This window comes from Paenibacillus sp. NPDC057934 (assembly GCF_042887565.1).
Taxonomy (GTDB): domain Bacteria; phylum Bacillota; class Bacilli; order Paenibacillales; family Paenibacillaceae; genus Paenibacillus_AQ.
Genome location: NZ_JBHVPB010000019.1, coordinates 1 through 56,483, shown reverse-complemented (window position 1 = coordinate 56,483; position 56,483 = coordinate 1). Strand labels below are relative to the sequence as shown.

Annotated in this window: 50 protein-coding genes and 2 pseudogenes; 21 read left to right on the top strand and 31 right to left on the bottom strand. The window is 44.2% G+C overall.

Going from position 1 to position 56,483, the window contains the following annotated elements; translation table 11 throughout:
- Positions 1-698 precede the first annotated feature (698 nt).
- Positions 699-1,070: a winged helix-turn-helix transcriptional regulator gene (locus ACFVRY_RS28450; RefSeq protein ID WP_387428678.1), complete on the bottom strand. Its 372-nt coding sequence runs from the start codon at positions 1,068-1,070 to the stop codon at positions 699-701.
- 124 nt (positions 1,071-1,194) lie between these two features.
- Here ACFVRY_RS28450 and ACFVRY_RS28445 point away from each other — a divergent pair, with 124 nt between their 5' ends.
- The 6 genes from ACFVRY_RS28445 to ACFVRY_RS28420 all read left to right on the top strand — a co-directional run bounded on the left by ACFVRY_RS28445 (position 1,195) and on the right by ACFVRY_RS28420 (position 6,740).
- A complete protein-coding gene (locus ACFVRY_RS28445) occupies positions 1,195-2,223 on the top strand; it encodes a zinc-binding alcohol dehydrogenase family protein (RefSeq protein WP_387503616.1) in 1,029 nt (342 codons plus the stop codon).
- Positions 2,224-2,545: 322 nt separating this feature from the next.
- Complete coding sequence (locus tag ACFVRY_RS28440) at positions 2,546-3,127, top strand: TetR/AcrR family transcriptional regulator (protein WP_387503615.1); 582 nt, start codon at positions 2,546-2,548, stop codon at positions 3,125-3,127.
- Positions 3,128-3,181: 54 nt separating this feature from the next.
- Positions 3,182-4,051 (top strand): transporter substrate-binding domain-containing protein, encoded by an 870-nt coding sequence (locus tag ACFVRY_RS28435; RefSeq protein WP_387503614.1) that lies wholly within the window; start codon positions 3,182-3,184, stop codon positions 4,049-4,051.
- 27 nt (positions 4,052-4,078) lie between these two features.
- Complete coding sequence (locus ACFVRY_RS28430; RefSeq protein ID WP_387503613.1) at positions 4,079-4,723, top strand: amino acid ABC transporter permease; 645 nt, start codon at positions 4,079-4,081, stop codon at positions 4,721-4,723.
- Between the two features lie 15 nt (positions 4,724-4,738).
- Positions 4,739-5,506 (top strand): amino acid ABC transporter ATP-binding protein, encoded by a 768-nt coding sequence (locus ACFVRY_RS28425; RefSeq protein WP_387503612.1) that lies wholly within the window; start codon positions 4,739-4,741, stop codon positions 5,504-5,506.
- A gap of 22 nt (positions 5,507-5,528) precedes the next feature.
- On the top strand, positions 5,529-6,740 hold the full coding sequence (locus ACFVRY_RS28420; protein ID WP_387503611.1) for a M24 family metallopeptidase: 1,212 nt from the start codon (positions 5,529-5,531) through the stop codon (positions 6,738-6,740).
- Positions 6,741-7,263: 523 nt separating this feature from the next.
- Here ACFVRY_RS28420 and ACFVRY_RS28415 read toward each other — a convergent pair.
- Positions 7,264-7,893, bottom strand: a complete 630-nt coding sequence (locus tag ACFVRY_RS28415; protein ID WP_387503610.1) for a histidine phosphatase family protein — start codon at positions 7,891-7,893, stop codon at positions 7,264-7,266.
- Between the two features lie 201 nt (positions 7,894-8,094).
- Here ACFVRY_RS28415 and ACFVRY_RS28410 point away from each other — a divergent pair, with 201 nt between their 5' ends.
- From ACFVRY_RS28410 to ACFVRY_RS28400, 3 genes and pseudogenes are all read left to right on the top strand, one after another.
- Positions 8,095-8,856 (top strand): aminoglycoside adenylyltransferase domain-containing protein, encoded by a 762-nt coding sequence (locus tag ACFVRY_RS28410; protein ID WP_387503609.1) that lies wholly within the window; start codon positions 8,095-8,097, stop codon positions 8,854-8,856.
- Between the two features lie 170 nt (positions 8,857-9,026).
- Positions 9,027-9,176, top strand: a pseudogene (locus ACFVRY_RS28405) (helix-turn-helix transcriptional regulator); the annotation flags it as partial.
- On the top strand, positions 9,131-9,412 hold the full coding sequence (locus ACFVRY_RS28400; RefSeq protein ID WP_387503617.1) for a GyrI-like domain-containing protein: 282 nt from the start codon (positions 9,131-9,133) through the stop codon (positions 9,410-9,412). The pseudogene ACFVRY_RS28405 and the gene ACFVRY_RS28400, both read left to right, overlap by 46 nt.
- Positions 9,413-9,456: 44 nt before the next feature.
- Here the strand turns inward: ACFVRY_RS28400 and ACFVRY_RS28395 are convergent, their stop codons facing one another.
- Together ACFVRY_RS28395 and ACFVRY_RS28390 are read right to left on the bottom strand one after the other, a co-directional pair.
- Complete coding sequence (locus tag ACFVRY_RS28395; protein WP_387503607.1) at positions 9,457-10,143, bottom strand: CD3324 family protein; 687 nt, start codon at positions 10,141-10,143, stop codon at positions 9,457-9,459.
- Between the two features lie 11 nt (positions 10,144-10,154).
- Positions 10,155-10,865, bottom strand: a complete 711-nt coding sequence (locus tag ACFVRY_RS28390; protein WP_387503606.1) for a hypothetical protein — start codon at positions 10,863-10,865, stop codon at positions 10,155-10,157.
- A gap of 226 nt (positions 10,866-11,091) precedes the next feature.
- Between ACFVRY_RS28390 and ACFVRY_RS28385 the strand changes: the two genes are divergently transcribed.
- The gene (locus ACFVRY_RS28385) at positions 11,092-11,922 is read left to right on the top strand and encodes an RCC1 domain-containing protein (RefSeq protein WP_387503605.1); all 831 of its coding nucleotides are present in this window, start codon (positions 11,092-11,094) and stop codon (positions 11,920-11,922) included.
- A gap of 326 nt (positions 11,923-12,248) precedes the next feature.
- On the opposite strand, the gene ACFVRY_RS28380 is transcribed toward ACFVRY_RS28385, so the two are convergent.
- The 4 genes from ACFVRY_RS28380 to ACFVRY_RS28365 all read right to left on the bottom strand — a co-directional run bounded on the left by ACFVRY_RS28380 (position 12,249) and on the right by ACFVRY_RS28365 (position 18,569).
- A complete protein-coding gene (locus ACFVRY_RS28380) occupies positions 12,249-13,742 on the bottom strand; it encodes an alpha/beta fold hydrolase (RefSeq protein ID WP_387503604.1) in 1,494 nt (497 codons plus the stop codon).
- 15 nt (positions 13,743-13,757) lie between these two features.
- Positions 13,758-16,325 carry a diadenylate cyclase gene (locus ACFVRY_RS28375; protein WP_387503603.1) on the bottom strand — a complete coding sequence of 856 codons (2,568 nt, stop codon included), beginning with the start codon at positions 16,323-16,325 and terminating at the stop codon, positions 13,758-13,760.
- Positions 16,326-16,508: 183 nt separating this feature from the next.
- A complete protein-coding gene (locus ACFVRY_RS28370; protein WP_387503602.1) occupies positions 16,509-16,997 on the bottom strand; it encodes a DinB family protein in 489 nt (162 codons plus the stop codon).
- A 189-nt stretch (positions 16,998-17,186) separates the two neighbouring features.
- On the bottom strand, positions 17,187-18,569 hold the full coding sequence (locus ACFVRY_RS28365) for an MATE family efflux transporter (protein WP_387503601.1): 1,383 nt from the start codon (positions 18,567-18,569) through the stop codon (positions 17,187-17,189).
- Between the two features lie 165 nt (positions 18,570-18,734).
- Between ACFVRY_RS28365 and ACFVRY_RS28360 the strand changes: the two genes are divergently transcribed.
- Positions 18,735-19,616, top strand: a complete 882-nt coding sequence (locus ACFVRY_RS28360) for an AraC family transcriptional regulator (protein WP_387503600.1) — start codon at positions 18,735-18,737, stop codon at positions 19,614-19,616.
- Positions 19,617-19,757: 141 nt separating this feature from the next.
- Complete coding sequence (locus ACFVRY_RS28355) at positions 19,758-20,516, top strand: SDR family NAD(P)-dependent oxidoreductase (RefSeq protein ID WP_387503599.1); 759 nt, start codon at positions 19,758-19,760, stop codon at positions 20,514-20,516.
- A 190-nt stretch (positions 20,517-20,706) separates the two neighbouring features.
- Here ACFVRY_RS28355 and ACFVRY_RS28350 read toward each other — a convergent pair whose 3' ends face one another.
- The gene (locus tag ACFVRY_RS28350; protein WP_387503598.1) at positions 20,707-21,075 is read right to left on the bottom strand and encodes a winged helix-turn-helix transcriptional regulator; all 369 of its coding nucleotides are present in this window, start codon (positions 21,073-21,075) and stop codon (positions 20,707-20,709) included.
- Positions 21,076-21,336: 261 nt separating this feature from the next.
- Between ACFVRY_RS28350 and ACFVRY_RS28345 the strand changes: the two genes are divergently transcribed.
- The 4 genes and pseudogenes from ACFVRY_RS28345 to ACFVRY_RS28330 all read left to right on the top strand — a co-directional run bounded on the left by ACFVRY_RS28345 (position 21,337) and on the right by ACFVRY_RS28330 (position 24,619).
- Positions 21,337-21,858, top strand: coding sequence for an NAD(P)H-dependent oxidoreductase (locus ACFVRY_RS28345; protein WP_387503597.1), 522 nt, complete (start codon positions 21,337-21,339; stop codon positions 21,856-21,858).
- Between the two features lie 451 nt (positions 21,859-22,309).
- Complete coding sequence (locus ACFVRY_RS28340) at positions 22,310-22,705, top strand: MerR family transcriptional regulator (RefSeq protein ID WP_387503596.1); 396 nt, start codon at positions 22,310-22,312, stop codon at positions 22,703-22,705.
- A 149-nt stretch (positions 22,706-22,854) separates the two neighbouring features.
- Positions 22,855-24,038 (top strand): annotated as a pseudogene (locus ACFVRY_RS28335) (MFS transporter).
- A 116-nt stretch (positions 24,039-24,154) separates the two neighbouring features.
- On the top strand, positions 24,155-24,619 hold the full coding sequence (locus ACFVRY_RS28330; RefSeq protein ID WP_387503595.1) for an HAD family hydrolase: 465 nt from the start codon (positions 24,155-24,157) through the stop codon (positions 24,617-24,619).
- A gap of 113 nt (positions 24,620-24,732) precedes the next feature.
- Here ACFVRY_RS28330 and ACFVRY_RS28325 read toward each other — a convergent pair whose 3' ends face one another.
- The 9 genes from ACFVRY_RS28325 to ACFVRY_RS28285 form a co-directional block, all read right to left on the bottom strand.
- Positions 24,733-27,324 carry an ABC transporter permease gene (locus ACFVRY_RS28325; RefSeq protein ID WP_387503594.1) on the bottom strand — a complete coding sequence of 864 codons (2,592 nt, stop codon included), beginning with the start codon at positions 27,322-27,324 and terminating at the stop codon, positions 24,733-24,735.
- Positions 27,321-28,004 (bottom strand): ABC transporter ATP-binding protein, encoded by a 684-nt coding sequence (locus ACFVRY_RS28320; RefSeq protein WP_066377620.1) that lies wholly within the window; start codon positions 28,002-28,004, stop codon positions 27,321-27,323. Before ACFVRY_RS28320 ends, ACFVRY_RS28325 begins: the two co-directional genes overlap by 4 nt.
- Positions 28,005-28,028: 24 nt before the next feature.
- Positions 28,029-28,775 (bottom strand): VanZ family protein, encoded by a 747-nt coding sequence (locus ACFVRY_RS28315; protein ID WP_387503593.1) that lies wholly within the window; start codon positions 28,773-28,775, stop codon positions 28,029-28,031.
- A gap of 292 nt (positions 28,776-29,067) precedes the next feature.
- Positions 29,068-30,069 (bottom strand): sensor histidine kinase, encoded by a 1,002-nt coding sequence (locus ACFVRY_RS28310; RefSeq protein WP_387503592.1) that lies wholly within the window; start codon positions 30,067-30,069, stop codon positions 29,068-29,070.
- Positions 30,070-30,753 carry a response regulator transcription factor gene (locus ACFVRY_RS28305; RefSeq protein WP_387503591.1) on the bottom strand — a complete coding sequence of 228 codons (684 nt, stop codon included), beginning with the start codon at positions 30,751-30,753 and terminating at the stop codon, positions 30,070-30,072.
- Positions 30,754-30,816: 63 nt separating this feature from the next.
- On the bottom strand, positions 30,817-31,593 hold the full coding sequence (locus ACFVRY_RS28300; protein WP_387503590.1) for an AraC family transcriptional regulator: 777 nt from the start codon (positions 31,591-31,593) through the stop codon (positions 30,817-30,819).
- Between the two features lie 24 nt (positions 31,594-31,617).
- Complete coding sequence (locus ACFVRY_RS28295; protein WP_387503589.1) at positions 31,618-32,193, bottom strand: LysE family translocator; 576 nt, start codon at positions 32,191-32,193, stop codon at positions 31,618-31,620.
- Positions 32,194-32,305: 112 nt separating this feature from the next.
- Positions 32,306-33,154: an alpha/beta hydrolase gene (locus ACFVRY_RS28290; protein WP_387503588.1), complete on the bottom strand. Its 849-nt coding sequence runs from the start codon at positions 33,152-33,154 to the stop codon at positions 32,306-32,308.
- Positions 33,155-33,251: 97 nt separating this feature from the next.
- Positions 33,252-34,430 carry an MFS transporter gene (locus ACFVRY_RS28285; RefSeq protein ID WP_387503587.1) on the bottom strand — a complete coding sequence of 393 codons (1,179 nt, stop codon included), beginning with the start codon at positions 34,428-34,430 and terminating at the stop codon, positions 33,252-33,254.
- A 121-nt stretch (positions 34,431-34,551) separates the two neighbouring features.
- Here ACFVRY_RS28285 and ACFVRY_RS28280 point away from each other — a divergent pair, with 121 nt between their 5' ends.
- Entirely contained in the window at positions 34,552-35,166 is a 615-nt protein-coding gene (locus ACFVRY_RS28280; RefSeq protein WP_387503586.1) for a TetR/AcrR family transcriptional regulator, read from the top strand.
- Between the two features lie 82 nt (positions 35,167-35,248).
- Here ACFVRY_RS28280 and ACFVRY_RS28275 read toward each other — a convergent pair whose 3' ends face one another.
- From ACFVRY_RS28275 to ACFVRY_RS28250, 6 genes are all read right to left on the bottom strand, one after another.
- Entirely contained in the window at positions 35,249-35,947 is a 699-nt protein-coding gene (locus tag ACFVRY_RS28275) for a class I SAM-dependent methyltransferase (protein WP_387503585.1), read from the bottom strand.
- A 210-nt stretch (positions 35,948-36,157) separates the two neighbouring features.
- On the bottom strand, positions 36,158-40,318 hold the full coding sequence (locus tag ACFVRY_RS28270) for a DUF8202 domain-containing protein (RefSeq protein WP_387503584.1): 4,161 nt from the start codon (positions 40,316-40,318) through the stop codon (positions 36,158-36,160).
- A gap of 262 nt (positions 40,319-40,580) precedes the next feature.
- The gene (locus tag ACFVRY_RS28265) at positions 40,581-40,733 is read right to left on the bottom strand and encodes a hypothetical protein (RefSeq protein ID WP_387503583.1); all 153 of its coding nucleotides are present in this window, start codon (positions 40,731-40,733) and stop codon (positions 40,581-40,583) included.
- Positions 40,734-40,881: 148 nt separating this feature from the next.
- On the bottom strand, positions 40,882-41,304 hold the full coding sequence (locus ACFVRY_RS28260) for a hypothetical protein (RefSeq protein ID WP_387503582.1): 423 nt from the start codon (positions 41,302-41,304) through the stop codon (positions 40,882-40,884).
- A gap of 229 nt (positions 41,305-41,533) precedes the next feature.
- Positions 41,534-42,160: a class I SAM-dependent methyltransferase gene (locus ACFVRY_RS28255; protein ID WP_387503581.1), complete on the bottom strand. Its 627-nt coding sequence runs from the start codon at positions 42,158-42,160 to the stop codon at positions 41,534-41,536.
- Positions 42,120-42,509, bottom strand: coding sequence for a winged helix-turn-helix transcriptional regulator (locus ACFVRY_RS28250; protein WP_387503579.1), 390 nt, complete (start codon positions 42,507-42,509; stop codon positions 42,120-42,122). The genes ACFVRY_RS28255 and ACFVRY_RS28250 overlap by 41 nt, the downstream gene beginning before the upstream one ends.
- Before the next feature lie 140 nt (positions 42,510-42,649).
- On the opposite strand from ACFVRY_RS28250, the gene ACFVRY_RS28245 reads away from it, so the two are divergent.
- Complete coding sequence (locus ACFVRY_RS28245) at positions 42,650-43,003, top strand: DoxX family protein (protein ID WP_387503578.1); 354 nt, start codon at positions 42,650-42,652, stop codon at positions 43,001-43,003.
- Positions 43,004-43,197: 194 nt separating this feature from the next.
- Positions 43,198-43,962 (top strand): SDR family oxidoreductase, encoded by a 765-nt coding sequence (locus tag ACFVRY_RS28240; RefSeq protein ID WP_387503577.1) that lies wholly within the window; start codon positions 43,198-43,200, stop codon positions 43,960-43,962.
- Between the two features lie 59 nt (positions 43,963-44,021).
- Here the strand turns inward: ACFVRY_RS28240 and ACFVRY_RS28235 are convergent, their stop codons facing one another.
- From ACFVRY_RS28235 to ACFVRY_RS28225, 3 genes are all read right to left on the bottom strand, one after another.
- Positions 44,022-44,486, bottom strand: coding sequence for a phage tail protein (locus ACFVRY_RS28235; protein WP_387503576.1), 465 nt, complete (start codon positions 44,484-44,486; stop codon positions 44,022-44,024).
- Positions 44,487-44,541: 55 nt separating this feature from the next.
- Complete coding sequence (helD, locus tag ACFVRY_RS28230; RefSeq protein WP_387503575.1) at positions 44,542-46,968, bottom strand: RNA polymerase recycling motor HelD; 2,427 nt, start codon at positions 46,966-46,968, stop codon at positions 44,542-44,544.
- 610 nt (positions 46,969-47,578) lie between these two features.
- Positions 47,579-48,631, bottom strand: a complete 1,053-nt coding sequence (locus ACFVRY_RS28225) for a hypothetical protein (RefSeq protein WP_387503574.1) — start codon at positions 48,629-48,631, stop codon at positions 47,579-47,581.
- Between the two features lie 360 nt (positions 48,632-48,991).
- Between ACFVRY_RS28225 and ACFVRY_RS28220 the strand changes: the two genes are divergently transcribed.
- On the top strand, positions 48,992-49,165 hold the full coding sequence (locus ACFVRY_RS28220; protein WP_387503573.1) for a hypothetical protein: 174 nt from the start codon (positions 48,992-48,994) through the stop codon (positions 49,163-49,165).
- Positions 49,166-49,221: 56 nt separating this feature from the next.
- On the top strand, positions 49,222-50,001 hold the full coding sequence (locus ACFVRY_RS28215; protein ID WP_387503572.1) for a TatD family hydrolase: 780 nt from the start codon (positions 49,222-49,224) through the stop codon (positions 49,999-50,001).
- 224 nt (positions 50,002-50,225) lie between these two features.
- Here the strand turns inward: ACFVRY_RS28215 and ACFVRY_RS28210 are convergent, their stop codons facing one another.
- From ACFVRY_RS28210 to ACFVRY_RS28195, 4 genes are all read right to left on the bottom strand, one after another.
- Positions 50,226-51,305, bottom strand: a complete 1,080-nt coding sequence (locus ACFVRY_RS28210) for a DUF4303 domain-containing protein (protein ID WP_387503571.1) — start codon at positions 51,303-51,305, stop codon at positions 50,226-50,228.
- Positions 51,306-51,466: 161 nt separating this feature from the next.
- Entirely contained in the window at positions 51,467-52,750 is a 1,284-nt protein-coding gene (locus ACFVRY_RS28205; RefSeq protein ID WP_387503570.1) for an MFS transporter, read from the bottom strand.
- A 75-nt stretch (positions 52,751-52,825) separates the two neighbouring features.
- Positions 52,826-53,977, bottom strand: coding sequence for a winged helix-turn-helix domain-containing protein (locus ACFVRY_RS28200; protein WP_387503569.1), 1,152 nt, complete (start codon positions 53,975-53,977; stop codon positions 52,826-52,828).
- A gap of 168 nt (positions 53,978-54,145) precedes the next feature.
- A partial coding sequence (locus tag ACFVRY_RS28195) for a X2-like carbohydrate binding domain-containing protein (RefSeq protein WP_387503568.1) occupies positions 54,146-56,483 on the bottom strand: 2,338 nt, incomplete at its 5' end.

Genomic DNA, 56,483 nt, shown 5'->3' with positions numbered 1-56,483 from the left:
CCTGAATGTATCTTACCGTTTCTTCTTTAAACTGTTGGTTATATCGCTTCCGTTCTGCCACGGCTACCACCTCTTCTGGAGTTTATTCTATTATCCATGGGTTGGATTTACCGTGTCCACTTTTTAGTCTAGTTCATTTCGCACCTTATTTTTCTTTAATATATACAAAAGAGGAAAATAAGGTCATTACTGTATCTTATTTTCCGAAAAAGCGCGCTGGACGGGGTACTTTGGAATATTTAAGGTACAATATTGCACTTAATCTCTAATAACCCTTAGCTGCAAAGGATTTAAGGTACAAAAATGCCGTTAATTACATTTCGATGCTTGTTATCAAAGCCCTCTTTGCCGTTGCTGGTGTTACTAGTGTTGCACCTGTAACGTAAGGAGAGCTCTCCGTTTAAAATCAATGCCGTTTCATGGATTTTTGTTGCATACTATCCACTTGAAGGAGCCCGTTCACTTTCGAATAATCCCCTCATATACAGACAGCCTTAAAGGTACCTCAGAGCCAGTGGAACAGGTTGTTTTGCAACCTCCACTTTGGAGTGCTAGCCTACTTTCAAATCATATTGCGGAATATGGAGCTTTTGACTTAATAGCGAGGCTATATAGGATTTCCCGCTTCCCGAACCGCCAATAATATGGATTTTTATGATATCGCCCCTGTGTTATCGAGTGAAAACTAACCGTCCACCTCAATACAATTCAGGCTCTTCTTCCACTACTTCATTATTCGCCCTTACCCGCTCTTCGTACAGGTATCCCCATTCTTTCATCATAAGGAGCATTGGCTCTAGCGTCCGTCCAAACTCCGTTAACGAATACTCTACCTTAGGCGGCACCTGATTATAAACCTTTCTTGATATGAGACCTTCCCGCTCCAGCTCCCTTAATTGCAAAGTAAGTGTATGGTGAGTTACTTGCGGATAAATCTTGCGAATCTCATTGAACCGCTTGGTCCCGCCGAGCAGAGAATATATAATGACGCCTTTCCATTTACCACCAATTACGCCTAGGGTGGTTTCAACCGGACAGCGTGTACTTGAGGAGCTTATCACAGTATTCATCCCTTCTATAGTATCTAACTGGATACTTGGTATGCTATTTTTGCGTACTTTTTGTATATAACTTATTAAACTATACTAAAATAGTACAGCGCAATTCCATAAGAAAAGAAAGGATTGATCCCATATGCAAAACTCAAAAACCATGCGAGCCGTCGGATATTATGAGTATTTACCAATTACACATCCAGATAGTCTGTTAGACCTCGAAATTCCTGTCCCTACACCACAAGGACATGATTTGCTTGTCCGAATCGAAGCCATCGCCGTCAATCCTGCCGATACAGTCGTACGTCAATACAATCCAGCGACTGAAGGTCCTTATATTCTCGGATGGGACGCGTCAGGCGTCGTCGTTGAAGTGGGTCCTGAATGTACACTCTTCAAGCCAGGAGATGAAGTCTTCTATGCGGGTAGTGTGATTAGACCTGGAAACAATAGTGAATTTCATTTGGTGGATGAACGAATTGTAGGACGAAAGCCAAAAACGCTCGGCTTCGCGGAAGCTGCTTCATTGCCGTTAACGACGATTACCGCTTGGGAGAGTTTGTTTGATCGTTTGGGAATTCCTCATAATCCCGAAATCAACCGAAACAAATCCATTCTTATCATCGGAGCTGCCGGAGGCGTGGGCTCTATCGCAGTCCAACTTGCCAAGCTGGCAGGACTCACTGTCATCGGGACAGCATCACGTCCAGAATCCGCAGAGTGGGTCAAAGAGCTTGGAGCCGAGATTGTGATTAATCATTACGAGGACTTCCTGCCTCAATTGCAGCAGCACGGATTGGATACCGTTGACTATATCTTTTCCCTGAACAAGGTAGACTGGAGCCGTTTGACTCAGGTCATTGTTCCGCAAGGAAAGATCTGTTTCATCATTGATAATGATCCGCCTGTTGAACTCGGTCAATTCTTAGGCAAAAGCGTTACAGTGGTTTGGGAGAATATGTTCACTCGCTCCACTTTTCAAACGAAAGATATTACCGAGCAGCATCATTTATTAAATCAGATGGCCGAGTTGGTCGACGAAGGAAAAATCCGAACTACAGTTACCGAGCGACTGTCTCCGATCAATGCCGCGAACCTCAAGCTCGCACATGCCAAAATGGAATCAAGAGGAGCTATCGGCAAGATTGTGCTGGAGCATTTTAGTTAACACAACAACATGAGAAAGTCGACCGTCGTCTTGCTTCGGCAGGTCGACTTTTCACTTTTCATTTTAGAAAAAAGGTTACTACTACTCCCCCATCGGGCTTCATCACCCCTCCCATCTGGATAACTTTTCTTTCCGCAGGGCAAGTTAATCAATAACCACTTTCACCGTTCGACAAAATTCTCATTTCAGTCTTGACAGAATATTAAAATTTAAATATAGTAAGCCCATCGGAATTAACCAACTGACTAATCAGTCGGGTTGAGAGGAGCGATGGAAACTGCCCGCTATAGAGGAACAAGATCAAGATCGCCGCCAGCAACTGATGACCGCGGCGCTCGACTTATTTGCCCGTAAGGGATATCACGGTACCAAAATTTCTGATGTGGTCAAGGCCACCGGAGTATCGCAAGGCACGTTTTACTGGCATTTTAAAAGTAAGGAACAGCTCACGCTGGAGTTGATTGAAGATGGCAAAGAAAAGCTGATTCAAGTCATCCAGCAAGGTTACCGCAAGCATGCCGGTACGGTCGATGACATGGTGGATTCATCTGCACGGTTGCTTACAGATTTGTTCACTTTTGCACATCAGAATCGGAATTTGATGGCTCTGCTGCTCATGAAAGGCCAGGGCGCTGATCAGCCGATTCGGGAAGCCGTCTCACAGACCTGGATTGCCTTTGAAGCAGCGTTCAAGAGCAATATCGAGCGGGCCGTCGAGCTGGGCATGCTTCCTGAAACAAACAACCTAGCACTGCGAGCTAACATTCTTGTCTGTTTAATTACCGGGGTGCTATCCAAGTGGCTGTTCGGGCCAATGCACGACGTTGAGTACCAATCGCCCTACTCCCCGGCTGCCATAGCTGAAGAAACCGCTAAATTCGAATTCCGGGGTTTGCTCGGATAACTTATAGCAAGATCGTGTATAACAACATCAAAGAAAGCCAAGGAGGCCATCGTAATGACAATCAAACTAAACAAACTTTTCAAATCTGCTTCACTGCTGAGCGTGCTTGTAATCGCACTTGCGGGCTGCGGAAACAACAACACAGCGACGCCAGCTGCTACGGATGCCAATACTGGAAACAAACCAGCCGAAACAGCCGCCGCCGACAACTCACTAGAGCAAATCAAGAAAGCTGGCAAAATCAGAATCGGACTTATGGGCACCTATGCTCCATACAATTTCCTGAATGAAAAGCACGAGATCGATGGCTTCGATGCGGACGTTGCCAAAGCTGTAGCTAAACGCATCGGCGTTGAAGCTGAATTCATCACTGGCGAATTTTCCGGACTGATCGAAGGACTGCAAAAAGACAAATACGACGCACTCGTAAGCCAAGTCACCATCACAGATGACCGTAAAAAGACGATGGACTTCTCTACCCCTTACATCAAGAACGCTGTCAATGTAATTGTCAAAAGCGACAACACAACCATCAAAAGTCTTGAAGACTTCAAAGGTAAAAAGATCGGTGTCGGACTCGGCACGAACGATGAGAAATATTTGCGCGATGAAGCTATCCCGAAAGTCGGCAAGTTTGAAATTGCTACGTATAACGATGTGATCACCTCGCTGAAGGATCTGAACGTTGGACGCATCGATGCTACGATCAATAACACATTTGCTATCCAGCCGCTGGTTGAGAAAAACCACTTCAATGTCAAAGCGGTCGGAGAGCCAATTAAAGAGGATTTTGCCGGGATCGCTATTCGTAAGAACAATCCAGAGTTACTGGATGCTATCAATAAAGCACTGGATGAAATGAAGACGGACGGAACATTCAAAGAGATTTTCCAAAAATGGTTTAACGTAGACCCTAACATCTAATTAGTGTGAACGTGGAGGATGTACGGCATGGAACTGGTGTTACAGAACTTCCAATTTCTATTGACAGGCGCGTATTATACGCTGCTGATCACAATTGTCTCAATGTTCTTCGGCTTGATCATCGGGCTACTTCTTGCCCTCGCCCGTCTTAAAGGAAATCGGCTGCTTAGTGGCCTGGCCAAAGGTTACGTATCCATCGTTCGCGGCACCCCGATTCTGGTTCAGATTTTCATTATCTATTACGGACTCCCCGACTACGGGATTACGCTGGGGCCGCTCACTGCGGCCTTTATTTCGCTCAGCATCAACATTGGCGCTTATTTGTCCGAGACCTTCCGCGGTGCAATTTTATCCGTGCCTAAAGGGCAGACGGAAGCTGCTCAGTCACTGGGCTTGACCTCTTGGCAAATGATGCGCCGGGTTGTGCTCCCGCAGGCAGCCCGTGTGGCGATTCCGCCGATGGGCAACACGTTTATCGGGATGCTGAAGGAGACATCGCTGGTGTCTGTTGTAACAGTGACCGAGCTTCTGCGCTCCGCTCAACTGCTAATTGCACAGTATTATGTCGCTATGCCGTTTTATATCGCTATTGCTATTATGTATTGGGTGATGAGTGTGTTCTTTTCATTCATTTTGAACCGTATCGAAAACCGTTTATCAAAAGCTTATTAAGGGCGTGTGATGTTCATGATCGAGGTTAAGCAACTCGGCAAAAGCTTCGGCGATCTCGTCGTATTCCGCGATATCCATCTACATATCCATCCCCGCGAAATTGTGGTTCTGGTCGGCCCCAGCGGCTCCGGTAAAAGCACACTTCTGCGCTGCCTGAACGGGCTGGAGGAACCGGATGCGGGATCGGTTGTGATCGGAGATGCGTCATGGGACTTCTCGATGGATGCTAACAGCAAGAAACAAGCGATCCGGAAGATTCGTACTTCAACAGGCATGGTATTTCAATCGTTCAATCTGTTCCCCCACATGACCGTTCTGGAGAACGTCATTATGGCTCCCACGATTGTCAAAAAAATGAGCCGCACAGAGGCCGTCAAAATCGGAGAATCGCTGCTGGCTAAAGTGGGGCTGCTTAACAAAAAGGACGAATACCCTTCCCGCCTGTCCGGTGGACAGCAGCAGCGGGTTGCGATTGCCCGGGCGCTCGCCATGCAGCCTGAAATCATGCTGTTCGACGAGCCGACATCCGCACTGGACCCGGAACTAACGGGCGAAGTGCTGGCTGTCATGAAGCAGTTGGCAGAGGAAGGCATGACCATGATCGTCGTCACTCATGAGATGAAGTTTGCACGGGAAGTGGCGAACCGGGTTATTTTTATGAGCGATGGTGTGATTCAGGAAGAAAGTACACCAGAGCAATTTTTCAAACAGCCAAAGACAGAGCGAGCACGCAAATTCCTGCGCCAGATCGAAGGCGTGCCAGATATAGAGTATCAAGTTTGATTCAAAGGAGTGAACGATAGGGATGCCCAGCAAAGCAGAGCATTTGAAAGACATCGCGGAACGAGCGCGGGCGATCATGGAAAAAGAAAATGTGGAAGCACTCATAGCCTCAAACTGTGAGAATTTCTACTACTTGTCCGGCCACGCCAGTACGTTCATGTATACGCTGCGTATGAGCGAAGTCGCGCTGGCTGTCATGTTCCGCGATCCGAACCGGCCTACAGTCATCATCATGAACGAATTCGAAGCCGCCGGTGTTCCGGCAGACTTGCCACAATGCGAGCTGCGTACGTACCCGACCTGGGTCGACGTGGACGATCCGCTCGGACTGCGCGGTGCAAAGTATGAAGGTCGGCGTCCGGTGAACCACCAGGTGCAGGAGATGTTCGGACTGCTCGGTCAAGTGCTGGCGGAATACGGCATAAACAGCGGCAAGGTGGCTGTGGAGCTGAGCGCCATGCGCTATCCTGCTGTAACTGCGGTACGTGAAGCCATTCCAAGACTTCAATTAACAGAAGCAGGTCCAATTCTCACTGAATTGCGGTCGCTCAAGACTCCTTGGGAGATTGCCCAGCTCCGTAAGAGCTGTGAATATGCGGAGATCGGGGTGGCCGAGACGATCAAGGGCATTCGAGCTGGTCATTCGGCAAAAGAGATTGCTGATGCGTTCCGGCTCGCTTTGCTGACTCATGCAGACGGCTTCGAATCCCGTTTTCATATGATATCGGTCGGAGAACACTTTGCGCCCGCGCATGTTTTCGATACTCGTCCGAGCAAGCCTGGCGATCTCATCAAATTCGATGTCGGTGTCGACGTGGCTGGTTATGGTTCTGACATTGCACGCACCTTTGTGCTTGGCACACCCTCAGATACGGTCACGCGCATCTATGGGGCATTGCGGGCCGGACACGACCGGCTGCTGGAGATCATCGAACCCGGCCTGCCGATGAAGAATGCTTTTGACGAAGTGATGCCGCTGATCCGCCGCTCGGGAATCCCGAATTATAATCGTGGCCATCTGGGACACAGCGCTGGACTAAGTCTTGCCGCCGAGGAAGCACCATTCCTCAGTCCATCGGAAGAAACCCTCTTCCGCCCGGGCATGGTCATTTGTCTGGAGACCCCTTACTACGGCTACGGTATCGGCTCGATCATGATCGAGGATATGGTGCTTGTGACAGACAACGGCTGCGAACGGCTGAACAAGCTATCGCGTGATTTGATATCGTTGTAAATAAAAAAGGACAAGGGACGCTTTGATAAGGTCCTTTGTTCTTTTCTTTTGCCTGTCCAGCCTCCGCTGTAATTATTCTAACATTTAGCCTCAACAAGACATGTTATATTGTAAACAGATTCCAATTCGAAATCTATCTATATGAAGTGAAATTAAGATTCAAACTCAAGACTCGGTGTCTCCCCGGTTAAGTCTGAAGCTTTCGGTCGCAATTGCCCATGCCACAGACTTCTTCACGACGAAAAATATCCTTGTCCCCCAACTAAGAGCATTTTCGCACCTTAATTCGCCTCAATCCACCCAAAGTAGGAATATAAGAGCATTTTTGTATCTTAATTTTTGAAAAATCCACTGAAACAGATAATACGGAAGAATTAACATACAAAATTGCACTTAATTAGGAAATACTCTTATCTGCAACCGAATTAAGGTACAAAAATGCCGCTATTTACTCTTTGGAAGGGGTTACAAGAAACTCCTTCTCAACTCAGGCAGGGATTACTTTCAAATGCGACCCATCAAGTTAACTCTTCAGCTCGATTAAATGTGAAGTATCATTAAAGATATGCAGTTCATGTTGTTGATAGCTATTGGTTTTTAAAAGTGAAATACTGCCCACCGAAGCCTTAAAGTGTGCTTTCTCCAACATATCGATGTTAAAGCCCGTCCACCAAGCAATGATATAGCCTAATGTTCCGCCATGCGTCGCTAGGATTAGATTGTTCTGTTCCGAATGAATGATTCGTTCCATACAATCACAGACGCGCAAATAAAATTCCCTCCAAGTCTCCCCGTTCTGAAACTCCTGATAATCAATGTGGAAGCCTCGTTCCCCTATAGGGTTTCTATTCGCTTTTGCCCACTCTTTTGTTTTGCCAATTGCAGCTCCAGTATTGATTTCTCGCAGACCTGCCTCTTCAATCACATTTAATTCTAGGTGCTTTCCAATAATCTCTGCCGTTTGCTTGGCCCGCATTAAATCTGAAGCGTACAAAACATACTCTTCTCTAGCTATCTCAGTCTTTAATTTCAGTCCAATCCGCTCGGCCTGCCTCTCCCCTAATTCAGTCAGGGGTGTATCGGTCCAACCGCCCAACATATTGTTGATGTGATGCTCTGACTGGCAATGTTGAATAATATAGATTTTTCTCATCACAGATCCCCTCTCTATGGGTTAGTAGAACATTTTTAACATAAATTGATAAAACCTTCAATAAAACCGGTAAATAGAGATCGGCTACACCGCAACCCTTCCTGTTGTACCAATATTAGTTATGTTTATTTTTTGCCTACTTCAAGCTCAACTTATCTTCTACAATTATACTGATTATTAGAATAGGGGGAGGCTATACAGGTGCAAGTGGTTTTAGACAGAATACAGGCATTATTTGTTGAAGAGCTAGGCGAAAATTTAGTTGGGGTCTATCTGCATGGTTCTTTGGCCATGGGTTGTTTTAACCCTTCACAGAGCGATATTGATGTATTGATTGTAGTAAAAGAAACAGTATCCCTCTTCTCCGCAAAACAGATCTCACAAAGACTTCTACTCCTCCATGAGGATATCGAAAATAGTGTTGAATGCAGCATCATTCTGGAGAAATATTTAATTGAGTTTGTGTATCCAACACCCTGCGAGTATCATTTCTCGGATTTTCATAGAGAGCAGTATCGGAATAACGAACATTACTTGTGTGGAGGGTATGAGGATAAGGACTTAGCCTCTCAAATAGCCGTAGCCTACTGCAGAGGCAGGAATTTATACGGCAGGCCACTTGCAGAAATTTATCCACCGATTGATAGACAATACTATCTTGCCTCTATCCTGTACGACATCGAATGTGCATCTGATGAGATTTTGGATAAGCCGATGTATGTAACGTTAAATTTATGTAGAGTGCTTTATTTTATTAGAGAGAGCGTAATCTCCTCAAAGAAAGAAGGGGGAACCTGGGGAGTTGAGAACTTGCCAAGTAAATACCAGGACCTTGTTCAATATTATTTAGAGGAGTATACAGCGGGGAAAGCAAATAAGAATATAGCCCCATCCCAACTTTCGGAATTTGCTGAATATATGATGTTGGAAATACAGCAGGAACTCACGGGTGATCGAACATGATATTTTTGTGCAAGGAATGCAAGGCTCCGCTTCTTCCCGCACCCTATAATCAAACTTGAAAGGAGGATCTAAATGGATGGGATGGACCGCATGAACAACGCAATGGAATACATCGAAACACACCTGTCTGAAGAAATTGATTACGTTCAAAACTGCAACAAAGCGGTAAGAAGGTCATCGACGTCGCTTTAAAGTATGGTTATGAGTCGCCTGAAGCCTTTTCCAGAGCGTTCAAAAAAATGCATGGCGTGATGCCAATGTCTGCGCGTGACAAATTCGTTTCGCTAAAAGCCTTTCCACGATTATCCTTTCATATTTCCCGTACATTGAAATCCCTGATTTTTGGACCAAGTGTGATGCTATTTTCTCAACCGGCATCTATCCCGATGGGCAAAGTAATATCCACGACCTCTGGAAGCGCATTTTTTCAGAATGGTTTCCGAATTCGAATTACGAAAACGCGAATGCTCCCGAGTTTGAAATGACCTATGATCGTGGGAATGACATGTATGAAATGGAAATTGGGATTTCTGTCGTTAAGAAGCCTGTCTCTTAGAAAAAAGAGCAACACGAGTGCCTCCCACTTCGTGTCGCTCTTTTTTATTTGCAAAACAACAATACCGTTCCATAGTGCTTCATAAAACTTTTATAATCGGCATGCCCGTTTAATATAATAATGGTCGGGTAAGCATTTATTTTCCGCTGCTTTAATATAGTTAATAGCTCTTTCTGTGCAATGCAATAAAATTTACCTGCTTCATATCGAATTAGCAGAGGCGGATGAGTCTTTGCATCATCGATAATTCGATTATTGTCCTCACTCTCCACTCCATCCCGCTGAATGAGCCGCAGTGGAAATTTAACAACACCGTAATACCGGGGTTTTTCCTCCACGAAGTCATGCAAGATAGAAGCAGCGTTTCGGGTAAGCAGCAGATAGCAGTGAATCCATTCTTCCAGCATCCCGGCATTCGAATATTGTATTGCCGATTCTAAAGTGGGCGCGTACGTGATATGCCGGTCATTTTTTTTCGAATAGATAATTTTCTTAATGGAATCCAAGGATAAAAAGTATTCATCCGCAAGCTCGGACACGGTCATCCCGCTCACGTATTTATTACGAATCATAACATTGCGCCTCATCAAGGTCTCCCGGTAACCTGACGTTTCGCCCCAAGCCCTCTTTTCCTCTCCGGAGGAAATGTACAGCAGCTTTCCTGCCGCATATTTCTGAAGTTCTTTGAGCAGCTCTGCTGGCAGGATATCGCTGGCATTCTCATATTTCATCTTATCACCAACTATATAGATATAGAATCCATTCGATCTGTCAATTCACTAATCGATTTCACAATCCACCAACAGGATTCCGTGTCATCAATCGAGGCATGCCAGCGCAATACGTCGATCCCTTTATAATACGCCATACATAAGTATCTTTCCTTGTAATCCGGGATAACGATTCCTCTCTTCTTACTATACTCGGCCAACAATTCCGGAATCCTTAAATATGGCTTATTCAAATCCATAATGGCAAAATCCAATAGGAAATCGCAAATGCCGGATCGGCTCCAGTCAGGGAATCCTACTGTGGTCTTTCCATCTGTGATCGTATTCTCAAAAAACGTATTATTATTCACCAGATAACGTTGTCCTTCACAATAAGGAATCCGCTTCTCCATTTCCTTAAAGTAAGTCTCGAAGAATTCGCGCTCTAAGACGGTTGTTTCGAACATCTCTCTCCAGTTCAGCCAATACCCCTCACGATCATCTGCAAAGTTATCAATCAGATAATCCCTGCAGGTTCCGTATGCAGTTCTGCAATCCTCATCGAACTCCCCATAGCCCTCTATGCCCGAAATATCGGATGAACTGATCTCAAATATCTTGTCAAAAAACAATTCGTAGTGTTCCGCAAATTGCTCCGGGCTTAACTGATCTGCTATAAAGCCGGTCGGTGTCATACTTACCTTTTCAGAAAGCATCAATTTAATGATATGGTCCTTACTCATCTTTCATCTTCCTCTCCATGATCAAATGATCCTAAGCATCAGCTGCGCATCTGATATGTAAAATCATAACATTGGAAAGGACTAGGAGATATGCAGTGAACATCTTAAATGAACTTTACATACTTTTAGAATTGGATTCTTTTCACACAGCATAGTACGCTTGTCTCATGGGGTGAAGTCCTTCGCCACGTGATCGCGCATGTGAAAAGGAAATGGAGTGAGACTAATGAACGTTGTAATTACGGCGGGGCGCCGTCATTCTGTTGGGCTTAAAGCGGACGGAACGGTAACGGCTGTCGGGGATAATAAATGTGGTCAATGTGATGTAAGCGATTGGCGTGATATTGTAGCCGTTGCCGCCGGTAATGTTCATATGGCGACGAACACCGGTAATGCTCATACAATCGGGCTTAAATCGGACGGCTCGGTAATTGCTGCGGGTTGGAATAAGCATGACCAATGCAATGTTAGTGATTGGCATGATATTGTGGCCGTTGCAGCGGGTTGGCGTCGTAGCGTCGGGCTTAAATCGGATGGCTCAGTGGTGGCTGTGGGTCGAAATAATGAAGGACAATGCAATGTTAGTGACTGGCGTGATGTTGTGGCGGTTGCGGCGGGTGACTGGCATACTGCCGGACTTAAATCAGACGGAACGGTGACGGTTGTAGGTAATAATCAGTGGAACCAATGCAGTGTAAGTGACTGGCGCGATATTGTGGCGGTTGCGGCGGGTTACCTTCATACCGTCGGGCTTAAGGCGGACGGCTCGGTAGCGGCTGTGGGTCGGAACAAGCATCACCAATGCGATGTTAGCGGTTGGCATGATGTTGTGGTGGTTGCGGCAGGTAGCTATCATACCATCGGGCTTAAATCAGATGGAACAGTCATGGCTGTGGGCGATAATAAATATGGCCAATGTGATGTAAGTGGCTGGTGCGATATTGTCGCGGTGGCGGCAGGTTGCACTCATACGCTCGGCCTTAAATCAGACGGCACGGTGGTGGCTGTGGGGGATAATGAATATGGCCAATGCGATGTAAGCGGTTGGCGTCTATGAGTCATGTGTTTTTTTCAGGAGTATTATTGGTGCCAAGCAACATAAATAGAATAATCGAACACAGTATTATTAAGAACATTTCAGCTAACTCAAAAGTCACTATGCCCAAGTTGAGGGTTGCTTAATATTCCCAGTATCTTAAAAGCAATGATGTACATAGCCACGTCCAATATCATAAATAACAAATGACTGCCAAGAAATTGACAGCCACTCTGATCGCTCATACTTTCTAGTTTTCGAATGCTCTTCGTTAAGCCAAATACATCTTCATCAAAATGGTTCCCTTTGGAATAAATCATATTCCTTAGTTTTCTCAAAATACTCACCTATATAGTACAAGCAAGAGTATATCCGGGATTCATAAAATCATAGACTTGTATAGGGCTAACGGCCGTCAAATGATGTCCAACAAAGACAGCTACACCAAAAGGACAATTCAGATATAAATCAATGTTCTCAATACCCTGCTGCTTTAATTTATCGACTACATTTTTAACTTCTATTGCATACGATACTGCCTGTCCGGCATCCTCTATACTTTGTTGACCTGCCCCAGAAAGTGGAGTTAAATTAACCAGACGCTCGTATTTAATACTATTTTGTGACAGATGAGTACCGACTGCTATTTCAATATCGTTACTTACACTAAGAACCACAACAGCACGCTTGCTCTGGATGTCATTCCCTATCGTAATTTTATTATTTATTTTAAATGAAGGATCACGATGCAAGGAGGACCATAGTTGTCCTCTTTGTATCACTTCGATAGTTGCACCTCTTACATGTGAAAACCTACTGCCAATGATAACTCCGCCAGGTAAGCAAAGACTGGCATATATCCGTACAGGGACTTTTTTAGAATTTTGGTTCTGGGACCAATAATCAGCCACTTCCCCCAGTTCTCTCCCCATCATACTCCATTCAGAAACTGAAGGTAGTTTCCTTGGCGTTGAATATCCATCAAAATATCCAGTCCAATTCAATTCGAAGTGTGGTTGGATTTCATATTGCTGCTTGTCAAAACCATGTATATGGAACACCGTTGCGTTACCATTTATAAACTGCGAATCTAAATGCTTCTGCAAGAAATCACGAATTGTTTTATAAACGGTGGTGCTGTTATCCACCTTACATATACTTGAATGTCCTTCATCAACTGGAATAACTTCTGCACCTAAACATAAGGGAGTGGAGGATGCATTAGCCACCACCCGATCACGCTCTCCGCGCAATGCGATCTGCGAAATTTCATGTTTTAAATGCTCTGGGAGAGCCACAATCCCGCCTCTATAAACATATTTATTCCAATTTTTCTCAAGCTGAATCAGCTGCGGGTTTTTTCTGCGTAATGATTTTATTTGATTATTCGCCAGCCAACTGGGAAGTAGCTCAGCCAACCCCGAACCATGAAATGGAACCGACAAGTAAGCAACGCCCTTAACAAGGCTCAGATTGGTATTATCGAATGCCTCGTAACGATTTACGATATACTGCTGCACTACTAACCCGCCCATGCTGTGTGCAACAAATATAATATCCTTTCCGGGCAGATTCACCTGAATATCCGAGTATAATAACTCTGCCACTGTCCTGAAATCATATTGCCATGGCTTTATACTAGTTCGGTAACCATAACTATAGAATTCCACTTCTCTTAATGATGCTTCTTGCATAAGCAATTCAAATAGTGTTTGAGAGTGAGCATCTTTTCGCCAAGTATCGTAAGGGCTACCCCCTATTCCATGTAAAAAGATGACCGCTAACCGGCTATCTTTAGAACTGCTCCCTGTCTTTATAAGTTGCGCCTTGTCTATCCCCATTCTTAACCCCTCTAATTAATCATCTTCTTGCTTCGGTTGCTTAATACCAAACTGTTCTAAAGCCGCAGCCACTTCAGGATGATCCTCAGCTATGTTAGCACCGTATTCCTCGAACAACTCTGCAAGGCCTTCGCTTTCACCCTCTTTATTATTCTTCTTTTCTGAGTAGTAGGTGAGGGCATGCAAAAATAGTGAGACATCTTGTTTGATGAGTCTCTCTACTAATTTAAGAGTTTCTTCATCCGATAATTCAATTTCAGAACCTATAAAATCATCAAGGGCTGCTGGAAAATTCTCCATTTCTGCATAAAGAAAGCCACGATTTCGAAAAAGTATTGATTTATTTCCCTTTTTCATCTCTAGGGCTTTTGTGAAGTCAGATAACGAATCCTTATAATATTTCGCCCTATCCTTTTCTTTTGACCAACGTCCAATATTATGCAAGGCAAGAGCACGATGATTATAATCATGGTGGTTAATTTCAGAATCAGAAGCCATTTTAAATATAATTTTCACTTGCTCCAAGGCATCTTTAAAAGCCTGCAGCTTGATAATTTTATCAGTTTCATTAAAACCAAGTCTAATTAAAGAGGATGAAAGTACACGGTTATACTCCAAAATAAACCGGCCACTTACCTTTAAGCCTTTTTCATAATAACTTGCAGCTTTTTTGAAATAATTCTTTTTTAAAAATGCTGCTGCTATCCCAAAAAAATAGTGATGATCTATGATAGTTTCACTTTCGATTTCTAAAAGACGGGTATTATAGTCTTGAAGATTTTCCTCATTAATTTCATCACTATCTGTAATATAGTTTATCATCATTCGTACTAACTGACGTACAGAGGCCTCGTTTGCCTGCTCTGGAATTAGATTAACCATCCCATCTTCTGAAATGATCGCAATGACACACCCTTTTTTAGCTGTTCTCAACTTTTCAAGATATCGATGAGCTGAATGAAATCTAGCTCCTCGACTTGCGTCTCCCAAATGCTCTTGTGCTAATCCATCCAAAATTACGCCAATTGCGTGACAAGCACCCGTTATATCAAAATAAATTGCACCATCAATGGAAGTAAGGTGTTTTATTAATGCCGGACTAATCTCAGTAGGATGAATTAAAGTGGATTGTTTACCTAATTTTTTCAATTCATTTTCGGCAGTTACGCGTTCTGTAATTACAACCATAGTTCCACTCTGTTGTTCAGTAGATTTTTGTATGATAAGTCGGAGCTTTTCGATTCCCTTATCTGTGATAGGAGGATCTAATTCCTTAAACTGTGCTTTCATAACTCGTTCAAAAAGCTCGGTTGTAAATCCCCCAGAACCAATACCAGGATTTTTAAAGGAAATACCCGTTAATTTATGAGGTACAATCTCTAAATTTTGTGTCACTTTAAATATCTTGGATTCAACTTCTTCTACAACACGAGCATCCGTATTGTCTCTTTTTTCTGTAGTAACAAGGGAAAGATCGTATCTGGACAACCCTTTAAATTCCAATTTAAATAGCAGATTATTCTCCAGCTGCCCCCAATCAATTTCGCCAACACCATAAATGGCTGTATCATCTGCAATTAAATATAAATCTCTCTCATTATTTGTAAGCTCAAGCAATTTTCTAATCCGCCGGGCATCTTCTAAATAAATAGGCTGCTGGTTTTGAAACCTGATTGAATATTTAATAAGCTTGTTATCATTCAACAAACTAGAACTGAGAAGTAGCATACATCCAAATGGACTCTCTCCTTCATATGTTCTTGTAGAGACGCCATCAATTTTTTCAAGCAAGTTGTTAATATAATACTGATTTTTCTCCGTTTCTGTTAACTCAATAACTTCGCTAGAGACAGCGCTTAAATCAAGCTCGTTTCTTATAAAGCTCTGTATTTTCCCAAAAAACAGACGCGCCATTCGCTGAAGAAACTGACTATTGTTCTCTTTGTACTTCGTTTCAATCTCTAAATGCTCGTTAACAAATAATTCTTCTTCATTCGAAAATTCATAAAAATCCTTAAAATAATAATCCAGAACCATTCTTAAGAAAGATAACTGAGGTCTTTCAATAAAAATAGACCTTGTTACAAAATCTGTATATTCTATAGACAATATGTATTTAACCGTAAAGTGTTGTTCTTCTATTTCGAAGTTAAAAGTGTTGGAATAGAAAATAGCTCCATTATTTGAATATTGTCCGAATGAGCGCTCCTCATCAATTTCTATTACAGACTGTTCCTCGTTTAAAGTGTAATCAGAAAGTTGACCTATGGAATGGAGATTAGAATCAGAAATAATATTATCAATATTATCAAGTAATTGTTTTACATCGTAATCCAAGTTACCGTAAGTTAAACCAAGGTTCCTGAAGACTTCCACCGGATCGTCTAGCCCTTCTTGTATGATCTCAATATCCTGATCTCTAAGATTACTCAATACCCCTTTAACTCGAACTGCTTTTTTCCAATCTTTGTTTGCGTCAAGAACAATAGCATATAACTTTAAATCTAGTCTATCATCAAGTTTCTGCAGAATCATTTCTAAATTTTCGTATATTTTCTTATTTACGCCCTCTAATTCCTTCAACAAATTAAGCCCCTTTTTAAGATTTTAGACCAGATCCCCATGCAGACCATCCCATTTACGCAAAATCATTTTGTAATATATACCATTGAAAACAATAACATATTTTACTGATTTAATCTTCTATAAACTCATTAACTCCACTAAGGGAATCCCAACATGATCTTTCCATCTATGATCGCATTCTCAAAAAACGTGTGTCTCCGCCAGCAGCGTCTTGTACATTTTAATAGCCGTCAGATGCTGGCCTTCATGGTACAGATTGAGGCTGAGAAATTCCTCTACCGATCCTAGCTTCATCCCGCCCGATGTGGTATACGGTGGCACGATGGATTCTTGCAACCGATCTTCCAAAATGCGCTGAATGCGCTGCGGCTGCTCCTGCAAGAACGTCTTCAATTCTTCGAGACTCGGAAGTAATATAGAAGCAGGAGTGGTAAGCGGAGATGTGCCGTTCTCAAACAATTCCACGAAGCCATCCGGCAAATGCATCGGCAACCCGATATTTTTGAAAGCAAAACGCTCATTCAAGGTGTATATATGGCCCAAATGCCACAGAATATGATTGCGAAACCCCTGCGGAATGCGTAAGGCCGTTTCCTCGTTCAGTCCTTCCACACTCTTTAATAGTTGTGCCCGTACATAAGCCGATTGGTAAAATACGTAGTGTTCCATTGATCTGACTCCTTAGCAATATTGATCTATATCTATTCCATGAATGTGCTATAGAATCCTGTTATACGAATCAGAAGAGAAGCAAGAGCAGCGATAGCTATAGAGAAAATAATCCCCACATTAATCAACAGTTAAATCATTATTTTATAAAAAAAGAGAGCGTCCGCGTACGGACCCTCTCCTCTATTTTCAGGTAGAATATGAGGTTGTTGCACCATTCCCCGGTAGCGGAAGCCGTTCGGCTTCGGCCTTCCGCAGCACTTTCTGACCGCGCCAGCGCAGCAGGACACACAGACCTCTAACCAGCTCATCGGCAATCATGCAGCAGTAAATGCCAATCAACCCCCATCCTGCCCAAATCCCGAATACGTAGGAACAACCAACGCCAATCAGCGACATAGAAGCAATTGACGTATACATCATATACCGGGTATCGCCAATGGCACTTAAGGCGTTGCCCATGCCCATGTTGAGCATTTTGGACGGCTGGAGAATCAGATTGATTGCCAGCAGCGACACACCAAGGGCAAGAATTCCCGGGTCTTCGGTAAAGAGCCCTAATATTTGCCGTCCGAACAGGAAGAGCAGCAGCATGTTGCCCATCACAACTGCAAGCCCAATGAGCAGGGTGCGATAGGCCAGTTTGTAGGCTTCCCTCGTCTTTCCTCCTCCGTACAAGTGGGCGATTTGAATCTGTGCCGCTAAGGCGACAGCGTAACCCAAGGTGAAACAGTAGGATTCCAGCGTATTCAGATAAGTGCGTGCAGCCAAAGCCTCTGAGCCAAGTACAGCCAGGAATGAGTAGACGATCAGTTGCGAGAACACCCAGCAAGATGAATTAACGCCAAGCGGCCAGCCGATCTTTAGAATTTCCTTGAACAATCGTCGGTCAAAAATAAGGAAATCCTTCAGCCCGATTCTGATTTCAAATGAGCGTCTGAACATTACAAGCAGCATGATCAGCCCGATTGCCCGGCTTATAATCGTGGAGATCGCCACCCCCGCAAGTCCCAGCTTCGGCATGCCCATTACACCAAAAATAAATAGATAATTCAAAATAATATGAACGACGTTGACCAAAATCCCGGTATACATCGGACCCCGGGTATTGCCGGTGTTACGAATCGCTGTTCCAAGTGAAGCGATCAGGCCGACCATGAACAAGCCGCCACCGACATGCGAAATATATATATTGGAGAGCGGAAGAAGATCGCCCGAAATATTGAGCAGTCCTCCGATCGGAGCAGCAAAGAACAATAGAAAGATACTAACAGCAACGCCGAGAACAAAGCTCGCTGACACCCCCATAATCGCCAGGGTACGTGCTTCCTTGATCTTCTTCGAGCCCATCCGCTGGGCGATCAGAATACCCGCGCCTCCGGCAAATGTCGTAAATAACGTAGTTAAAGCACCGAATAATTGGTTCGAAATCCCGACGACCGCAACTGCATCGTCTGAGATCCGGCTGACCATTAGCGTATCCACCGTCCCCAGCAAAGTCTGGAGAAAAATCTCCAGAAAGATAGGCCAGGCCAGCATCCACAGCCCAAATCCTCCATTATCCTTTTTCACAAAACAAACCCTCCTTGCAAGTATACCAACCCTGATGTTCTGTCTACATTGACACGATTTATCTCTGTGGCTAGTATATGATTATAGAGGAAAACGATCAGATTTAAGTACACATAATCAACCAAAACTTTCAATATTTCAACCTGAACGAAAGGGGTTGTCCGGGTGACTATTCTGCATTTCACCGTCCCTCCGATGCTGCATTATATTGTAAGCGGGCTGCATTATTTCGAAGCGGGCCACCGCCATATCGGGCGCCACCACATCGGTGTATTCGATCTGTTAGTCGTGAAAAGCGGCTGTCTATACATGGGAGAAGAGGAGTTGCGCTTTGAGGTTCAGGCGGGGGAGATGCTGATCCTTCGTCCGGGTAATCATCATTTCGGCACAATGGATTGTTCGGAACGGACTACGTATTACTGGCTGCACTTTCATACGGGAGGCTGCTGGAGTGTGTCGGCGGATGAGTACGAGCCTCTAAAAGGTGGTAGCCCTATGGGCAGTGAGCTTCAAAACTCGCAGTTATTCGAGGTCCGTCCGTTCACACTCAGCCTGCCTCAATACGCTGCACTGCGGCAACCGCAGATAGTTCAGAGTCTGCTAGACCAGCTCATTCAGCTCGGACCCAGTGCCCATCTGAGCGCTACACCGCTAAGTCAGCAGCTTTTGTTCCAGGAAGTCATTCAGCATCTGACGGCTTCCCTGAATAGCGAACGAAGCACGCCCTCGCGGGCATGCGCCGAACAGACCGCCTCCTACCTGCGCACCCATTATCGCGAAGACATTACCGCCAAGCGGCTGGGTGAGCATCTGAATTTCCATCCTGTCTACATCGCACGGTGCATGGGCAAGGAATACGGCTGCTCGCCGATGGAATACCTGCTGCATTACCGGATTCAGCAAAGTAAGCTCCTCCTGATGCAGACCGATTATCCGGTCGCCCGCATCGCTGAAGAGGTTGGCTTCAATCATGTTCCGTACTTCAGTTCCAGCTTTGCCAAAATCGAAGGAATGTCGCCGCGGAAGTACCGCCAGCAGTTCTCGTAATTGTACTTTCTCTTAGGGTTTAATTAGGGGAGTCCCCATGATTATAAAAAAACATTTGACTCAGAGTAATCTTCAACCTATATAATCAAACTACTGCTGGTTCACAATACAATATCATACAAAAAACAGGGAGAGGATCACATGAAATATACTGTAGTTACCGGCGCCAGTTCAGGTATAGGCTATGAAACTGCTCTAGCTTTTGCAGCTCGTGGAAAAAACCTAATTCTTGCGGCCCGAAGACAGGAGCAGTTGGAGGAATTAAAGTCTGAAATCGCTCGTATTCATCCTGATGTAGATGTTGTCATTGTAACGACTGACTTATCCGTTGCTGAGAATGCATATAAGCTTTACGAAACCCTTCAAGGATTCCATATTGAAACCTGGATCAACAATGCAGGATTTGGAAATTTTGCTTCAGTGGCCAAGCAAGATTTAAATAAGATAACTGCGATGCTCCATCTGAACATTGAAGCGTTAACTCTACTATCCTCTCTTTTCGTTCGTGACTACTCCAATGTTGAAGGAACACAGTTAATCAATGTTTCATCCGGTGGCGGCTATACAATCGTGGGAAATGCCATTACTTATTGCGCGACCAAGTTCTATGTGAGTGCGTTTACTGAAGGGCTGTCTCATGAGTTAAAAAGTCAAGGCGCACCTATGCAGGCTAAAGTGTTGGCACCTGCCGCAACAGAAACAGAATTCGCGAAGCGCTCATTCGATGTCGCGGAGTTCGAATATCACGGCACTGTGCCGAAGTTCCATACCGCAAAGGAAATGGCTCATTTCATGCTTGACCTGTATGACAGCAATAGCGTTGTCGGGATTGTGAATGGTTTGACTTACGAGTTTGAGTTGAGAGATACAATCTATAATTATATAGAGCACACGCGATAGACTTGTTTTGCAACCGCAGTGGAAAATGGTTAGTCATCCTTTGGCGAATGGACCGAATTGCATATAGCCGATAGCAAACTTTAAAGTTCAGGTGTATTTCGCCTCAAATCTAACGTTTTCCAATATTGAACGCATATAAAATAAGACCACCATTCATTTAACGGCAGCCTTATCACTTTAATTCGTTATCTTATTTATTCACTATCCCATCTTGTTCCTTCACATTCTTGCTATGCTCGATATGATAAAATCCCCAATCACACATATCGTTAAGCACCGAATGAAGAGTCTTTCCGTGCTCAGAAATGGTGTACTCCACTTTGGGCGGGATTTCCTGATACACCCGGCGGATAATGAGTCCGTCCTGCTCCAGCTCACGAAGCTGGTTGGTCAGCATGCCTTGAGTGATGCTTGGAATGATCCGTCTCAGCTCTCCGAACCGCTTGGTACCATCATTCAACAGAATGTATAAGATAAATGGCTTCCACTTACCTCCAATCGCTTGAAGGATCGCCACAATTCCCTGTGATATGGGAGACTTGCTTAAATCTTCGGACATACATGTACTCCTCGCTTCCTGACCAATCTCTTCAACTGCTGTTATTGTATCAAAGGTTTCAGGCTTAACCAATACACCGAAAAAACATACTAAGTACGGTTTATCATACTTACCAAGAACCCACGTGCTGTCTAAAGGTACGTTAAACCTGACCTAGTATGGAAAAACAGCGTACTTTACAATGTTCTAGTTTTCTTGAATAATGTGGTTGTCAGGTACAAGAAGCCTTGATGATACCACTTAGGAGAGAGGAAAAAACACATGAACATTTTGGTTATTGTTGCACATCCATCCTTGGAGGAATCCCGGGCCAACCGCGCTCTTATTCAGGAGCTGAGTCCGCACGACAACATTCATATCCATGACTTGTACAGGGAGTATCCAAATTGGACCATCGACATAGTGCGGGAACAACAGCTATTACTCAAGTATGATCGAATTGTTTTTCAGTTCCCTTTTTATTGGTACAGTACACCACCTTTGCTTAAAAAATGGTTCGACGACGTGCTGACATACGGATGGGCTTTTGGAACTGGAGGCGACCATCTGAATGGAAAAGAGTTTATCCTGGCGATCACAGTAGGTGCTAGCGAACAAGATTATCGCGAAATCACAGTTAACGAATTCCTGAGACCGCTGGAAGCGTCCATCAAATACGTTGACGGAATCTATTTGCCTTCTTTCATTATGTACGATTCAATGGAAACCACAGATGAGCAGTTGAACTTAGAGGCACGCAGGTACGAGAAATATATCCGTGCTTCTGCCGAGACGCTCGTTTAAGAGTTTTTAAAACACAAAATCATATACTGGACAAAAAATAGAGGATCGCAGTGTAACTCCTGCGGCCCTCTTCTTCTTTATGAGCTATGAAATTCAAGCTGAACATTGAAAATACAATTGCATCACAATAGCATCTTTAATAATTTCTTCTTACGGGTCTGGTTCTCGTGTCTATCATCTTGGTAAAAGATTGATCGAAGGATGATCGACAGTTCTTCGTTAGTAAAAAATTTGAGCCTTACGTAATATTGGTCTTACTTCATCTGCGCTTATTGGGGCCGGGAAAGTCCCGTACTCCAGTCTTATAGTAATAAAAATCGTGAAGCATTCCTGCGATTGCCACAATCTCCGCATCCTGTCCCCTTCTGACTTTCCGCCTCCTTTTGCGTTGCAGAACCCGCAACAAAAAAAGCTTGCATTAGAGTTTACACAAAGGTATATACTTTGTTTCATGGAAAAGTTATTAACCATTCGACAAGTCGCAAATGTTACTGGTCTTAGTGTTCATACCCTTCGTTATTATGAGAATATAGGTCTTCTATGTTCCATTGATCGCAATGAAAATGGGTATCGTTGTTATTCTTCAGCAGACATTACTTGGATTGAATTTCTAACTCGTCTGAAAGCCACTGGAATGTCGATCGTCAAAATGCTAGAAATCGCCGAACTCCGGAGGCAAGGTGATGCAACTCTAACAACAAGGAGGATTCTTCTCGAAGAACACTATGAAGAAGTTCAAAAGAATATAATGGAACTCCAGAACAATCTTGATTTACTCGCGAAAAAAATCGTGACATATAAAGGAATGGAAAGTAATTACTATTCAAAGAATAAATCTTCCGAGTAGGTGGAACCGATTTTCTCTTATTAAAAACTCACAAACATCACTTGGGACGAGTTATTTACTGTTTTTCATTTGGTGCTTAAGAGTTTTGGCAATAATTCCAACTAAACACATGTTTTTAGTATATATTTGTAATGAAAGGATGATCTCATTTGCGTTTTAATAAATCATTTCCCACGTATGCTATTGCTCTCGGCGTATTTGGCATTACCAATACAGAGTTTGGCATAGTGGGCATTTTACCACGCATCACTAATGATTTCCAAGTCAGTACATCACAAGCCGGTATGCTCGTAAGCGTGTTTGCTCTGATTATTGCAATTTCTGGTCCATTCATGACTCTTTTATTTTCTGGAATCAATCGAAAAAAAATTATGGCTGGAGTACTTGCTGTTTTTACAATTTCCAATCTTTTGTCCGCATTCGCTCCAAGCTATAACGCCCTGATGATATTTCGGCTTTTACCCGCTTTTCTTCATCCGGTTTATTTCTCTGTAGCATTTGCTGCCGCTGCAAGCTCTGTTTCAAAAGAACAAAGTGCCATAGCGGTAGCTAAAGTTTTTATCGGATTAACTTTAGGGATGGTACTAGGGGTTCCGATTACATCATTTATTGGGGATCAGTTTTCACTTGAAGCCGCATTTCTTTTTTCTTCAGCCATCAACGTAATTGCACTACTTGGAATTGTATTTTTCATCCCCTCTCTACCGGTTGAAGGTAAGTTATCCTTTGGAAAACAATTGAATGTTTTGACCAAACCGCAACTGTGGCTTAACATTGCCGCCGCTTGTTTCATCCTGGCGTCCTTATACTCTGTCTATTCCTACTTTGCTGAATATCTCCAGGTAGTAACAGGGATGAGTGGTAAACTAGTAAGTATCATGTTCATCCTTTTTGGCGCGAGCGGTATCTTTGGCAATATGCAAACCGCTAAATATTTAAGCAGAACATGGTACGAACCATTATTTTTTATCCCCTTGTGCTGGGGTCCATTTATCTTTTGATATATTATTTCGGGAGTTACTCCATTCCCATGACTATTATAATTATGATATGGGGGGCTGTTTTTACCGGCGGTCTGATTGTAAGTCAAACTTGGTTAACTTCGGAAGCCTCAGAAGCGCCTGAATTTGCGAATAGCTTGTTTGTCTCCTTTGCAAACTTAGGTGTAACGATTGGCACTACCTTAGGCGGATGGTTTCTATCACAGATGGGAACGCAAATGATTACCTGGAGTGGAGTATTATTTCTGTTGCTTGCATCGATCTGCATCGGGTTAAAAATCAAGCTTTTTGGAAATAATCAGCAGCGGAGAAGGCCGGATAAACAAATTTGAAGAACATGTTCATCAAAAGCATCACAAATGCACTTCATCTAGCGTGGAATATGGATAGTATTCTATATTCTTTTAGTGGTACAATTTACAACATGTAAATTGAAGGGAGCAACACAATGCAAGTACTTATCCCTGGGCGAGAAAAACTTACCCTCTCCCATCTCGTTCTAGATTTTAATGGAACAATTGCTCTAGACGGTCAGGTTCTACCGAATGTTAGAGAGAAGCTTACAGAATTACAACCATTCATTAAAATCCATGTATTAACTGCGGATAGTAATGGTAGCGCGGCTAGGGAATGCACAGGTTTACCAGTAGAGCTGCATGTTATCGGTAAAGATAATCAGCGGGAAGAAAAGCGAAAGTTTATTAGCCAGCTTGAACATGGTGTTGCTGTGATGGGCAACGGCGTGAACGATGAGCTAATGTTTCGGGAAGCGGATCTGTCCATTGCAGTCATTGGAAAAGAAGGCTGTGCAACAGTAACGTTAATGTCTAGCGATATCACCGTGACCGATATACTTGATGGATTAGACTTGTTGATCAAACATCATCGACTAATTCCTACACTTAGAAACTAAACGGTAAACTAATAAGAACAGGCTAAGATAAAGATCGCTGCAGATCTATCTTAGCCTGTTTGTTTATTCTGACTATTGAGTGCGGCAATTCAGTAATGTGGTCGGGTGGCCTATCATATATTCTCTTGCTTTAACGCATCAATAATGTTTTCCTTTTTTACTTTTGCGCTGGAATATAGCATGACGGCACCAACAATGACAAATACGGCGACAATGACAGACACAATGCTTATCCATGGTAGGGTGAACCCGTAGCTAAATCTATTCGCAAATGCCCCATAGATCACATACATCACGACGAAACTGGCGGGCAGCCCGAAGAGCAGCGACTTGCCCCCGTAAAAAATACTTTCATAGTTCATCATTTTCGCAAAGCTTTTTGGCGTCATGCCAACGGATTTAAGCATCGCAAATTCTCGTTTTCTAAGGAATATCCCCGTGGAGATCGTATTAAAAATGTTCGCAATGGAAATCGCTGAGATCAATACGATAAAACCATAAGAAAAGACAGACATCAATAGAATCTGTTGCTCTTCGCTTTTCCTGGATTGATATAAATTACTGACATTCAGATTGGTCTCATGCATCTCTTCGATTTCCTGCTGTGTCTTCATCGGTTCCGTACTTTTCAAATGGAGGGAGGTGTGAACGTTAATTAGATCCTCATCGGCTGTCAATGTATTCAAGACCCGTTCCGAAACGATGATATCTAACCCGCCTATACCTATCGCGTTCATCCCCATAGGGGCTTGATCCGTTAATGCGGCAATGGTTACTTTGTTTAGCTTCGTATCTCTCACATTTGCTTCATAGATATTCGTTAATTCGATGACTTGACCGACCTTCGCATATACGGCCTTCGTCTGCACATATTTTCCTGTGTCCATATCATTGTAATGGATCGTATCCCTCACGATCGCGGCAGGATGCTCCGGGTCTGTGAGCCGTTCGTAATCTACGCCGACCGCTTTGGCATAGGTTTGCAGACTGAAATCATTCAAGGCATGGATCTTAATATCGTAAGGATATTTTCCGTTTTGCAGCAAACTCTTATCTTTCTTAACCTTCTCTTTCAGTTCATCGGCGATGAACACTTCATCAATCCAAGCGTTCTTATACAAATCATGCATCAGGTTATACTCCGTTACTCCATCCAGGGCTGCAATCGCTTGTACCAATGAATCGTCTATTCTTTTTCCATTGCTATACGATACGCCAATATCGAAATTGACGCCTTCTTGCGACATATTCAGAGATTGTTTCACTCCGGCAGTAAAAAAGGATACTGTCAAAAACAAAACAATGCTGATCACGAGCGAAAATACGGTGGCATGATATCTTCGTTTGTTCCGTTTTAGATTTTTCAATCCGATTTCCGCTTCAATGCCAAAGAGCTTGCGAATAAATTTCGATGTATTCACGGCTTTGAACGTGAGCTTTAAATCGCTTGTTTGACGAATGGCGTCCATGGCGGATACTTTGGATGCTTTGATCGCCGGGAGATACGTCGAAATGAAAATCGTCAGTATCGAGACAACACAGATGATCAAAAGCGTTAACGGCGTGACGATGAGCGTCAGCTTTTCAGTGGTCCATAACGCGCCTTGAATCATGGCATTCATGAACCAAAAGATAATTCCCGTCCCGGCAAGACCACATAAAATTCCAAGGGGAATGCTGATCGCACCAATGACGACCCCTTCAAAAAGCACAGCGTTTCTCTTCTGCCTTTTCGTAGCCCCCACGCTCGCGAACATCCCTAAATGGCGGGTACGTTCCGAAACGGATATCGCGAAAGCATTATAGATAAGCGAAACCGAGCCGAGCATAATAACGGCTATCAGGATCACCGATAGGGAGTATATGGTACTGTATGAGGCTTTGTTTTTGGACAAGCCGTAATAATGAAGTAAATCGTTATTAAATTGGACCCTCCCGATGCCGTTTCTTTCAGCCAAATTCTCGGCATGCGTGAACAAGTTCGGATTAATCTTCTGAAGGGCCACCGCCGCATTGACTCCTTCGTTTGCTCCGGTAAGCGTGTCATCGAGATAGCTAATAACCGTATATCCTGGAGCCCAGTCCGTTTCCCACATGGGGCGCTTGATGAACCCCACCACCGTATAATCCTTTGTCTTCATATGCTGTAACGTTTCGGCCAAAGTATCGTTTACCTTACGGAGCGGATCTCTTTCATTCAGGGGATGATCGCCCCCTTGCTGGAATCGTTCGCCAACGCGAAGGGTTAAGTGATCACCAATTTCGTATTTCACTTTAGCATTCGTTGCAACAGCTTCGGAAATAACGACTTCCTTGTCACTTTTCGGCAGACGCCCCTTACTTAAGCCAATTGGAAATTGCGCGAAAGCTTGTGCATCATATTCCTTGATGATCAAATACGGCTTATTGGGATCCTGCCCCCTATCTAATAAGGCATATCCAAGATCTCCTGTGACCGCAACCGTTTTGGTTGCATCATCGGCGCGTATCGCCGCGAGTTGTTCTTTGGTTACATCTTGATATTGGACATGCCACTCCCCACTATCCGCAATGGTCTGCCTGATCATTAAATCGGAAAAGGAAAAAACAAATGTAGCAACTGCCGTCACCATGGCCACTGAAATGATTACGCCGATGATGGTTACGAGCGTTCGTCGCTTGTTTTGCTTCAAATGCCGGAGGGTGAGCGTATTGACAATATTCATCGCCGGATCACCTCGTCTTTGGCAATTCTTCCGTCTTCAATCGAGATGATCCGATCGGCTTGTAAGGCGATTTGTTCGTCATGCGTAATAACGATCAGTGTTTGATGATAGGTTTTATTCAGCATTTTCAAAAGTTCGACGATCTCACTGCTATTCTTGCTATCCAAATTCCCCGTCGGCTCGTCTGCCAGCATGATCGCAGGATTGCCAATAATTGCTCTGCCAATCGAGACCCGTTGCTGCTGTCCACCAGATAATTGATTCGGCAGATGGTTAAGCCGATGCTGCAAATTTAGCGTACTGACAAGACTATCCAGATGCTTTTTATCTACTTTCTGCTTATCCAGCAGGAGCGGCAGCGTAATATTCTCCTCCACCGTCAGGACAGGAATCAGGTTGAAGAACTGGTAGATCAAACCGATTTGCCTGCGCCGAAAGATGGCCAGCTGTGTTTCGTTCAAGGCATACAGGTCCGTATCCTCGACAAAAACTTTACCGCTAGTCGGCCGATCCACGCCGCCCAGCATATGGAGAAGCGTCGATTTCCCCGAGCCGGACGGGCCGATGATCGCGACGAATTCACCTTTTTGAACGGAGAAAGAAACATCGTCAAGCGCCTTTACCACAGATTCACCTGTGCCGTACACTTTAGAAAGATGCTCCATTCTTAAAATCTCCAAAGGTATCCCTCCTTTCCTTGATACTCATTCCCAGAAATACTTCATCTTGCTATACCCAACATCCCATAGCGTTTCGTCTCCCTCAATGGTGATCCTAAGCTCATTTGCCTGCGGGAGATACATTTCAGACTCACCTATCTCATGGCCTTGATCTCCTGCAGATATGCTAAGGTACTCATTCCCATCGACGGAAACACTGATACTTCCATAATTAACCTTTTGGTCAAATATGCCATAATTTATGAAAAGATACATCTCCTCCTCAATGCCTAACGTGTACGTATACGTTTCCTTCATTGTTCCTTCGGTACTATACACATTATATTGGGGTTTCACGTTGTGACCGCCAATGATGAGACTGGACGGTTTAGTTCCCGCTGCTGGATTTCCGGTGCTGTCTTTCAATTCATCTATAGCTATAAAAGGACCCATTTCTTTGGTGAACACTTTATCAACCACTACAAAGCACCCCCATATCCCGCTCATAAGGACAACTGTGGAAATACCTGTAACCGCTATATTCCTCCAGACGTTTGTTGTACGAAATCCAAGCTTATACGCCCTGAATCCAACTGCTGCGCCTATTGTGTTCTGAATGACGTCGTTCGTGTCGAAGCTGCCCAGCATCGTTATTCCCTGAATGGTCTCCAGTACGAATATGGACAAGATGAACAATGTAATAAATCGGACAAAGCTAGTCCGGTATAACAACGGAATTAAGATTCCAAACGGGGTGAAGGCTATGAAATTTCCAATACCCACAAAATCCATTAACGTTGGATGCAGAAAATCAGGTAGACTTGGCATCTTAAAAAACTGTCTGGTAAAAAAATGAAGGTGTGCTCAGTAGCGTACCCTGCCTTACCTGCTCTACCGAAAGCGAAAAACAAAAAATAAAGAACTAAAATAGAGTAGGATATGGTCAGGAACAAAAGAATCTTACGTTGTTGCTTCAATTGCAATTGCATTGTCTTACCTCCATCGCTTATCTGATGGATATCATTGTATCTGTCTAACATGACTTTCCGGTGACGATGAAGGTGACAATTCAGTCACTTAGTCCCTAAATGACTTGCTTATAAAATTTAATCCGAAACTGCGTGCCTTGCCCGCTATCGCTCGTCACATCGATCACTCCGTTCTGGCTGGCAATGATGCTGTTAGCCATCGCAAGCCCTATACCGATGCTCCCTTCGCTGGCATTTTTTCCTTTGTAAAAACGTTTGAAAATATAAGGTAAATCTTCTTTTGGAATGCCTTGTCCATTGTCAGCAATAATGAGTTCCGTAAATAAAGCATTTTCGGAAAATGTGATCGAAATGGCTCCGCCTTCCTGCGTGTGCTCTACACCGTTTTTCAAAATATTGAGGACTGCTTCGACAGTCCAATTGAAATCGCCGATAAAGGTGACTTCGTCATCTCCCGTGATGAAAAGATTTTGTCCCTTAATATCCATCGGGATCATCACCGGCTCTAATGCCTTTTGAATAAGCTTTTTCAACGAAATTACATCTTTTTTGAATGGGATGGTTTTCGCGTCCATTTTAGATAGTTTTAATAAGGAGGAAACAAGCCAATCGATGCGTTCAAGCTGAACGCGAATATGATGGGTGAACTCTGTTCTTTTGGCGGGAGGCAAGTCAGGGGCGCTTAACAAATCCGCCATTACCGTCATGGAAGTAAGCGGCGTTTTGAGCTGATGCGAAATATCGGATATGGCATCCGTTAGCTGAAGCTTATCCAGCTGCAGGAGCGACCGGTGTTCCGATAGCATAAGCGTCACCTTATAAATATCATTTTTTAGAATGCTAAGCTCACCTTCCTGATTATCCCGAACGTCAAGCGTATCGTTACCGTTGCTAATCTCCCGCAAATAGATGGACAGCTTCTCTAGCTCGCGGTATCTCCATCTCGTGAATAACAAGCTACTGGCAATAAGCAGAATGGATAGACTAAAAACAAACACTGCTGTGACAAACGAAATGAACGCAGACACAATGATTGCCGTTACGCTAATGGAGCCCATAATGAGCAATAACATTTGAATTTCCCTATTACGCAGCATCTAATCACCAACCTTATAGCCTAAACCACGTACTGTTTTGATCAAAGCCGGTTGCCCTGGATCATCCTCCAGTTTTTCCCTCAGCCTTTTGATATAAACCGTTAAGGTATTGTCGTTCACGAACTCGCCAGCCACGTCCCAGATTTGCTCTAGAAGCTGATTTCTTGTGAGAACCTGTCCAAGGTGGTTGCCGAAGATCAGCAATAAGCGATATTCTAAGGCGGTCAGCGAAACCTCGGCGCCGTTTTTATACACTTTACCTTCCAGCGTATGGATACGGACATTGTCAATATCTATGATCGCTCCTGTGTGGGGCGACTTCTGGTATCTCCGCAAAACAGTCTTGATCCGGGAGAGAAGCTCACGAACCCGAAACGGTTTTGTAATGTAATCATCAGCTCCCATATCAAGCCCCATCACAACATTGACCTCATCGTCGATCACCGTCAGGAAAATGACCGGAATGTCCCGCCGCTCTTTCACCATCCTGCACAATTCATAACCGCTTCCGTCCGGAAGCTGTAAATCGAACAGGCACAAAGTAAACAGATCGATATCTTCTTCGAGTACCTTTTTGGCTGAGGCGACATCATGGCATAGAACTGTTGAATAATGATCCTGCTGTAGTGAATATTCCAGACCTGAGGCGATCGTCTTATCATCTTCGACTAATAAAATTTTCATATAGGGATCATCCTTACGATTAGGTTAATTATTCAAATTTTTCAGGCTTAATGGATCTATCGGCTAAAAATGTGAAATATATTCAAGTGCTGTTGTTCCATATACACTCTTAAAGTGTTTATTTAAGTGCGTTAAATCAAAAAAACCGCATGCAGCTACCGCTGAATAGATATCTCTATTTTTCTCAATCAACTGCTTTGCCCGTTCTACTTTGCAATTAAGGAAGTATTGGTAGGGTGAAATTCCAGTATGAGCCTTGAATAAGCGGATAAATTGATATTTCGATAAATCAAGCTCTGTACAGATCTCATCAAGTTTGAGGACATGTTCCAGGTTCCCATAAATCATATCCTTTGCTTTTCTTATGATCGAGCCATCCTTCTTGTCGTCCAAAGAAAGATTGGTCTGCAGCACAAGACTATCCGTCAGAGATAGGAACAATTCACTGCATAACGCCTCATCTTTTTCGCTTAATATTGCTTGAGACAGGTTTACAACTCGTTGTCCAAGTCTGTTATCGTACAAGATAGGCGTTGAAAAGCGTACAATATCCTTTTTTCCAATCCCCTCTAGTAGCATTTGCGTATCAATATATAACATCACATAATCAAGGCCTGACTTATCATGTGCCATACCGTCATGTACCTGTTCTGGATTGAAGAACATCACACCATTTTGATGAGATAATTGCAAGCTGCCATCTATGTGATAATGTTGAATACCGCGCAGAGTTACGCCAATTGCATACTCCTTGTGAGCGTGTTTTTTATATTTGAATTCCGTCATACTTGCCGATAATGCAGTAATACCTGCCGATTTTTTATAGAGAAATTTCTCCATTATAGCACCTCTACATATACTTATCTAAATCCAGATCATGACGCCAGCATAAACTAATAAAATGGCCATCATAACACTAACAATCTTATTGTGCTTCTGTAAGAACTCTTTAAAGATCGTGCCGAACAGTACCCATGTTATAAAAGCTAAAAATCCGATCAATGTTATCACAATAACAATTAGCATTATAGCAGGGGCCCCACTGTAATAGGGCAGGACAAATGTTGGAATTACAGTCAATGTGAATAATACTAATTTTGGATTTAAAAACTGCATCATGAAGCCAGACAAAAAGGTGGCCGCTTGGTTTTCGGTTTTATCCGACGAACTCTTTCTACATATCAGATAAGCCAGATAGAGCATATAAAGGCTGCCGATAAGCTGCATAATAACTAATACTTTCGGAAGTAGCGTTATTAGCAAATTATTCAGAACAGCGGAAATAACAAGTAATAAACCAAAACCCACCGTTGCTCCATACGAATATTTTAATGCTTGTTTTGCCCCAAAATGATTCACAGTAGACAATATGACGATATTCGTAGGCCCTGGTGTAAACGTGGCTATCACACAGTAAATTAAAAAAGATGTAGCGTCCATGAGAAGGCTCCTTTCAAGCGGTTCTCACATCCTACATCTTTTAATGAGTGACATATAGTATATTATTGCTGATCATAAGCTCATCTGCAGGTGTACAAATTTACTCAGTTAATCAGTCCCGGCCCGCCTCGTACAGCTTCTGCGCTACATAGGCCGGCTTTACGAATGCATCCGTCATATGGTCTCCGTCGCCAACAATCAAGCGGAACATGCCAAGCCGCGAAGCCATATGCGGATACCATCCAAGGCCCTCTGCTCCTGTAAAAACGTTGTCCTGGTAAAAAAACAAATAGCTGCTAGGTGTGGTGAGTGTATAGAATTTTTTAAGATCCAACTTCTCAAAGAGTGGTTTAGCCGGTTCCGGAGTGACGCCCGCGTATATCCACTTGGCCTGCTCCAAAGTCGCTGTATTCACGAATAATGCCCGAAACAGCGCGAACGGAAGCATAATCGTATCATCCTTCGAGGCGGTTCTGAGCTGTGCGAATCCTTGCGCCGTTTGGGTCGGTAACTCGTCGACTATAGCTTCGCCGTCTTTTAATACAAATGCGTCCCAGAAGACAAGCCGCTTAATACGATCTGGTATCTGTTCCGCAACCTTCTGGATGACTGATCCGCCGAAGCTATGCCCGACGAGAATGATATCATGCAGGTTCATGCTTGTTATATAGTCGACGACAGACTTCGTAATCATGGCATGCGTGACGGCTTTGTTCGAGTCTTTACCGTGTCCTGCGTACTCTGGCGTATAGACGATATGCCCTCTCTTGCGCAGCTCCGCTGCTATGCCGTCCCAGAAGTGGGCGTCAGCCCAGGAGCCATGTACAAGTACAAAGGTCAGTTGTTGCTCAGAAGGCTGCCGGTGACTTTCACCTGAGAAATAAGGGGCATAATAAACACCGGTGGGTAATCGGTAATTAGAATATGGGAATTGAAAATTTTGTGGCCCATAAGGAAACATGCACAAACATCCTCTCAATAACGATATAACTCAGCTTATGCCTAATGCTTTTGAGAGGTTCCTCATGGCTCCCATTATGAAATTCAACTCCAACTCCTCAATTTGGAACAACCTTCAGTCCCTTCATACGCATCCACCAGCCCCCAATCAAGACGGTAACCACGTAGACTACGCCACAGGTTAAGAACAAAGGCTTCAAGTTATTCTCAACATAGAGCAATGAGCCAATCATCGGACCAAGCGCACTGCCTATATACCGAACCAAGTTATACACACCGATAACAGTAGCACGTTCCTCTGGAAATTGCTCCGCCAGAATCGTCGTTGGCATGGATGTCGTTAGTCCCATCGTAAAGCCGAATAGACAGACATCCACAATCAAAAACGGCAGTGACAGATGGGCGGTTAACGCAAACAGAACGACACTAAACGCTTGAAAGAGAAAGGCATACAATACGCCTCTGTCGCTTCCCATTACATTACGCATCCAACTCCCCATTCTAATACTCACAATCGTACAGACGGACATCAGGAGGAGTACAGTACCAACTTTCCCTGAAGACATGCTGTAAAACGTACTTAAGATTTGGGGCACGAATACAATGTATACCAAATAAATAACAAACTGGATGGATCCATACAATACGACGACAGCGCCAAGATGATTACGGAAAATAATCGTGAGCGATTTTAGACTAAAGCCTTGTGCAGATACTGTCTGTGACTTGGTCTCGGGCAGGAACTTCATGTTAGCGAACAGAAGCAACAGTATGATGAGTGTTAAAAAGATAAACACACCCTGGTAACCGAACTTCTCTCCAATTATGCCACCCAGAAGTGGCCCTAAAGCAGGCGCAAGTAAAAGCATAAGCTGATAAGTTGCCATTCCCTTTGCCAACTCTTTTCCACGGAACAAATCCCCAATTACGGCTGCCCCTATAACAGGAACTGCTGCTGAACCTATACCCTGCAAGACGCGAAACACCAGGAATAAACCAATGGAATGAGAGAATGCGCAGCCTAAAGATGCCACACAATATAAGACAAGCGCAGGTATAAGCACTTTTCTTCTTCCTCTGGAATCTGCCAGCGGTCCGAACACGATCTGCATAACCGCTAGAGCAATCAAAAATAATGAGACCGTCAAGCTCATTAAATAACTTGTTGTATTCAGCTCATTTTGCATGTCGGACAACAGAGGTGTATATAAGTTTTGTCCTAGGGATCCTGTAAAGGCACTGAAACCAACAAGATATAAAATAAGACGTAGATTCATAATAACTTTCTCCCTTTCTCCTCAACTGACTATTAGTCAGTTTTCTGATGTCCAGCTTATTATATTGACTAACTGACTAATAGTCAATAAAATAAAAAATACAAAAGGGAGGATAAATACCTTGAAAAGAGTCAACAAAAAACCTGAGATCAGGCGCCATGAAATCATAGAGACCTCATTGGAACTCTTTAGAGAGAAGGGTTACGATCAAACTGCTGTAAGCGATATTGTCAAAAAACTAGGCATCGCTCAAGGTACGTTTTTTTATCATTTCAAAACTAAAAAAGATATTATGATCGCCATCGTGGAGCGCTTGGTCGATGAAAAGATCACCAAGATCAAAGCGTTAGCTGAAACCGATGAAATGAATGCGGAGGCAAAACTCTACGCCATCTTGTGGAGACAATCCTACGATGATGAGAGCATCATCGAATTTCTGCACCACGAATATAATGCATCGATTCACCAGAAAGTCCTCGTACAAATCGTCCAGGAAAGCGTCCCTTATGTGATACAAATTCTGGAGCAAGGGATAGCCGAAGGGATCTTTCAAATTCAAGACCTGCAGGAAACCGCTGAATTCATACTCATTGGGGTGAATATTATGTTTGATACAGGGGTTTTCTCGTGGCAGGAAAATACATTAGACCAAAAAAAATTGGCGTTCAATCGAATCGTCGAGCGTATGCTCGGGAATTCCTTTACCTTTTCTAACCCTAAAACGCTAGAGAAATGATAATGCGGTACGAAACATCACTGTATAAATAACGAGACCACTCCTGCAAATCCTGGAGTGGTCTCGTTATTTTTGAATCGTATTAAACTTTCCTAATCCTCAACATACTGTTAGCACCCTTTTGAAACTCATAACCAACTTTGATTTCTTCTGCAATATAACCTTGGCTTTGGATAAAATCAATTAACTGATCTAGATGCTCATATCGATTACAAGATAGGTCCACCAAGGGGAATATGCGTATCTCTTCCTTGGTAACACGCATTAACTCCTGTATAGCTTGCAAGTGGAAATCATAATCCAATCGATCAGCGTACATAAATAAAAAATGGGCAGATAGCGTTAAATCAAATTCTTTATCACCAAAAGGCAATACAGGTAAAACAGCAGGAACATAACGATTAGGGAATTCTTTCATATCATTGGCACAATCATTTAGTGCTTGTAATCTATGGTTTCGTAGTCCATCTACAGACTTAAAATAATCCCATTCGTAATTCTCCTGTGCTTTTCCCATGTTCAACATGGCATGTTCAATATCTTCGGCTCCTTTTGCAGCAAGCTGATCATATCGGTGAAAATAAGCGATGTCTGTTGCAGTCACATCTGCTCCGTGCTGGTTGGCACTTGCAGTGAAAGAACATGCACCCGCCGGGCAATCAAGGATTTTCTGTCCTTTTAACTCCTCTTTAGAAAGACCAAACATCAACATGTACTCATCAAATGTTCTTCCAATAAAAACAATCCGGCTTAAATCCAATTTAACCTCTGCTCTACTCATCTCATCTCACCTGTCCTCTTCTCAACTGGTCTCATCTAACTGGATTACTCATAAAAAATTATACCAATAAATGTTATAAAAAAACCACATTTGTCGCCTATTCAGCAGAAACTTTCCGTCACGTGCGGTGCGGTTTAGCTTAGCGCCTCTAACAGCGAAAAAACAACCATCGACGATGGTAACTCGTCAATGGTTGTTCATGTAACTTGTTTACTTGTCGATCAGTTCGGTTGTCTTGAGCAGCCGTGCGATCAATGCCGCCACTTCGGCGCGCGTCATGTTCGATTTCGGGCTGAGCACCTGCGGGCCGTTGCCCTGTACAATGCCAGCCGCAATCAAGCGGGCGGCATCTGCTCTCGCCCAAACGGACACGTTAGCCGCATCGTCGTAGCCAGCCAGCAAAGAAGCAATCTGCTCTTGGCTCAGATCAGTCTGCGGCTCGATCAAATTGTAAGCCCGGGCGATCATGGCAAAGCCCTGCTCGCGCGTAATCTGCTGGTCTCCGTAGAAGCTGCCGTCGTCATAGCCACGTACAATACCGAACTCGCTCGCGATCGCCACGGCATTCCGATACCAAGCGGCCGTAGGAACGTCTGGATATAGGGAGCTCGGTGCATCTTGGCGCATGAGTCCCAGACCCGTGACAACAATCTCCGAAAACTCGGAGCGTGTTACGTTACGATCTGGCGAAAACGTATTGTTCCCGGTTCCCGTAAGATCAAGTCTCGCGGCAATATTGTTCACATCCGCCTTGCCCCAGTGTTTCTTCACGTCATCGAAATCCTGCGGATTCCAGATGACTGAGTAAGTACCATGGCTGCGCAAATCGTTAATCAATGCATAATAACGGCTATTGAGCTTGGTTACAACCGTAGGCACGTGGTACACACTGCCATCCGGATTAATGAAGACGCCTGTCGTAATGCGGTTCGGATCAATGCCTTCCGGAAGAGCGATGTATTTCGCCGCATATCCGTTCAATTGCTCCGCTCTTATTGTCTTGCCGTCATGCGAGAAGGTCAAGTCGAGATCAACGGGACTGACCAATAGTTCGTAGCCTTCCGCTGCCGCTTTGTTTTTAGCAAGGTTAATCAAGGAGTCCGAAGAACGTGCAATAGCAATATGAACTGCAATATCGCTAAGTGCGGCATTGCCTAATTGACTGGACAACCCGCCCAAGTTCATTTTTCCGGCCGGAATCGGATAAATGGCTAGAGGGTTGCTGATTTCTAGGCTCGCGCTCTTGTCTGCCAATTGCTTAACAGAAGCCGCTGTCAATCCATCAACCTTCACGTCACCATCGTTCGGGGAGTGAATCGCAAGCTTCTGTCCGTTGCCTTGCGACAAGGTAGCATTCAGTTTGCTCAAATCCACTTGAACAGAAGTTTGCTTACGGTCGCCGCTGGTTGTTGTGTTACCGTTCGCGAACGTGCCATCTTTGCCATTTACAGAGGTTTCAATACCCGGTTCTTCCGGTTTTCGCGTTACAGGAGTAGTCGGTGTGACGGTGCTTTCTCCGGAATTTCCGTTACCACCGGTATCTCCACTACCGCTAGATTCCCTGATTACGGTCAGCGTATACAACGTTACGTTTCCCTTGGAATCGGTCACCTTTACAACGATTGTATTTTGGCCTTCTTTCAAAAGCAGATTGCCACTTACCTGACCGTTAGGAACTTCTTCGTACACCGCGTTATTGACGGAGACCTCGATCTTCGCATTTGTATCAAGCGCTGTCAGAAGAAGGGTTATAGCATAAACATTATTACTTACGGAAGCTGCATACTGGTTCGAACTTCCGCTAGAGACTGGCACCAGTTGGATTGGCGTACTGTCCCAACTGTTGAGCTGAAGCTCGCTCAGGGAAGAATAGTTTGAAGTATCTACGGTCATCGGCTTTGTTTCTTTTGCCGTTTTCCCATCTTTTGTAGCGGTCACTTCAACGGTATAGTTACCATCCGCTAGGTCGGCAGCTGGTTGGAAACTCCAAGTACCGTCTGCTTTGACAGTAGCTGGCTTGGAATCTACTACATTACCGTCTTTGTCTTTAATTGTGACATTTACGGCTGCTCCTGCATCCGTTGTTCCTTTAAAATCAGGTTTAGGCACGGAAACAGTGTTTCCGCTTGGTTCAGTGATTGTTAATACTGGAAGCGAAGTATCTACGGTCATCGGCTTTGTTTCTTTTGCCGTTTTCCCATCTTTTGTAGCAGTCACTTCAACGGTATAGTTACCATCCGCCAGGTCGGACGTTGGTTCGTAGCTCCAAGTACCGTCTGCTTTGACAGTAGCTGGCGTGGAATCTACTACATTACCGGCTTTGTCTTTAATGGCGACAATTACAGCTGCTCCTGCATCCGTTGTTCCTTTAAACTCAGGTTTAGACACGGAAACAGTATTGCCACTTGGTTCGGTGATTGTTAATACTGGTGCTGGTAACACCACATTTATCAAGGCTGACTTTGTTACTGTCCTGTTGTTGTTAGCAGCGGTTGCCTCAATCTTGTAGCTGCCTTCGATTAAACTCACATTTGGAATAAACGTCCAGTTCCCGTTGTTATCAACAGTTGCTGGACCACCTGCGCCTGTTACTGGATTGCCATTTGAATCTTTGATTACTATATTCACGGCAGAACCAGGTTCGACGGTGCCTGCAATGGTTGGCTTGCCTACAGTTACCGGATCAACGCTAGGTTGAGTAATGTTTAGAGCAGCGTCAAATGGATCGATCGCATTCATATTAAATGAATGGGCAGGTACACCATTTGTACCTTGCAGGGAACCGGATCCATCATAAGATACGTTGACTGTTTTATCAGTGACATCCGTTCCGCTCGGCAGCGTGAGAATCAACTTTGTATTGTCCGTGGAATCAACTTTATAGTCTCCAGCATTAATCGTTACTGGATTACCGTCAACTTTAATTTCAAATCCATTCAGATTCGGCAAAGCGCCTAGCTTTTGGTCGAAACTAAGCGTAATTTTATTCCTGCTCGCTACATTTTGCTCAAGCACGGCATTATCTAATACCGGCGCCGGAGCAGCGAAGGTAAAATATTGCCCGTCAGTTAATGCTACTTTTGTTGTAGTCGTGTAGTAGGCAACACCATTCGACGAAATTTCAGTGAATGGATATTCCTTAGCGCCTGTGAAATCTGTCGCGCTATTGCTTACTACTAATGTTGCACCTGATGGGACGGCACTTTTAGCAATAGTTAGCTGCACCTGACCAACGTTGTTGGTGTTTTTCACTTTCCAAATACGGTCTGCATAGTTCTTCCGGGTTGTACCGAGGGGCGTGTTAAATACTAAAGTCTTGCCATTGTCACCCCAGATTAAATATTGTCCATCTGCAAGTGTACCCGTATTTGCCTCATTTGTGTCAGATAGTTCATCTATCCCGATGACAACTTGGTCTCCCGCATTAACGCTACGGCTTTGTTTTTGAAGCAAGCCTTCGGCACCATCATTTGCAATACCGGCAATATTGTTTTTGTATACGCCGTCAGCAGTCCATACTACATTGTCAGTTGATGCAATATAGTTTGAATTCCCGGTATTTAATGTAATCCCGTACTTCACCGCTAGATAGGTTTCAATTTTGGCACGTTCAGTTTTTGTGCTACTGTCATAAACAATGATTTCGGCGATGTCGCCGTTGAAATTTCTATAATTACTACTGTTACCTTTAGATACGGTACCACCAATAACGGGCGTTATATCCAATGGACCAAACGTTGCTTTTCTAGTCAGGGTTTGATTCTGTCCGTTGAATCGACCTTCATGTTGAGGATCACTAATATCGAAATTTGCCATCCCGGGTTGAGAGACGGGAATCGGATAGTTAATCGTAGAATATGTACTGTTAATCCCGTTACCTACGTATAAAACGTTGCCTTCATTGCTGAGGATACCCGGACCATAATTTTTACTGCTGGAACTGGAACCAAGAATAACTCCGTTTGGATTCTTGAATACCGCATAGACATCCGAGTAGGTGATTCCTTTGTCTCCTACAAATTTTGTCTTTTGCCCAGCATCAAGCACTCCGCTATTCCCACTTATCGTAACGATAGGGTTAAAATTCACGCCATTCGCTGCAAGCTTCGGTGTTCCGTACACATTAAATACGACTGAGCCGGTTTTATCCTCCCAATCAGTGATTGTATTCGTTCCATCAGCCGTTACACCATCGTTCGCTTTTAACCATAGAACTGGCTTACTGGCTCCGCCTCCTGGAACGGCATCAACTGCGGCTTCTACCTTTGAAGAAAAACCCACCATCGACAAACTATTTGCCACAAGTGTCAGTGACAATATCGCCGCAAAAGGACGATTCCTCCATTTTTGTTGCTTAAAGCTCCTTTGCACTCATATTCCTCCTATTCTTCTAAGGACCTGTTGCTTTTAGTCCCAAAGCATTATCCACGACGAATCCCATCTACACAAAATGACAAAATACGCCACATTACACAGTCTAATGACCCCGACCTAGACAAAATCTGAACAACTCATGCAACAACACAAAAAAGGCTGCCCTATGAGGGAACAAAGCGACGTTTTCGCTTTCTCTCTCAGATGCAACCTTTTAATCTTAGTTAACGGACTTGAAATTTTTGAAGAAATGCTCTAATCAGCGGGTGAACCATATTTTTGAATGCTGAGCGTTCAGGCTGAAATAGCGTCCCAGATCTTGCGAAGCCAATTGAATAGCTTGAGGTATAGCGATATGAGCCGCAACTTCTGCGTCGAAGTCACCAATTAATCCAATCTTACTCATACTCATAGATACCCCTCCCATAATTTTAAAAGTATTTATCATAAAAAAGGAAAATTATAATATTCACAGTACGTCCCGTCAACTAAATTCTGATTCATTGAACTTTTTCAAACCCCCGCAGAAGCCTATTATGATTAGACATTACCTTGCACATTCATCCAAGGATCATTAAATACACAAATCCGATTTGTAATATTGGATTAACAAAAATAGAGCAAGTGATTAACATATTAAACTTTTGCTCCATAGCAATATTAGTAACACCTCTCCAGCGGACAATCATTTTCATTAACACTTGTAGCATAATAAAAAATAAATTGTATCCTACAAAAAGATAGTCCTTAATAAATGCTTTGATGTCGTATACACCGAATAGATAAAAATCAAACGAATTATCAATATGATAGTCATCGTATAGACTAAACAAAATACTAAGAATTAAAAGTATGTAACTCGTAGTAAAGGACCATTCTAATAGCTTCATATGGTCCCCATTTGCAGCTCGATTAATTAATAATCCAGCTACTACGAAACATATAACCCCTGCAACAACAAAAGCTAATTCTTTAATTTCCATTGAACTCTCCTAACTCCTAACTATCAACATCACATCTGTAAATGTATATACGTTCCAATTATTACTCTGTTCCATAATTTCAATCACCTCGACTTGTCCCAACCTTCTTAAGCCTGCCATGAAATAATGTACACTTATCAAATCATAAATCGGCTTTTGAAGTTAAAAAAAGGAGAGGCTTTGCGCCCCTCTATTGAATACGATAGGGTTCCCCGTAATGAACGGATAGTTACTTTTGCCCGTCAAGAATAAACATCGATGCATCTTGTCCCATGAATATTTTATTTCCGTTATAAAAAGTTTTGGATCGGATATTTCCATACCCGATTTTTGTCATCTTGGCGGTTAACTCCTCTTGATGGAATCCGTTATGAACGAGATCTGAAGCGATATTTTCATTTTTATCAAAATCTACGATCAGCAAATGTCCCCCTTCATTGAGAACATCATATAATCTAGATAGAACCAATTCATAATCATCAATATGAAGTAAAACCTGAGCCATAAAAATATAGTCCGCACGTAAATCCGATAAACCTTCCTTTTCAAAATCAAAGCACAAGGTATCTGCATTTTTAATATTGAAATCGGAGATTTTTTGTTTAATTTGATTAATCATATTTGGTGAGGTATCTAGAAAAAGTACGGAATGAAAATCGTTAAGCAGGTTCATGCCAAGTAGACCGGTTCCACTCCCAAAATCAATAGCCGTCTTGCCTTTTGCATCTACTAAATATTCACGAATGGCATCTGATGATACCTTGGCAATTTGGATTCGTTCAGGAGTGTCGTATGTGTCCGCTATCATTTCAAACTTATCTGTATTTCCCATTTGTATCTCCCCCATCTGCTTCATCTAGGCTTATCTCTGAAGAATCCTCTCCGTATAACTCTGTCATATGCTCCATATGAGCCGCTCCCCAATCATTCATTACCTGTAGCACTGTACTTAAACCTTTACCGTAATCCGAAATCGAATATTCTACTTTTGGAGGAATTTGGTTATAAACTACGCGAAGTACAATGTCGTTGTACTCAAGTTCTCTTAATTGCTGGGTGAGCATCTTTTTGTTTATATCCGGGATTGCTTTTTGCAGCTCGCTGAATCTCATTGTACCGTTTGAAATCAACTGAAGCAGAATAGCTGGCTTCCACTTTCCAATTAAAATATCGAGAGCTGATTTAAATTTACAATATTCTTTCATTGCAACCTCCCACTTTTCCTTTACTCTGTTTAGGTAACTTTTTATTTACTAGGTTTAGAAAAAGTGCCTACTTCCTTCATTTAAATACTAGAGTTTATTATACCTTTAGAGAATGTGAAAAATAAGGAGGGGCATCATTCATGAATATCGCATTATGGATCGTGCAAGGACTTGCAGCACTAGGTTTTGTCTACTCAGGCTGGTTAAAGGCCTTTCAGTATGAAAAAGCCGCGGCGTCTTGGGGTTGGGTAAAAGACGTTCCCAAAACGTTCGTCGTCTCTATCGGGTTAGCAGAGTTGCTTGGGGCAATTGGAATTATCCTACCCTTGGCGCTGAATATTGTGCCTATATTAACGCCAGTTGCTGCAACTGGACTTGCTGTGACTGTTTTATTCGGAGCTCTATTCCATATTAGACGCAAAGAGTATCGAAATATCGGCGTGAATATTGTCTTCTTCGCGCTAACTGTATTTGTTGCTTTGAGTCGTTTTTAAACCGACGTTATTACACCGAAAACAAAGAAGAGGGGGGGATCAGCCTCCCTCTTTTTTATGCACTTGTTGCTACAGCCAATGGATTTAGGTTTATCCCCGTCTACGCCAGTTACGTACTCCGAATGAGAGAGCAACATTTCAAAATCCCCCCTGTGATATAACTAGACATATATTCAAAACAAGGAGATGAGAGAATGAGTAGTTTGAAAGGGAAAGTCGCTCTAGTAACAGGTGCTAGCCGGGGGATTGGCCGGAGCATCGCATTGCGTCTGGCACAGGATGGCGCTTGTGTCGCCGTGCATTATGGAACAAGACGGAATGAAGCCGATGAAGTGGTTCACATCATTCGACAAAGTCGCGGAGATGCATTCTCAATTGGTGCGGACTTAAGCAATCTTAACGGTATACATGATCTATATGCGACGTTGGATGAGAATCTTCGGGAACGTACAGGCGACGGCCGGTTCGATATTCTGGTGAATAACGCAGGCATTGGCCAAATTCTTTCAATAGAAGAGACCACAGAACAATCTTTTGAAGAGGTTATGAGCATTAATGTTAAAGCACCCCTTTTTGTTACCCAACAAGCTTTGCCGCGTCTGAAAGATGGGGGACGCATTATTAATATCTCATCGTTTGTTTCAAGAGTGGCCTCTCCGAGTGTTTTTGCCTACAGCATGTCAAAAGGAGCAATCGATACATTTACCCACATGCTGGCTCAGCAACTTGGTGGTCGTAATATCACGGTGAATGCCATCCGGCCTGGCATTATTAATACAGAGATGAATGCGGAGACACTCCAAGATCCTAATGGACAGAAGTCTGCCGCGGGTCTTTCAACGTTCAAAAGGTGGGGGGAGCCGGAAGATGTGGCCGATATTGCTGCTTTTCTCGCTTCAACGGATAGTCGTTGGATCACCGGCCAATTGATTGATGCAAGCGGCGGTTCTCATCTGTAAATAAAGCGGGTTCGGAAGCCTCGCTGAAGAGCAAGTCTTACGAACCCGTAAATCCCTTATTAATATTCTCCTTTAATCACAAAAAACGAGCCCCGGATCGTTCCCGCTAGTTTGGACTTTTGCCGGGCGAACTTAAACTTCCCTTCTAATTCCTGTGGGATCTCCATCCCCTCAGAAAGTTTGAAACCAACGGCCCGCTTCTTAGCGTCATCAATCGTATACATGACATTAATTCCAAGACCATCCTCATAAAAGACGTAGGTAAATTGGATATTTTCCACTTGAAAACGCGATGTTTCTAAAGGTTTGGCCGCAAACTCAATATCGCGCTCTTCTTTCAAAATTCGGTTCACATAATCAAGGCTCTCCTGACTTTCGCTAGCCGATACAACCGTAAACTCATGCTTGTATTTGTTCATAAAATAACGAGCCTCATTAGCACGTAAGCCAGCAAGTGCTTCTGCTACAGGTGAAGATTCTAACCCAACTGTAGATACATTTTTAAAATCAACGGTATAGGACATTTCCATCTCTCCTTTTATCTCATTATTTCCAAAAAAACTTACCGTTCATCCCTTCTTACCGCACTTCATCAACCAAAGCCGAATCGAGCGCCTTAACAAACGGGGTCCACTCCCCTGTCGTATATAGCAACAGCCGGTGCATTGCACGGGTACATGCCGTATAAAAATGCTTCCGTTCGCTCTCCCGCTGATACGTTTGCGGAGATGCATCATAGATCAGCACGGCATCGAACTCGACGCCTTTTGCTAAATACACAGGAAGCACCGATATCCCTTTCTCGAAGCGCTGGGTCTCCTTCGTAATGAGCCGCAATTCTGCATCCCCCTGCGCCGTCAACGCTTCATAAGCCTCCCGGCTCTCGGCAGCAGTCTTTGTAATGATTGCTATGGAATCGTAGCCTCCTGCTTTAAGCGAAGTAAGATCCTGCAGAATGCGGATTGCGCGATTTTCCACAGTATCTGCAACCACTAGCGATGGCTTCTCGCCGCTTCTATTAAAAGGTACAATCTCTTCGCCCGGCAGCAGTGATTTCGTGAACTCTACAATTTGCCGAGTAGATCGATAGCTTTGAACAAGCCGAATCAGACTCGTGTCCTCCGGGCCATAAAGACCGATCAGCGGCGAATTGACATCATGCAGCTGCGTAGCTTGTGGAAAAATTGCTTGCCCAAAGTCACCAAGCACAGTCATGCGGGCACGAGGAAACAAGCGTTTGAGGAAGACATACTGAAACGGCGAATAATCCTGACCTTCGTCAACGAAAATATGCCGCACCACAGTGTTCGTCCGCGTGCCTTCGAGCAGTTCTTTTAAATATAGAAATGGGGTTGCATCCTCATAAAAAAGCTCCTGCCGGCTCAGTTTATCCCTCGTTTGTCGACAAATCTCTGACCAATGCTGAGGCACTTCGGCCTCACCCGTCATTTGCAGATAAGACGCTTCATCGCTGAACAGCTGACTGTAGAGCCCAATCACATCAATGAACCGAAGTCGCTTCACCTCCCGTCGCAGCGGCTTGAAGTGTGCCTTCACAATCATCCTGCGCAGCATCTCTTCTTCCTGCAGGGCAAAATCGAAGATTTCCTCTTCCCCCTGCTCCGTCTCCGGACGATCCCCATAGAGATCCACGTACTGTTGCGTAAAATCAAAGACTGCCTGTTCCCGCTCATACTTCTTACGAAGCATGCTGTAGGCTTCCGCATATTGATCCGTATCGAGGTAATCCAGCTCATCCTGAACCCACCCCGCTTCCTGCTCCTGTCGCTCAAGCGAAGCCAGCTTTTGCAGCAGCCATTCCTGTAACAGTAACACGCGATTCATCAGCCGGATGGAACTGTCGTAGCTATAGAATTGAGCTTTCATCTGTTCAGCAGTAATCAGCTCACGATCCCGGAAAGTGATACTGTGGAACAGCATACCTTCCTTCCCTAGCCAAAGCGCATAGTTCTGGAGTGCGTGCAGAAAAGCCTCGGAAGCTTTATACTTCATACCGATCAGCCGTGCTTCTGCTTCCTCCGAGCCTGCCGCTGTCAGCACATATTCTATCTGCTCGAACGGATCTTCCAGAGTCATCGCGCCGCCAAGCCAATACGCAAGGTATTCCTGAAAGGTCGTCTGCTGCATATTCTCCTCACCAAGCTCAGGCAGAACGGTAGATACATAGCTGTTGAACATCGGATTAGGCGAAAAAAGTACGATCTGGTCCGCACTGAGCCGCTCCCGGTGCTTATACAATAGATAGGCTACCCGCTGCAGCGCTGCAGAGGTTTTGCCGCTCCCCGCCGCCCCTTGCACAATAAGCATATGGCTTTTATCATCGCGGATAATGACGTTCTGCTCCTTCTGAATTGTCGCCACGATACTCTTCATTTGGTTATCCGCGCCCTTACCAAGCACCTGCTGAAGCAGCTCATCCCCGATCGTCACGCTCGTGTCAAACACATTCTGAAGCTTACCCTCCCGAATCTGATATTGCCGCTTCAAGGTCATGTTTCCAGTAATTTGTCCGCCCGGTGTGTCATACCCGGCAGCCCCTGGTGAGTGATCGTAATACATGCTTGCAATGGGTGTCCGCCAGTCATAGACCAGAAAGTTTAGTCCGTCTTCATCGACAAAGGAGGAAACACCAATATAAACTTGCTCGTTAAGTTTCAACCCATCCTCATGAAAATCAATCCGCCCGAAGTACGGTGATGGCAACAGACGTTTCATGCTCTTATAACGCTGTAGCCGTAATTTATGACTGCGTTCCCGCTCGTTCAACAGCGCTTCTTGCTGCTTGATGCTATAGAAGGTCTCTTCGAAGTCCTCATCCGTACTCGTATTGACCGTAACTTCCTCCCAAAACTGCTTGCGAATGTCCACCACCTGATCACGCAGTCCGCTCACTTCCGGCTCCACTTCAGCGATTCTCAACTGTAATTCTTTCGTAACGGCATCCAGCCGTTCCTGTTCTTGCTGCCAATCCTTACCGTTAATCATCTCCTGAACACACTCCTTTTCGTTCGCGTTTGAGGATGAAAAAAAGACATTTGACAAACCCTGAATCCCCATGGTAAGATTAAGGTGTAGATAAGATGCGGTATTTATAAATTATTACATAAAATTTCAGTAGTGAATTAACTATATCATAAGGCTTAAATGGACGCAATCCATTTATTCAGCAGAAGAACCTGGCGAAGTCTGCCAGGTTCTTCTTTTCGTTCTCGCGAGAAGAATGTAAGTAATTTCGTTGAAGCTACAAATTCAGGTGATCGTAAACATGCTGACAGAGAAAACAAAACAGCAATCATAGTTTATGAAAACAAGCTGACCTCGGTCCTCCGAGGTCAGCTTGTTTTTTTAATTAACGTAATAGTAATGACAAACTATAGCGATACTAATCGGCGCGGGCATCAACTAGAATGTGCCGACACGATTTCGCCAGAATGGTCACCTCATGCATTTGATTTATGCCTGCAATGATTTTATTCACTTTGGCGGTCTTGGGAATATCGACAATCCTCAAAATCTTTCGGGGAAGCATGGCAGCCGGTAGGTGATTTTGCATAACTGATCAAACGCCAAAGCTTTGACGTCCTGATTGAAGAACCTAGTAAGAAGCACTTAACTCTTCATAGCATCTCTTTAATAGAGCTTCTTCTTCTTCTCTTATCTTTTCCAATAATTCAATTGATCGTATAATACTCCCCCTGTTGCGTGTGAAAGAATATTTCAGCAAGGTATTCCTGAGTAATAAAGAGTTTTTACATATTTGATCCAAATTGTAATCATTCTTGATATACCCTTCACACTTTAAATACTTTAATATTAAAGAAAGAGTTTTTTTATGTTCGTAAAATACATGGAATGAAGTAATATCGAGCGCACTGTAAAATTCCATATTTCTATGAATATCTTTACTGAGCCTAGTATATATATTATTAAAACCTAACCCCTCATCAATCATGTAATTCCTCTCAGATCTATACCTTCTTCGTGTATCTCTTGTGTATATATAATCTGCCAGTAGAACCATCATGTTATTAATATCAAAACTAAATTCATTACCCGATTCTCTAAACTTAATAAGCTTGGCTCCATTAAAGGAAAAATCCTCTTTCTCTATATTCAAATAAGCTTCTCTCAGCTCTGAAAATGGCACTTCAGCAAATATAAAATGCGATTCAAAAAAATCTGCAACAAAAAACACTTCTTTAGACAAATCATAGCCATGAATAAAGATTGGATGCGGGAATTTTGACTTTGACTCTATGTTATATAAACTTATAAGCGATCCATCAACAACTATATAAATATAATTTTCAAGATTAATAAGATTAATTAGAAAGAAAATGGGATCACCAATCATCGACTGTAATGTCGACAAATGTATATGTTCAACTTCAAGCCAAGGACATATTAAAAAACCATCATGTTGAAAAGTAAAGAAATCCAGCCAAGGCTTCGACTTTTCATCAAGCATCACACGGAGTTGCAAAAAATTTTGACTAAACCATGGCATATAATTCACATTGTGACCTTCTAGAATAGATAAAACAGATGTCTGATGCTGGTAAGGAGTTATGCATGGCATTTTTACCGGCAAAATAAACGATTCATGCAATATATCACCACTTTCTTTCAACTCTTCTCTTGTAAACAATAAACAGTAGTTTCTATTTCGCTCGAAATAAATTACTGATGTACAATAAAACCTTCGATCATCTCCCCCGCCTTAGCCTCTCTTTTATAAACATCGAATCTGTAGTACAGTTAGCAGCAAAATTGCAGTTCACTTGTTCCACAAGAAAGGAAACCAATACCCGAAGAAGTTATTAGTTCTAAAAAGTATCGCGCCCACCTATTTGAATCCTAATATATGCACAAAAAAATCACTATGAGTAAATATATTGAATTATTCTTACACTCTCAAAGGTTTATGATAATATTCACGCTTCGAAAGTTGAGGTACTATTTGGCTTGGCAGAGAGCGTGGTGATGTGCGTGCCGTTGTCAATATTAGATGTTTGGAAACAGCTTGATAACCAATCATCTGTCTATGCTGCAAGGTGGAAAAGCAGCTATTGGTCCATATTACTGTATTGAAACTGAAAATCAGATTATTGTTAATTTCTTTGACTATGTATTGAAGGGAATAGGTCAGTTCACACCTAAAGCTAGCTATGGGTTAAAATAGAATAGATATAAACGACCCTTTGATCATATAACTACACACTTGGGAGGACACCTTGAATGATTGATGCTCATATTCACCTTGAACAATATGAACCGGAGTTTATTACGAGCACACTGCGCGAGCTGCCCGGCGCGGGCGTCGAAGCGCTACTGGCTGTCTCCATGAATTACGAATCCTGCCTTCGCACGGAAAAGCTGGCTGCCCAGTATCCCGGACTCGTCCGGCCGGCTTACGGCTTCCACCCGGAGCAGCCGGTACCTTCGCCGGAGGAGACCGCCACGCTGCTGGAATGGATTGAAGCCCGCGCAGATGCGCTGACCGCCATAGGTGAGATCGGGTTGCCCTATTATACGCGGGCGGAAGCCCTCGAACGCGGCGAGTCTTTCGAGATGGCGCCGTACATCGCGCTGCTCGATAAGTTCTTGGAGCTGGCGGCGCGCCTTCGCAAGCCGGTCGTGCTGCATGCCGTGTACGAGGACGCCATGATCGCCTGCGATCTGATGGACAAACACGGCATTACCCGGGCCCATTTTCACTGGTTCAAGGGCCCGGAGGAGACGATCGCGCGGATGATCCAGCGCGGCGATTATGTCTCTTTCACGCCCGATCTCCTGTATGAGCAGGAGATCCAGGATCTGGCCCGCCGCTACCCGCAGGAGCTGGTGATGGCGGAGACGGACGGCCCCTGGCCCTTTGAAGGGCCATTCGCAGGCCGGACCACCCATCCGGCCATGATCCACGACGTGGCCGCCGCTTGGGGGGCGTTGCACGGCCATTCAGAGAGCCGGGCAAAAGAAATATTAACCGCAAACACTGTGCGGTTCTATGGGTTGTAACGCGAGGCCGTCAGGCTCCGGACCAGTAAAAACGACTTTTCCGTCCTCTAAGGGACGGCATCCGTTTCAGCGGGAAATATAAGAATGATTCATAGTGTAAAACATATAAATTCTTATATTTTGAAAGAGGACGTTGACCGCTTGGCGGCAACGCCCTCTTTTTAAGATGTCACAAATTATCGCTGGGGATGAGTATGGATTGTCCCAGCATCTCACCATCGGTTCTAGGCAAGCTTTTGATAACTTTCAATATTCGTCAATATCGTTCTGCTTTCATCAATCTCTGCCTCCGGGTAGCGTACCAGGTTCAGCGCATGCAGCGTTCTAGCGATATGAATACTCTCATGGAATTCCCCGCTTTCCTCCTCATATTTCCTGAACAAAATCTGCAGCAAACGGCGGGTTGTTTCCTCTTCGGCAAGACCAATCTTTGTTAACATATTCATAAGGCGGTAGCGGATCGAGAAATGTGCAACAACAGTTATGCCATCAGACATTGGGCGATAGCCAGACAACATTTCAAAACGAGTAACAAGCCAGTCAGTAGCCGGAGCACCAAGAAGTTTAAGTTCATCCTCCATATCGTATTGATTAAGGTACATTCCCTTTAACTTGGATGCTTCATCCGTATCTTTGCCGAGAATAAAATCCAGATCCAGATAATTATTGAACCAATACTCAATCTGCTGAGTTATGGGCAGCTGTTTTATTCTCTCCTTATGCTCCGCAAATCTTTTCATTTCGGGAAATGCCCTGTAATACGTCTCTTGACTCACCGTACGATCAAGATATTGGAAGTAGTCTTCATCATGATCCACCACAAAAGCCATGAAATCATCCGTCTTATTCAAGAGTTGCATTACATCCTGAAGCTCATCTACCACCTCAATCAGCATCTCTATGAATTTTGCACGCAGATCATTGGCTTCCTGAATTTCTGGTGCATCATCGTCCACTTCCTCTTTGTCATACAATTCGGACAGCCTGTACTCCAGCAGATATGCGAACTCATCCATTACTTCCGGCTGAGCCGGATCTTCATAGGAAAAATCACCCGCATTAAACTTTAAGCCGTTGCGTCCGTTCACCTGATTCGGCGTGTAGGAATCGTAGTACGACTCTATCGTTTTTTGCAAAGCTGCCAGGGTATTCCACCGTAACAGTACCCGTCCGTAAGTGGGCTCTGCATCCAACACAACAGCATATACGTCTTGATTACCCTCGGTTTTGGAAAAGTCCTCTAAGGTCCTACTGCAATGCTCTATAAACACTTCTTTAAATAAACTGAAATCAGGATCTGCCATCATTGCACCTCATGTTAGTATTTATTCCGGTTCTTTATCGGACTTTGCATGTTCACAAAGCTAATGTCCAATCATCTTCCATATTAGGGACTATCCCCCTTTGAAGTATGGCATAGCAATCTATTGGCCGTAAAGAGTAGAACGACTTACGAGGAGTTGAACTATTCCCCGACAAGCTGCTCCACACGAGAGGCGGTCTCCCCCTCCTTTTCAGCAGGCCACAACACCCGCTGCAACAGAAAACCTAACAGTCCGATTCCCGCAATAACGATCCCAAAGTTAACAAAAATGGCGCTAGGACCAGCATTTTGCACCAAAATCCCCCCAAGCAATGGGGCGATAATCATAACGGCACTTAGAATGGTACTCTGGATGCCAAATATCCGGCCGATGATGTGCGGCGGCGTCTCTTTTTGCAAACAATAATTGAAGGTGATCATCGCGACCCCGTTCCCCAGTCCCAGCAGAAGACCCATCAGCAGTACAGGAAAGAGCCCAGCACCCGGCGAGAGGAATCCCAGTCCAGAAAACGCTGCTCCAATCAGTACATAACCAAAGCCCATCTTCCAACCGTATCCAGCGCTAGCGTTCATCTTGTTCATCACTATAATCATCAGCACAGCTCCCGCGCCCGAAGCTGCCACCATCCAGCCCAGCGTCGCCTCCTGCTCTGGAGCAATGATCCGGAATAAACTAGTGAATTGAAAATCAATCATCTGGATCGCCAGCGATCCGATAAGACCAAATATCATGGTGCTCAGCAGCAAGCGGCTACGCAGAATAAAACTCCAGCCTTCGCTCCACATCTGGCTTAGTGGAACCTGCTCCTTCGTAATTTCCGAATGTCGCTTCTCTGCAATAGCCCCAGCATTTTTGACAGTGAGCAGCAGCAGGTAAGATCCGGCTCGCAGACATGCATTGAGCAAAATGCACCATTGGGGCGAGAGTACCGACAACGCCAGTCCTCCAAGCAGCGGACCGGCAATTTTGGAGCTTTGATTCACGATCCCATTTAGAGAAGTCGCCTGTAGCAGTTGGTCCTCCCGCACAATACTGCGGGTCAAGGACTGCTGCGCGGGAACGTTTAATATAGAGAGCCCCGCGCGCAGCATCAGCAAAGGGAGTAGCCACCACATATTGGGGGCCAACAACACCAGGACAGTCAGGATCGCGGTGAGCAGATCACAGATACGCATCAGCTTGAGCTGGTTCAGCCGGTCAGCAGCCACACCTGCCACTGAGCCCAGCAAAATGCCGGGCAGCGCCAGCGAGACTGGAATCAGCGCCAGCATCAGCGGGCTAGCCTGCCAGCGATAGCCGACAAGCACCTGAATCGCTAGCGCATCGAACCAGTCACCGAAAGTCGCAATGGCGAAGGCGGTGTAGACGCGCAGGTACACTTTATTGCGCAATAGGCTTGGTTGAGATTGAGAAGTAACTTGCATAAGACATTCCTCCAGTTGCTTGAATGGATCAAGTTGACCCTAAAGCCAAAGTAACAGAGGAATGTCAGAGAAAGATCAGAGGAGATTTAGCTCACGGAGAATAATGGCTTCGAGCGGCTTCAATAGAGTGTCCAGCCCATGCGAAGTCTGCGCTGCTTCGAACAATTGTGTGTATTTATTCAGCAGGGCTTCAGGATAGGAGATCCATTTAGAACAAAACACGATTCGATGCAACGCCTGTAGCAGTAAGGGAACAAACCCTGAGACCTCCAGAATCCGCAATCCTTCGTCCAGGAGTGCTTCACCGTCACGCCAATTCTTTTGCCGCAGCTTCCATATTCCATGGACAAAGTTGTAACTACCACTCTCACGCAGAAAAGGCCTTGCCCTTAGACGCTCCTCTATGTTTCCAACCATCGCTGCCACTTGTGCGTCAGACGTTCCGGCCACCAGATGAACAAACATCTCGTTAATGGCTACTGGAAGCTCAAAATTCTCATACTCTGGATCTTTAATCACTGTGTAAGTGAGTTCTAAGCGTTCCAAGGCTTTGTCCGTCTCCCCGGCCACTGCATAAAGGTCCAGTATATTGAGGATTTTCAGTTCCTGATGCTGAAACGAGGGAAGGATCTTTCGTTCGATCATCAACTCACAAGAAGCCAGTCGTTCTGCGGGGTCTCCAGTGAACATGAAGAACAGCATCAAGGAGTACAGCCGATCTGTAAGCGGGGCCTCTGTTGTATTCAGTAACCATTTCAGATCCCCCTGCACAAAATGAACATAGACGGCATAAAAAGGGTCTAGCTCATAACCCAGCACATCCTGCTGCCGCGCAAGAATCTGCATGGATCTCCCCTGTCCGTATTGATGATACTTAACGAAAATTTCGCGCATCGTCTCATGCAGCGCTGTGTCCTGTATAGATGGAGGCTTGGCCGTTCCGGCGGTATCCTGAACTGCCAAACTGTAGCCGAGACCCCGCACAGTGCTGATCCTGAGGAGAGGAAAACATCCCAGCTTCTTACGCAGCCGGTAAATATGATCATCTACCGTCCGTTCCACCGGATATTCCAGTGGCCATACCTTATCAAGCAATTGTTCCCGGCTGAAGGTGCGCCCTCTATTCAGATAGAGAAATCGCAGAAGGGCAAATTCTTTAGGCAACAGTTCCACTGTAAGGCCTTCGGCAGTCACTTTATATTCATGGTCATGCAATTCAAGCCGCATCCAAGAACCTTCCTTCTTACGGTCACTTTAATGGACTCATTATATCAGGCTAACCTCGCCACACTCCAATGAAAATAAGCATGTAGCTTCCCTATCTTCAAGAAAAAAAGCCTCTACATCTGCTGCAATCAGCAAATATAGAGGCGTAAGGCTAGTTTATTCTTTTATTTAGATCAAATCAGATTTCTGCAAAAGTCTCTCGATCATCGCAGCTACCTCTGCACGGGTGATGCTTGCTTTTGGAGCCAGCTCTATGCTGCTTCTGCCGGAGACAATGCCTGCTTGCAGACTGTCAGCAATGGCACTCTTCGCCCATTCCGATGCTTGCTCAGCATCTGTAAAGCTACCTGCCCCGGTTGCTGCCGCTTGCGCCCCCAGCTTGTCTTTCAGCCCTGTAATCTTCATAGCCTTGGCAATGATATTCATCGCCTGTTCGCGCGTGATTTTGTCTGTTGGACGGAAGGTACCGTCTTCGAAACCATTGATCAGGTTGTAAGAGACTGCGGTTTGGACCACACTGCTGTACCAAGCTGAATCCTGTACATCTGTGAACGCTGTTCCACCGTTCTCCAGCTTCAAGCCCAGTCCTCTGACCACAATCGCCGCAAACTCGGCGCGGGTAATATCTTGTCCCGGGTTGAACATACCGTTCCCAACACCGTCAATAACCATACGGGAGCCCATGTTGTTCACAGCATTTTTAGACCAGTGGTTCGCAACATCTTTGAACGCCATCGGATGCCATACAATAGAGTAGGTACTGTTGGTGAGACTGTTCACCTTGGCAAAATACTCACCGTCAATGACAACGAATTTGGTTGGCACATGACGGACCGTACCATCCGGATCAACAACAATTCCAGTAGTGATTTTGTTAGGATCTACACCATCTGGGATCGCAATTGTACGTTCTACATAGGCGTTGAACTTGGAGATTTCGATTGTTTTGTCGCCATAAGTAGCTACAACCTTGAACTCAAGCGGTGGTGCAACTAAAGTAAACTGCCCTTTCGCCGCAGAGTTCTCTACGATTTTCAACGTTTCCGGTGTAGATTTTTCAACTTCAATTTGAACCTTAATATCCTGGAGGGATACCGCTGATCCGAATTGATTCGAGATGGAATTGATATTAATTTGCTGTGCTGGCAATGTGTAAGTGGCTTGCCCTGTTTTAAGCTCCAACACTGCCTGTTTCTGTTCCATATCCTTGATCATCTGACCTGTCAGTTGACCAATAGCCACATCTGTACTTGTGACCACAGGGATCGTAATAACAACCCCTTGTCCCTCATTCGCCAGTTTCTCTGCCAGCTTGGATTGGTCTACCGAAATCGTAGTAACCGTCTGATTGTTCACTTGCGTGGATTCAGCCGTACCAATCTTCTCAACCTTACCGTTCACAATAATATCCACACCCGTGCTTACCGGATTAGGGCTGCTTGAAGTTCTCGGCGTGCTTGGCGTGCTTGGCGTGCTTGGCGTGTTTGGTGTTGGTGTTGGCGTAGGAGTTGGATTGTCCCCCCCGCCAGTCGCAGGTGCGCTTGGCGTTACGGCGTTAGAGCTTACCGAAGCTGCGCTGCTGCCCTCGCTGTTGACCGCTTTTACTGTAAAGCTGTAAGTTGTTCCGTTAATCAGACCCGTTATTGTGATCGGGCTGGAAGTTCCTGTGCCTACGATTTTTCCCGCTGCATCCAGAACCTCATATCTCGTAATCTCGCTTCCTCCATTACCGACAGGAGACGCGAAGAACACCGTAGCTTGACCGTCGCCTGCGCTTGCAGTTACATTCGTCGGTGCTCCCGGCTCGCCTTTCGGCGTTGCACTGAGTTCATTGGACCACGAACCGTCCCCTTCCAAGAGACTGGATCGTACTGCAAAATAATAAGTTGCTCCGTTAATCAAGCCTTTTACATCATAGCTGTATACGGAACTGCTGACCGTCGCCGCCTCAGACCCGAAGTTGCCTGAAACAAGGCTATAGTAGATTTTGTAACCATTAGAGCCTTTAACAGGCGTCCAAATCAGGTTAACCTCCGTATTGCCTGCAACTGCGGATTGCAGCACCGGTGGACCCTCTACGATTGGCGTGGAATCCGTGATCGTAATCGCCAATACTTGTGGGGAGCCTGCACTGAATTGGAATGCCAAGTTGGTTGTGCCGACTGGCTGAACAGCCAGGTACTCTTTTTTAATAGAAACTGTGCTGCCACTCAAGATGTAATCCGTACCCTCAATCAGCACGTTGTCACCGTTCTTGATACCTGTGAACGTGTTACCGTTCAGCGTCAAAGTGACCGCTACATCCGCTTGTGCTGCAGTATTCTTATCAAAATTCGCACTTGTCGGACCGATGTCGCTATTGTTTGGTGTGCTGTCCATGACAGCAATCGTTAGTGTCTGCGCTACCCCAGCACTGAACTCGAAGGTTAGCGTTGTCGTGCCTACTGCTTGCGCTGACAGGTATGATTTCTTGATGGCTACTGTAGTTCCAGTAACCGTGTAATCC

What these genes read in the sequence shown, in the direction of transcription:
- ACFVRY_RS28200 (WP_387503569.1), bottom strand. Translation starts at nt 53,977, where the DNA reads ATGCGGCTTGAATTGCATGACCATGAATATAAAGTGACTGCCGAAGGC.
- ACFVRY_RS28205 (WP_387503570.1), bottom strand. Translation starts at nt 52,750, where the DNA reads ATGCAAGTTACTTCTCAATCTCAACCAAGCCTATTGCGCAATAAAGTG.
- ACFVRY_RS28215 (WP_387503572.1), top strand. Translation starts at nt 49,222, where the DNA reads ATGATTGATGCTCATATTCACCTTGAACAATATGAACCGGAGTTTATT.
- ACFVRY_RS28245 (WP_387503578.1), top strand. Translation starts at nt 42,650, where the DNA reads ATGAATATCGCATTATGGATCGTGCAAGGACTTGCAGCACTAGGTTTT.
- ACFVRY_RS28415 (WP_387503610.1), bottom strand. Translation starts at nt 7,893, where the DNA reads ATGAGAAAAATCTATATTATTCAACATTGCCAGTCAGAGCATCACATC.
- ACFVRY_RS28275 (WP_387503585.1), bottom strand. Translation starts at nt 35,947, where the DNA reads ATGAGTAGAGCAGAGGTTAAATTGGATTTAAGCCGGATTGTTTTTATT.
- ACFVRY_RS28315 (WP_387503593.1), bottom strand. Translation starts at nt 28,775, where the DNA reads ATGGATTTTGTGGGTATTGGAAATTTCATAGCCTTCACCCCGTTTGGA.
- ACFVRY_RS28295 (WP_387503589.1), bottom strand. Translation starts at nt 32,193, where the DNA reads ATGGACGCTACATCTTTTTTAATTTACTGTGTGATAGCCACGTTTACA.
- ACFVRY_RS28370 (WP_387503602.1), bottom strand. Translation starts at nt 16,997, where the DNA reads ATGGAACACTACGTATTTTACCAATCGGCTTATGTACGGGCACAACTA.
- ACFVRY_RS28325 (WP_387503594.1), bottom strand. Translation starts at nt 27,324, where the DNA reads ATGAATATTGTCAATACGCTCACCCTCCGGCATTTGAAGCAAAACAAG.
- ACFVRY_RS28265 (WP_387503583.1), bottom strand. Translation starts at nt 40,733, where the DNA reads ATGAGTATGAGTAAGATTGGATTAATTGGTGACTTCGACGCAGAAGTT.
- ACFVRY_RS28395 (WP_387503607.1), bottom strand. Translation starts at nt 10,143, where the DNA reads ATGAAATATGAGAATGCCAGCGATATCCTGCCAGCAGAGCTGCTCAAA.
- ACFVRY_RS28445 (WP_387503616.1), top strand. Translation starts at nt 1,195, where the DNA reads ATGCAAAACTCAAAAACCATGCGAGCCGTCGGATATTATGAGTATTTA.
- ACFVRY_RS28350 (WP_387503598.1), bottom strand. Translation starts at nt 21,075, where the DNA reads ATGTCCGAAGATTTAAGCAAGTCTCCCATATCACAGGGAATTGTGGCG.
- ACFVRY_RS28440 (WP_387503615.1), top strand. Translation starts at nt 2,546, where the DNA reads ATGACCGCGGCGCTCGACTTATTTGCCCGTAAGGGATATCACGGTACC.
- ACFVRY_RS28340 (WP_387503596.1), top strand. Translation starts at nt 22,310, where the DNA reads ATGGAAAAGTTATTAACCATTCGACAAGTCGCAAATGTTACTGGTCTT.
- ACFVRY_RS28345 (WP_387503597.1), top strand. Translation starts at nt 21,337, where the DNA reads ATGAACATTTTGGTTATTGTTGCACATCCATCCTTGGAGGAATCCCGG.
- ACFVRY_RS28380 (WP_387503604.1), bottom strand. Translation starts at nt 13,742, where the DNA reads ATGGGGATAGACAAGGCGCAACTTATAAAGACAGGGAGCAGTTCTAAA.
- ACFVRY_RS28330 (WP_387503595.1), top strand. Translation starts at nt 24,155, where the DNA reads ATGCAAGTACTTATCCCTGGGCGAGAAAAACTTACCCTCTCCCATCTC.
- ACFVRY_RS28305 (WP_387503591.1), bottom strand. Translation starts at nt 30,753, where the DNA reads ATGAAAATTTTATTAGTCGAAGATGATAAGACGATCGCCTCAGGTCTG.
- ACFVRY_RS28300 (WP_387503590.1), bottom strand. Translation starts at nt 31,593, where the DNA reads ATGGAGAAATTTCTCTATAAAAAATCGGCAGGTATTACTGCATTATCG.
- ACFVRY_RS28310 (WP_387503592.1), bottom strand. Translation starts at nt 30,069, where the DNA reads ATGCTGCGTAATAGGGAAATTCAAATGTTATTGCTCATTATGGGCTCC.
- ACFVRY_RS28385 (WP_387503605.1), top strand. Translation starts at nt 11,092, where the DNA reads ATGAACGTTGTAATTACGGCGGGGCGCCGTCATTCTGTTGGGCTTAAA.
- ACFVRY_RS28260 (WP_387503582.1), bottom strand. Translation starts at nt 41,304, where the DNA reads ATGGAAATTAAAGAATTAGCTTTTGTTGTTGCAGGGGTTATATGTTTC.
- ACFVRY_RS28435 (WP_387503614.1), top strand. Translation starts at nt 3,182, where the DNA reads ATGACAATCAAACTAAACAAACTTTTCAAATCTGCTTCACTGCTGAGC.
- ACFVRY_RS28420 (WP_387503611.1), top strand. Translation starts at nt 5,529, where the DNA reads ATGCCCAGCAAAGCAGAGCATTTGAAAGACATCGCGGAACGAGCGCGG.
- helD (WP_387503575.1), bottom strand. Translation starts at nt 46,968, where the DNA reads ATGATTAACGGTAAGGATTGGCAGCAAGAACAGGAACGGCTGGATGCC.
- ACFVRY_RS28290 (WP_387503588.1), bottom strand. Translation starts at nt 33,154, where the DNA reads ATGTTTCCTTATGGGCCACAAAATTTTCAATTCCCATATTCTAATTAC.
- ACFVRY_RS28240 (WP_387503577.1), top strand. Translation starts at nt 43,198, where the DNA reads ATGAGTAGTTTGAAAGGGAAAGTCGCTCTAGTAACAGGTGCTAGCCGG.
- ACFVRY_RS28235 (WP_387503576.1), bottom strand. Translation starts at nt 44,486, where the DNA reads ATGTCCTATACCGTTGATTTTAAAAATGTATCTACAGTTGGGTTAGAA.
- ACFVRY_RS28355 (WP_387503599.1), top strand. Translation starts at nt 19,758, where the DNA reads ATGAAATATACTGTAGTTACCGGCGCCAGTTCAGGTATAGGCTATGAA.
- ACFVRY_RS28250 (WP_387503579.1), bottom strand. Translation starts at nt 42,509, where the DNA reads ATGAAAGAATATTGTAAATTTAAATCAGCTCTCGATATTTTAATTGGA.
- ACFVRY_RS28255 (WP_387503581.1), bottom strand. Translation starts at nt 42,160, where the DNA reads ATGAAGCAGATGGGGGAGATACAAATGGGAAATACAGATAAGTTTGAA.
- ACFVRY_RS28220 (WP_387503573.1), top strand. Translation starts at nt 48,992, where the DNA reads ATGTTTGGAAACAGCTTGATAACCAATCATCTGTCTATGCTGCAAGGT.
- ACFVRY_RS28210 (WP_387503571.1), bottom strand. Translation starts at nt 51,305, where the DNA reads ATGGCAGATCCTGATTTCAGTTTATTTAAAGAAGTGTTTATAGAGCAT.
- ACFVRY_RS28430 (WP_387503613.1), top strand. Translation starts at nt 4,079, where the DNA reads ATGGAACTGGTGTTACAGAACTTCCAATTTCTATTGACAGGCGCGTAT.
- ACFVRY_RS28285 (WP_387503587.1), bottom strand. Translation starts at nt 34,430, where the DNA reads ATGAATCTACGTCTTATTTTATATCTTGTTGGTTTCAGTGCCTTTACA.
- ACFVRY_RS28390 (WP_387503606.1), bottom strand. Translation starts at nt 10,865, where the DNA reads ATGAGTAAGGACCATATCATTAAATTGATGCTTTCTGAAAAGGTAAGT.
- ACFVRY_RS28425 (WP_387503612.1), top strand. Translation starts at nt 4,739, where the DNA reads ATGATCGAGGTTAAGCAACTCGGCAAAAGCTTCGGCGATCTCGTCGTA.
- ACFVRY_RS28450 (WP_387428678.1), bottom strand. Translation starts at nt 1,070, where the DNA reads ATGAATACTGTGATAAGCTCCTCAAGTACACGCTGTCCGGTTGAAACC.